Genomic DNA, 56,216 nt, shown 5'->3' on the forward strand with positions numbered 1-56,216 from the left:
AAACTTATATTGCCGAGGAGAACTCGAATTCACTCATCTTTCTAAATGCTGTTTTCTAACTTTTTCAGCAAGCCCTATTTACAAGTATCTCAGAATTTGTTAGCGATTCCCACTAATTGCCGATCGTACCTCGATCCGATTCCCTAGCTGTCCTAGTAGGGGTAAAACTCCCTAGGGGAGTGATTTATGCTGTAATTAGCAAGCAATTTTCTTTTCAAATGAACAGTTCGCTCGATCGCAATCCCGTCATCCTCATACACGGCATCTGGGACACAAAGATTATTTTCAACAAAATGTCCGCCCGCCTCACCCAACTCGGATGGTCAGTCCACAGCCTCAACCTCACCCCCAACGACGGTAGCCTCGGGCTCGACTTACTCGCCAAGCAACTCGCAGACTACATCTCTGAAACCTTCGATCCAGAACAATCTTTAGACATAGTAGGCTATAGCATGGGCGGCATCGTCAGTCGCTACTACGTCCAGCGACTCGGAGGAATCAACCGCGTACAGCGTTTCATCACCCTATCATCCCCCCACCACGGCACCCTCACCGCCTATTCCCTACGCCTACCAGGATACCTGGATATGCGCCCCGATAGTGGCTTGCTACGCGATTTAAATCAAGATGTGACCATGCTCAAACGCATAAACTTTACATCCATGTGGACGCCATTTGACATAATGATTGTACCGGCGAACAGCTCCCAAATGCCAGTAGGTAAAGAAATTAAAGTCAATGTTTTGCTGCACCGCCAAATGGTGACAGAACCCCTAAGTATTAACGCAATAGTTGAAGAACTCAAAGCACCTATAGAAAATAAAATTCCCACTTAAAAATGAATAGCAATTTCCGCCGCAACCCAGTCTTGCTAATTCACGGAATCTTCAGAAAATCGGGAATTTTTCACAAAATGTCTGCCTACCTGACCAAACTGGGATGGTCAGTCTATACCCTCAATCTCTCACCCCATTGGGGCAACGCCAGCATAGACGAATTAGCCCAACAAATAGCAGATTATATAGACAAAACCTTTGCGCCCGAACAGCCTCTCGATATAGTAGGATTGAGCATGGGCGGTTTAGTAACTCGCTACTACCTGCAAAGGTTAGGGGGCATTAACCGAGTGCAGCGCTTTATTGCGATATCTTCTCCTCACAGCGGTACTTGGATGGCTTACAGTCTCTGGGGAAAAGGCTGCATCCAAATGCGTCCTGGCAGTGCTTTTCTGGAAGATTTAAATCGAGATGCGGCCTTGTTGGAAAAGCTCAATTTTACTTCGATTTGGACAGATTGGGATTTCATCATCGTACCTGCTTCTAGTTCCCAAATATCTGCTGCAAAAGAAGTAAAATTGTCTGTTTTCGCCCATGCCATGATGGCGAGGCATTCCAGCAGTTTAAAAGCGGTCGCTGAAGCACTTTCAGAACCATTAAAGATTGATAAATAGCTGGCTGTAAAGTAAAACGCTCTGCTTTTAAAACACCGATTTTTTAAAAAAGTAGGGGTTCGGCATTCGGTCTTTTTGAGTCTACCTAGACGGATTTAAAATTTATTGATATAATCTTGATTGAAACCCATAAAATCAACAATTATGATCGTCCTGCCAAAACTGGAAAAGCTGCGAGATACTCTCCCTATAGAAGGAGCCGTTCGCATTGAATTAGTGGAAGGAATACCGATTTTCCGAGCCTCTACAACAGTCAAAAATCGCATAGAAGAACTGTTGGAAAAACAACAAAATTTGCAACTCAATCCCGAAGAAGACCAAGAACTGAATCTTTACGAAGAAATCGACGATTACCTCAGTTTCGTCAATCGAACTGTCCGCAATCTTTTCTTGGGCCAGATTCAGCCTACAGTATAGAAATGTCAGCTCGCCGTCAAATTCCTGAGAATATCCAAAATCAAGTTCGTCAGAGAGCCAACTGTCTGTGTGAATATTGCCATGCTTCCGAACAATGGCAGTATGTAGAGTTTACGATCGAGCACATCATTCCTCTCAATAAAAAAGGGAGTAACAATATTGACAATTTGGCATTAGCTTGCTTTCATTGCAACCGTCAAAAATCCGATAAAACTACAGCCATAGATACCCAGTCGAGTGTAGAAGTACCATTGTTTAATCCCAGACAAGATACCTGGAACGAACATTTTGTATGGTCGGAGGATGAATTATCAATAGTTGGTTTAACTACAATTGGACGAGCTACAGTTACAGCATTAGTCTTAAATCGAGAAAGAGTTATTAATATTCGTACTGCTGACAAAGTTATAGGGCGACATCCACCAGCAGGTGATTTGATTCAATCCGAAAGTTGATATGCTGCAAATGGTTGTTATTTCGCGCAGCAATCAAACAGCATCCCCGACTTCAGCGTATTCGCTGCGGCCAAAAATTGCTTCAGCTTCACAGTAATACTTGAACTCAAGTATATTGTGGAAAGGGTCTTCTAAGAAGAAAGTACGGTGTTCTGTAGGTAGACCGACAAATCGCCGTCTCGGTTCTTGATAGAAATTTAAGTTGTTTTGCTGGGCTTTTTCTAGCAACCCTTCCCAGTCAGCTTCAGAAGTAAAAATTAACCCAAAATGCCGGGGATAGATGCCTCGCTGAGATGTTAAAGGTTCGTGGCTGACGTGGGCGACAATTTGATGGCCGCACAAACCCATAATCGCAGAATTAGGCGATTCGCGACCGAGTTCGCAGCCGAGCCCGTCTACATAGAACGCTTTGGTTTGGGCAATATCGGTCACGGGGAAGGCAAGATGAAATAAGACTTGGTTCATGGAGGTACTAAATGCAGAATTCAGAATTGTTCTTTAATTATTTATCTTGGTCTAATCCTTGGTTGGTGGCGATCGCCCTAAATACATTTTTACTCGCGATCGCCACCATTGCTCCTAAAAAATTACTCACTCCCGCTGGCCAATTTCACGGCTGGGTATTGGGCGTCCTCATCTGGGGCTGTTTGGGATGGCGAGGCTATGCTGTCGTGATGTTTTACTTTCTTGTCGGATCGGGAGTTACCCGCATCGGCAAAGCCCAAAAAGAAGCAGAAGGCATAGCCGAAAAGCGTTCAGGCGCCAGAGGCCCCGAAAATGTCTGGGGTTCTGCTTTAACCGCCACTATGAGCGCTTTGGGAGTTTTGGCGTTATCTATTTTAGGAGATACAGGCGAGATGTCTGTTTTAGCAGAGACAGGCAAGATGTCTATTTTAGCAGAGACAGGCAAGATGCCTGTGCCACAAGATGCTATTTCCCTGTTATTGCTGGGTTACGCGGCGAGTTTTTGCACCAAACTTTCCGATACCTGCGCCAGCGAAATCGGCAAAGCTTACGGGAAGCGGACTTTTTTGATTACCAGCTTGCAGCCCGTACCTAGGGGTACTGAAGGGGCAGTAAGTTTGGAAGGAACGATCGCAGGTATTGTCGGCTCAATTCTGATCGCGCTTTTGAGTTGGGCCGTCGGTTTAATTGACTTGACAGGAATTCTTTTTTGTGTTATTGCAGCTTTTATTGCCACGAACATCGAGAGCGTGATTGGCGCGACGGTGCAATCAAAGTTTGAGTGGCTGACCAACGAAGTGGTAAATTTTTTCAATACACTCATAGGAGCGATCGCAGCGATCGTTTTAGCTGCGATCTGGAGAACTTTTTTAGCTTAGTTAATCCTGGACGCATTCTCGACCCAAAAAACCCGGTTTATTACGAGAATTCAAGGCCTTAACGCAGTATTTTACCAGAGAAACCCGGTTTCGACCTCGCGAGTTAAGCTGTTCTACATTTAAACTGTGTGTCAAAAATCAATAAAACTCTTGTGGGACGGGCTTCTAGCCTGTCCCGATTTTCCAATTTAAATGCGTAACAGCTTATTAGCTATTAATCATTAGTCATTAGTCTTAAGCAATCAACTCATGACTAATGATTAATAGTTAATCAAACTAAGCGTCGTCTTGCGGCCCAAAAACCATTTGTAAAATCATCGTCGGTTCGCCCCGCTTGTGATAGCGATCGGCCCAATTGCGAATAATTTCATCTAATTCCTCAAGGGCTTGGTCGAGCCGTTCCGGCGGAATATCCAAAGTCTCCATAATTCGCATCACCTTCGGTTGTTTTTCCGCCCAATCCTTCATCAGCCGGAAATATCTAGCCGTATCCTCAACCATAGTAAATGTCCGCTCTTCCTGCTCTGCCGGAGAGTAAGTAGCGCGGGTGAGGGCATAAAACGGCATTCCCCAAGGAGAATCAATGCGAGTTACTGTCCCAGAATAGATCAAGCGCCGCTTAATGTGTTCTGCTAGAGCTTCGCTCAAAGGCATTCGCCTTTCTGGAGACATCTCTTCTTGCGATCGCCTGTGCAGAAACTCGATCAACTCCATAAACTGAAAAGAATTGATCAGTTGAGCGTCTGGCGGATTCGGAGGAATTTTGCCTTCGAGATATTTTTTTTCATCTACAGTCAAATTGTTTCCCGGAATGCGAGGGCGTCCCGGCATCCAACCATACTGTTCCAACCAGACATAAGGAAACTGAATCAAATATCTAGGTTCTTGCGAACCCAACATTTTCAGCAATTTTCCCTGAGTCAGAGCTTCCCGGACTTCTTCAACAATCACCTTCACCCGTTTAGGCTCAATGTGATGCAAGTGTCCAGTCATCCGCAGGTTGTTGTCCTGCTCCATATAAGTCATATAAATGGCACACTTAGCCGCCGTTGCGGCCGCGTCTAGAAACGCCCCGTGCCTGTGCCCACTGGTTCTCATGGCGCTAAACGCCAGATATAGCATGATCTGATCCATTGCACTAGGGCTGAGGCTTTTGACCAGATCCAAAGAGTCATTTTTCATTACTATCCCCGAAATAGCCAAATTAGGAGGCATTTTGTCGTCCTCCATTAAATTATTGCGAGAGCGCCGAATCAAGCATAGCCGACTGTCGCCGGAAAGCTTGCCAGCTACCCTAATATTCAGGTTAGTTAATTTCCCTGAGGTAACAGGGCATGGGCTTAAAGGCTATCCACACCGCATAAGTGGTTCTTATTGGTGGCCAATTTAAGTAGATTGCTGCACCCTCTGCGCTGACAGTTTACCTATATATAAGTTAGTTATCGCACGTTTATTATAGTGCAGCGGTTGAAAATTAAACCCTACCTGTGGGGGGGGAGAACGTAAATAACTGTTGCGATGCCAAGAATTTGAGGCGACTCCGAGCCCCTAATTCTTGAATAGTCATGGATGCTGAAACCCGGTTCGATCGACTAAAATAAGGCTGTTGCATAATTGCGGGAAGATTTTGATGGTTTTGTGGGATGGGATCTCATAGCCCGTCCGCTGTATTTTCACAGCAGGCGGGACACCTCACAAAAATCCTCCTCAAATTGTGCCATGTCAAAAGAAGGCGTGGAGGGCGAGGGAGATTGGTTGAAAAACCCAGATGATCCGAGGCCTGTGGTTAGTGCTTGTTTAATTGAAGCGTTTTCAATACAAAACCGCCACATACTAGAATCTATCTCTAGGTAGATGGCGGTTCCCCGTTTATATGCTAACATTTATTACACTAAAAAGAATCTCCTAAGAACTGTCCACAAAAAGTGCAGTTATCGCTTAACCTGAAAAACTAGAATCCCAGAAAATCCGATCGCGCGATCGAATGAACGGCCCAAAGCAACTCAGTTGTGGTCATCACTTGCGTCCATTGCCATTAGAAATCTTGTAGCGGATGAGTGTAAACAGTAGGCTCAGTAAAATTTCTGCGGTTGCGCTTTCTCTCAGGACCACGCTCGCCCCTTTGTTGAGTTTGGGCTGACAACATATATTGAGCGGTGCCAGTTTCGAGGATGGGGAGTGGAGATTCAAAAGCTTGAGCGGCGCTGGCACTCAAGGTAATGCCCAACAGGCTCAGTAAAGCAATTGCAGTGTAGGTTTTCATGGGTAGTATTCGTCTCAGTATCAATTTAGAGATACGACATTTACCCAGGCTGATCAGGATGAATTTCCCTGAAATTATCAAACTAGAGAATTAGGAATCAGGAATTAGGAATCAGGAATCAGGAATCAGAAGGAAGAAGAAGAAGGAATCAGGAAGAAAGAATCAGGCTTAAGTGAAGCTATCGCGCCTTTAAATTGTCTCCTAAAATCCTTGTATAAAAAGCGGAAAATTATCTTTCCCTCTCCCTTTCTCACCCTCTCCCCCTCCCGAAGCAACAGACACTTTAGATGCGTAGCATCTCATCTATGAGAGCAGTCAATCGATTTGAGATTTGAGATTTGAGATTTGAGATTAAAGAATTGAAGCATTGACTTGCGCGAGATTAATTCGGGGGCGGCTTTATCGGATACAGGTTTTTTATTTCTGGATCCTGAGTCTGCTTTCGGAATGAATCACGTGGCGGGTATCCTGGATGCTTGATTGTCAGAAGTTGAGGTAAAATGGAATAACTAAAATCTCTGGCTTCAATAATAAAAAAATTCCTAATTGCACTACCCAGAAGGTTGCAATAATATACAAAACCGCCAAATAGGAGATTCAATCTCTCGATAGATGGCGGTTTAAGGTTTATATGCTATCATCACTCACATAAAAGAAGATCCTAATGACTGTAAACAAGAAATGCAGTTGCCTTGGAAACCTGAAAAACTATCATCCCAGGAAATCAGATTGAGCGCTCGACACGGGCGGCAGAAACTAACTCAATAACGGAAATCGCTTTCGTCCAATGTCATTAAAATGCTTGTAGTTGATGAGTGTAAAGATTAGGCTCAATGAACTCTCGGCGTCCGCTGCCTCTTTCTGGAGAACGATCGCCCCTTTGTTCGGTTTGGGCGGATAAAATGTATGGATGTGTGGCAATTTGGAGCAGTCCGACGAGGGATTCCAAGACTAGAACGACAGTGGCGCTCAAAGTAACGTCCAAAAGACTCAGTAAAGCAATTGGTGTGTAAGTTTGCATGGGTAGTATCCGTGTCAGTGTCTATTAACTGATACGGGATCTCCCCGATCGATCAGGATAAATTTCTGTGAATTTTTCGGATCTCTGCAAAAAACCTCACCTCTTCAATTCTACTGAGCCCGCCAGCAGCCAAGCACCTGCCGAATTCAGCCTGCCCCATACTGTCAGAGGCTTTTCGGTTTCGCAACTGTGTAAAAATCTGTCGGTTTCCGAGTCCAAAGTCACGAGTTGCCAAGTTTGACCGACTAAGGATGCAGGGCTTGTCAGCGTTAGTGTCCAGTCTTGTTCGCCGAGGCGACGGAAAATGCCAGAAAATTGGCTGTGGGTATTTGCTGTTTGACTGCTTGGTTTTTCTACTGACTCCTGACATTCGCCGCTGGCGGGATATGCTTGGGGTCGATCGAGATAATAGCGTTGCCAATCCAGCCAGTCCGATCGCCCCCGTGTCAAATTAAATAAAGGAATAACCGCCACACTCGCCTCGGAATCTTGCAGCAAAGCTTCCTGCAAAACTCTCACCGGCAACTCCCGCGGCTGACATCCAGATTCCGCGCACAAAGCCGCCGCCATCCCCGCCGCCTGTCCAATATTCATTACCGTCGGTTGCAAGCGAGTTGCACCGTTGGCGATGTGAGAGACGGAAATATTTTTTTCGCAGACTAGCAAACCGTCTGTACTCGCAGGAATTAGCGCGCTGTAAGGAATGGTAAACGGAGTTCCCGTCCAGCGGCCGCCCCAGCGGATCGATTTGGGCTGCAGAGGAATGTCGCCGGTGGTGTAGTGGTGGTCATTTGCGTAGTTGCCGATCGCAATTGTTTCACAAATGCCCTCAGAATTTATCGGCAACTTCGCGACTCTGCCACCGACAATCGGCAAAATATCTTGTTCTGTGACTGTACTTATCCCTCGCAAGCGCCGACTTTCTCGGTAGTAAGGATGTAAGGCAAAGGAAGAAAGAAGGGAAGAATTTTGTTGATTGTCGATCGTTGAAATGGGGAAAATGTTTTGTGCTAGGCCGTAGCGGCGGCCGAGTTGCGTTTGAATGAAGCGGGCGAAACTTTGACTGTGCCACCGACTTTCTTGCAGGAATTCTTGTCGAGATGTTTCTGATTTAATGAGTCGATCGACCCCTTCACCATAATCATTACCTCGAATCGGCCAATTAATCATCAACAATCCCCCTGGCAGCCTGCCGTAATTGAGAAATTGTTCGGGAGTGTAACCGTTCCAAGCACCGATAAATCGATCGGGATTATCAATAGGTGGCGCGGGAATTTCTGGCGCAAGCGCACCTTTACCAAAATCCTGCATAATTGCCACCCAAGTCGGAGCTTGCACCGAATAGCTCTCTGTGAGAGCATTAGAGGCAGCCGGCGCGCTAGGTTCTCCCCACTCGGCTTGGAATTCCCAACCCCAGCGGTGCCCAACCTCCGCTAAAGCCAGCAAATCTCCCAATTCCGTTGCATCTAAAGTGATTTTGGCCGAAACCGTAAAATCTGCAAACCGGACGCCAGAAATGCGATCTCCTTCCTTTAGCACATCTTGAGCTTTTTGTCCACAAATCCACTGTAAGTTCGGCAAACATTTAACCCAATCAGCGAAAATATCAGCACCGGTGCGGGGATCGTAAGTAAAAAAACTTACCCAGCCCCAATCCAAACCTCCCGGCTGTCGCTGCTGGAGTTCCCGCAAAAACGCGCCCCACAAACCAGTTTGAAAAGCTGCTAATTCATTGCCATCGGGGGCCGAAACGCCAGCCGAAGTCAGCATTCCTCCCAGCCAGGGGAATTCGCTTACTAAAATAGTTTTGGCACCTCGGCGGGCTGCTTGCACGGCTGCTGCAGTGCCGCCGGTGCCGCCACCGACGACCAAAACATCTGCTTTTAAGACCGAAGACATGGGCAATACCATTTTAGATTTTAGATTTTAGATTTTAGATTGCGAAGGGATCGGTAAGGTGATGGGTGCGCTACAGATAGATGTTCGGCGTTTGTTATCGCCCATTGAATGTAAGGTGCACAAGTGGCGCACCCTACGGATTTTAAAAAGACCTCTTTCTCCTCTTCCCTCTTCCTCTGTGTCCTCTGCGTCCTCTGCGGTTAATAAAAAAAATTAGTTATTGTGAAAGTCAGATCGCATCTCAAATCAAAAAGAATCAGAAAATGGGGAACCGAGACAGTAAAATAATACGTCGCGTAAATTCCCCACTATTCACTACTAACCAAGCAATTGAAAATGGAAAAAGGTTTTATTTTGTGGTTCACCGGGCTGAGCGGTTCTGGCAAGACAACTATCACCAAAGCCCTCGAACCCGAATTGAAGGCAAGAGGTTGCAAAGTTGAAATATTGGATGGAGATGTCGTTCGCACCAACTTGTCAAAAGGTTTGGGATTTAGCCAAGAAGACAGAGATACTAATATTCGGCGGATTGGATTTGTAGCTCACCTGCTGAGCCGCAATGGAGTAGCCGTAATGACCGCAGCTATTAGCCCCTACAGAGCAATTCGCGACGAAATTAGAGCAATGGAGCCCCATTTTGTTGAAGTATATATCACAGCGCCGTTAGAAGTGTGCGAAGGTCGCGATGTCAAGGGGCTATACGCTAAGGCGAGAGCAGGAGAAATTAAGGGTTTTACGGGAATTGACGATCCTTATGAAGAACCGCTTAATCCTGAGATTATTTGTTACACAGAGCGAGAAAGTGTGGAAGAGAGTGTTAAAAAAGTTCTGACCAAGTTAGAACAGTTGGGTTACATTTGATGTTGGCGGGGTTGGATGAGGATAGGGGCAAAAAGCGATGGTGGTTAAAAGTTCTTCGCACGGCGTGCAACTTGAGAAAAAAGCTCACCCTTGTGTTCCCTTCGCGGATAGGGAAGGTGAAGAATTTCTCCCATTTCCTGCAAGGAGAGGGGCTCAGGGAGACATTTCCAGCAAAAGCTGCAAGCTAAGTTATTGGGCAAGCAATGCTGTCAAAAGTTTAATGATTCAAAGTTTAACAGTGTCAGTGCTGGCGGCGGTGGGTTCATCTCCTGCAGCGGCCCAGTTTATGCCTCCTCCTCCTCCTCCTGCTGATGCGGGTTCTCCTGTTCCTGTACCAGTACCGGCAGTGCCGGGATTGCCGGGATTGCCGGCAAGTGAACCTTCAAGTGTACGATCGGAAGTTTACACTTTAGGCGCGGGCGATCGTATTCAAATGGACATATTCAACGTCCCGGAATACAGCGGCCCCAACGGTCAACACCAAGTACAGGCAGACGGTTCCCTGAATTTGCCGTTAATTGGCAGCGTTTCGGTGTACGGGATGACTCTAGAACAAGCTTCTAATGCTGTTAAAGACAAATACGGCAAATACCTCAAACGTCCTTGGATTACCCTGAAACTGCTAGCGGCACGTCCTTTGCAAATTGCGATCGCCGGCGAAATCAACCGCCCCGGAGCCTATACAATATCCTCAGCAGCAGGCCCCGGAGGCACAGCAGAGCAAATGGGAACTCAAATGCCAACGATATCGCGGGCTCTGCGAATGGCAGGTGGAATTACCCAGTCAGCAGACGTGCGGCAAATCAAAATTCGCCGCCCCCAGCGCAACGCAGCGGAACAAATTATTAGTGTGGATTTGTGGGAATTATTGCAAAACGGCGATTTGCGCGCCGATATGACTTTGCGCGACGGCGATACTATATTTATTCCCACTGTAACTAGCCTCAACCGCCAAGAAGCACCGACTTTAGCAGTAGCTAACATTACCGGACAAAGCACTCAACCAATTAATATTGCTGTGGTGGGCGAAGTAACTCGCCCCGGTACTTATACTTTGACAAAAGAGGCTCAAAGTAGGGTACAAGAGAATGAAATGGGTGAAAATTCTGGTTTGTTTGCTGTCAGCGAAACCAACGGCGGGGAAAATGTTTTGCAGCAAACTGTAACGAGGGCAATTAAAATGGCGGGCGGCATTACGCCGGTAGCTGATATCAGACAAATACAAGTTCGTCGCCTGACGCGGGCGGGTACAGAACAAATTATTAATGTAAATTTGTGGCAACTTTTGGAAGGGGGAGATGTATCCCAAGATTTAGCGCTACAACAGGGAGATACAGTAATCGTCCCCAAAGCCGAAAACCTCGATGAAACCCAAGACGAACAAGTGGCTAATTCTAATTTTTCACCCGATACGATTAGGGTCAACATTGTGGGAGAAGTCGTGAAACCGGGAGCGATTGCGGTGCTGCCCAACACTACTTTAAATCAAGCGCTGGTAGCAGCGGGAGGTTTTAATAAAGCGCGGGCAGAAATGGATTCGGTGGATTTAATTCGCCTCAATCCTAACGGCACAGTTTCCCAGCTAACTGTTAAGGTGAATTTTTCTGCAACTGCCAATGAAGAAACTAATCCCAAACTGAAAAATAATGATGTAATTATGGTAAGGCGATCGGGCCGCGCTACGTTCTCTGATAATGTAGGCGGAACTCTCGCTCCTCTCAGCCCGCTGTTAGGAATATTTCGGTTATTCGATATTTTTCGGTGATTTGAAGAGACTGGCATTAAGACCTCAGAAACCCGCTTTATAAAAAAAATTGCGGTTGGGTAATGAAATATCGAGGAATCAACCGATTGCCGGAAAATCCGCCACCAATACAGACGTTTAAACTAATAAGTTGTAGAAATCCAATGAAACCAGGGAAACAATCTCAAGTAGCACTGTTTAATCATAAAAAAACCGCTGATCTGCAAAAAATGTCTTCTGGGCTTTATGAAGAAGATCAATTTTTAGGCAGAAACAAAACCGAGGCAGAAGAGTTAAGTTTTTGGGAAGTTTGCCGCAGTCGCTCCATCTTAGTCATCGGTGTAGCAGCGGCAGTGACTACCGGAGTTTTCGCCTGGACACTGAATCAAAAAAGCGAGTACGAAGGGCGCTTTCAATTATTAGTAGAACCAGCCGTTACGCAAAATACTTTAGCCAAAATCTACTCCGGTGAGCTGAAACTGCAACCAGCGGCCCCAGCGACCCAAGAAAAGGGCGGTTTTGACTACGAATCCCAAATTCAAGTTTTGCAAAGTCCGCAAGTAATGGCGCCGATTATTAAAGAGTTGCAGGCTAAGTATCCCGAAATAAACTACAATTACCTTTTGAACCAAAAAGCAAATAATTTGCCGTTTTCTCAGGAAACCAGGCTGTCAATTAATCGGTTCAAAAATACCAAAATTATCGAAGTTAGATATCGGGATTATGACCCAAAAAAAATTCAGTTTGTTTTGGAAAAAGTTGCGTTAGGATACCGCAACTACAGCGTGCAAGATACCACCACTCAAATTAGTCAGACTCTAGATTTTGTAAAATCGAAAATTCCCAACCAGCAAAAGCGCCAACAAGTTCTGCAAACAGAAATTCAAAAATTGCGGCAGCAGTACAATTTCATCGACCCGCAAATTCAAACGCAACAACTCGCGCAGCAAATCAGTGAACTTCAAACGCAAAGATTGGAAGCGCAAACGCAGCTCAATCAGCAGAGATTGCTCTATTCCAATCTGCAAAATCAGCTCGGATTAAACCAGAAGCAAGCGCTGATGGCATCGGCTCTGAGTCAAGCTCCCCGCTATCAAGGGATGCTGACTCAATTGCAACAATTAGAAGGGCAAATTGCGATTAACTCGGCTACGTTTACAGACGAAACTCCGCAAATGCAATTGTTGCGAGAACAGCGCAAGAACCTGATTCCTTTGTTGAAGAAAGAAGCCCAACAGGTTCTGGGAACTGATTTGGCTAAGGTAAATTCGCAAGTGCTGACTTTTCAAGATCCGGTGCGGATTAAGTTAATCGAGCAGTTTATCGGTACTGCTAATTTAATTCAGGTGCTGGGTGTGCGGAATCAAGTTTTGGAACAAGCTGCTAAGCAGTTGAATCAATACTCTCAAAAATTCCCGGTGATTTTGCGGCGCTATTCCGATTTGCAGCGCGAGTTGGATTTGACTAACAATACGCTGAATGGTTTGCTGGCAAAACAGCAAGCTTTGCAGCTTGAAGCTGTGGGCAAAAAAGAGGTGGCTTGGGAAGTTATTGCTAAGCCGGAAATTCCGCGTTACAAAAATGGCGAGTTGATGGCTGTTGCTCCGATTATGCCTTTGAATTTGGCTTTGGGGGGATTGGCTGGTATGCTGTTTGGTATGCTGGCGGCGCAGTTGGCGGAACGGTTTAAAAATAAAACGGTGTTCCAAACTCCAGAGGATGTCAAACAGTCGATTCGCCTGCCTTTGTTGGGGGTAATTCCTGCTAGCGATAAAATTTTGAGACTTCCTCCTGCTGAGACAAGCCCAGTGGATGTGGCAATTTCGCCGATGCCGACGGATGCTTTTCAAGAAGCTTTTCGATCGCTCAATGCGAATATTCGCTTACTAAACGTTGATACTCCGATCAATTCTTGTGTAATTACTTCTTGTCAAGTAGGTGACGGCAAGTCTACGGTAGCAGTAAATCTGGCGCGGGCGGCGGCGGCAATGGGGCAGCAAGTGCTGTTGGTGGATGGGGATTTACGGCGCCCGCAGGTACACGAAATGCTGGGTTTACCGAATTGGCAAGGCTTGCACAATGTGATTGCTGATGATGTGGATGTGCAACAGGTGATTTTGCGATCGCCCCGTGATGAAAATTTGTTTGTGTTAACTTCCGGCCCGGTTCCTCTCGATCCTACAAAGGTGCTTTCTTCCCGAAAAATGACTCATTTAATGGCAGCTTTGTCAAGTCATTTTGATTTAGTTATTTACGATACTCCACCGCTTTTAGGTTTGGCGGATGCGAATTTGTTGGCGGCTCACACTAACGGATTGATGCTGGTAGTAGGGCTGCATCAAACTGAGCGGGAGGCGCTGGTGTTGGCTTTTGAAGATTTGAAAATGGCGGGAATTCCGCTGTTGGGAATGGTGGCGAATAACGATAAAGGCAGCAGGTATTACTATCAGTCTTACGTGCAGGATTACGTCCAGGAACAGTCTGTTTGAGGGAGGGGAATAGCTGATTATCGTAGGGTGCGTCGCTGCGAGATTTTCGCTCTTTTTTTGGGATTTTTGATGGCGACGCACCTTATGCCTAATTCTTGCAAGGTGCGTCGCTGCGAGATTTTCGCTTTTTTTGAGGATTTTTGATGGCGACGCACCCTAGGGTTTTTGTGGTTGAGAATGCAAGGCGGGCGGGACACCCGACAAGATATTTCATCTATCTTGCACCATTCATTGTGAATAAAGCTTTCAGGGGCGGGCGGGACGCCCCACAAGAACATTTAACTTTTGTGGAACAGGCCGGAAAGCCTGTTCTGGAGATTTGTACGTGATTTCAGAAAGACAAATTTTCTTAAGATTTGCGATCGAGACTCTGAACTATAATTAAAAGTAGAGAAATTTAAACAAATCGCGGCACTTGCAACTTGGCAAGACCTGAAAGAAAACGTGGCAGGTAAATTCCTATTTTGTAATACCTTGATACAACTCCCTGCCTCGGCTGATAACTAGCAGGGAGTTTTGTGTTTTTCGCACAGGAGATGAAACAATGGCTATTGCTACTATCAACCCGGCAACGGGAGAAACGCTGAAAACTTTCGAGCCGCTGACAGATGCGGAAATAGAAACCAAGCTGGAATTAGCACAGCAAGCTTTTAACAAATACCGCCAACTGCCGTTTGAGCAGAGAGCTCTGTGGATGCAGAAAGCTGCAGACATCTTGGAGCGCGATCGCGAAATTTACGCTGAAATGATGACTCTGGAAATGGGTAAAACGCTCAAATCTGCGATCGGCGAAGTCGAAAAATGCGCCTTAGTTTGTCGGTATTACGCCAAAAATGCCGCTCAATTTATGGCAGACGTACCGGCCACCACTGACGCTAGCAGCAGCTTTGTTCGCTACCAACCACTAGGGGCTATTTTAGCCGTTATGCCGTGGAATTTCCCATTTTGGCAAGTTTTTCGGTTTGCGGCGCCAGCACTGATGGCGGGCAATGTGGGCTTGCTTAAACACGCTTCCAACGTGCCTCAGTGCGCTTTGAAAATCGAAGAAATTTTCAGGGAAGCTGGCTTTCCCGAAGGCGTTTTTCAAACTTTGTTAGTGGGCGCCGACAAAGTAGCTGATATCGTTGCGGACGATCGTATAAAAGCAGCAACTCTCACCGGTAGCGAACCAGCGGGTGAAAGTTTGGCAGCAAATGCGGGCAAAAATTTGAAAAAAGTAGTGCTGGAATTGGGAGGAAGCGACCCATTTATTGTGATGTCGAGCGCCGATGTAGCAGCAGCTTTATCAACTGCTGTGACATCGCGGATGCTGAATAACGGTCAATCTTGTATCGCCGCCAAACGCTTTATTTTAGCAGAAGAGATTGCCGACGAATTCATCACAGGATTTGTCGAAAAATTCGAGCAATTAAAAGTAGGCGATCCGATGTTGTCAGAAACCGATATCGGCCCTTTAGCTACTCCGGCAATCCTCAAAGACTTGGATAAGCAAGTGCAAACTTGCATCCAATCGGGAGCAAAACTTCTGACAGGTGGCCGCCCATTGTCAGAGAATGCCGGCAATTTCTACTTGCCAACTATTCTGACAGATATTCCGCCGAATGCCTCTGCCCGTCAAGAAGAATTTTTCGGCCCCGTAGCTTTAGTATTCCGAGTTGCAGGCATCGATGAGGCGATCAAACTCGCAAATAGCACATCTTTTGGCTTGGGTGCCTCAGCTTGGACTACAGTAAACTCAGAGAGCGATCGATTTATTTCCGAACTAGAGGCGGGCGCGGTATTCATCAACGGTTTAGTAAAATCCGACCCTAGATTGCCCTTCGGCGGTATCAAACGCTCCGGTTACGGACGCGAATTGAGCATCCAAGGAATGCACGAATTTGTTAACATAAAAACAGTGTGGGTGAAATAAGCTCCCACTCTATCAACCGATCGCACAAATCTACATAAGTCTGCGTTTATCTGCGTTTACCTGCGGTTAAAAATTCCCATTTAGTATTTTTGCGATCGGTTGAAAAAGACAAAAAAAACCATTAACCGAGGAGAAAAACGGAAATGAACACAGCTCAACTATTGGTAAAATGTTTAGAAAATGAAGGCGTCGAATACGTCTTCGGACTTCCCGGAGAAGAAAATTTAGAAGTTCTAGAAGCCCTGAGAAACTCTTCAATTAAATTTATTACTACTCGCCACGAACAAGGCGCCGCATTCATGGCAGACGTTTACGGTCGTCTCACCGGCAAAGCCGGCGTTTGCTTGTCCACCTTGGGCCCTGGCGCAACTAACTTAATGACAGGAGTTGCTGACGCCAACTTAGACGGCGCTCCTTTAATAGCAATTACCGGACAAGTCGGCACAGACAGAATGCACATAGAATCGCACCAATATTTAGATTTGGTCGCCATGTTTGCACCAGTTACTAAGTGGAATGCTCAAATTGTTCGCCCCAGCACGACGGCAGAAATTGTCCGCAAAGCCTTTAAAGTAGCTCAAAGTGAAAAGCCGGGAGCAGTTCACATTGACTTACCTGAAAACATCGCAGCAATGCCTGCTGAAGGACAGCCGCTCACCAAAGACAACCGCGAAAAAACTTTTGGCGCTTACCAAAGCTTGAATAAAGCCGCTGTGGCAATTTCCAAGGCAAAAAGTCCTCTGCTTTTAGTAGGAAACGGCGCGATCCGCGCTAACGCCAGCGATGCTTTGACACAATTTGCTACTCGATTGAATATTCCTGTAGCTAATACTTTCATGGGCAAAGGGGTAATTCCTTACACTCATCCTTTGGCACTGTGGACGACGGGATTGCAAAAACGGGATTATATTAGCTGTGCTTTTGAAGAAACGGATTTAGTGATTGCTGTTGGCTACGATTTGATTGAATATTCCCCGAAAAAGTGGAATCCTGAAGGAAAAATTCCGATTATTCATATTGGAGCTCTGCCAGCAGAAATTGACAGCAGTTATATTCCTCTTATAGAAGTTGTGGGGGATATTTCTGATTCTCTCAATGAAATTTTGCAGCGTGCCGATCGCATGGAGAAAGTAGACCCTTTTGCTAAGCAATTGCGGGCGGATATTCGCGCTGGGTACGAACAATATGCAGCCGACGACGGTTTCCCGATCAAGCCACAAAAACTCATTTACGATTTGCGGCAAATCCTGGGCCCGGAAGATATTCTTATATCTGATGTGGGAGCTCACAAAATGTGGATCGCGCGGCACTATCATTGCGATCGCCCGAATACCTGTTTGATTTCCAACGGCTTTGCGGCGATGGGAATTGCGATTCCGGGTGCGGTAGCTGCAAAACTCGTTTATCCCGATCGCAAAGTAGTAGCCGCCACCGGCGACGGCGGTTTTATGATGAATTGCCAAGAGTTAGAAACTGCTTTGCGAGTCGGTACTAATTTTGTGACGCTGATATTTAATGACGGCGGTTACGGGTTAATTGAATGGAAGCAGCAAGATTATTTTGGTCATTCCGATTTCGTCAAATTTGGCAATCCCGACTTTGTGAAATTTGCGGAAAGTATGGGTTTAAAAGGCTATCGAGTGGAATCTGCAACGGATTTCATTCCGATTCTGAAAGAAGCCCTGGCTCAAGATGTCCCTTGCGTGATTGATTGTCCGGTAGACTACCGGGAAAATGCGCGTTTCAGTCAATTATCTGGGGATATGAGTTGCAATTTGTAAGAGTAGCCCGAAATCAGGAAACGGTACTGCCGTTTCCTGCATCGCCGTGTTGTTGGTGGTTATATCCGATCGCCCTTAAATCGCGCTTTTTGACAAGTTGGGATGTAAGGGCGATCGCTCTTTTTCAGATTCAAGTATTGAGATTAGCTGTTGGCTGCGTGATGTAGCGGATAATCAGGTCAAAATCCTTACGGATTTCTGCCAATTGTTTTACCCAAGTATTAGAAGCATAAATCACTTCCTCTTCCTTCTGGCGAGCGGCTGCAATTTGCTTCTCAATTTCTCCGCAGAGTTTTATTTTAACTTGTCGGAAAGTTCCTGAGCTAATTCTCCTTCGTTTTTGACTGCATGGATATCCATTGCAACTGAAATAACGCCTAGAATTTGCCGTACAGCCATCGCCACATTAGTTATATTTTTGGCAATGTTGACTGCCTGCCAGGGTTGGTGTAGCGTACTTAGTGTGCTAATTTTTATTAAAAAATGCCGCACATCCTTGCGGGGCAATATTTTTTAGCAAAATTTAACTTAAATTGATGCGTTTTTTCAGTCAATTCAGACGTAGTTTGGTTCGTGGCTACTTAAACTAATATTTGAGCATACTAAGTATGGAAGACCCGTTTTTGGCTACTTAAACTAATATTTAAGGAGCGTAAGTCCGAAACACCATATTTTTTTATTTTTTAGCAAGCCCCAACACTTCTGTCTCACATCTCATCACTTCAAACCCAATAAGAAGGCGATTCCGCCGATCGCACCAACTACCCCCAAAACAGCCCGAGTGCTCACTTTTTCGCCCGCCAGCACCGCTAAAGGCAGTATAAATAGGGGACTGGTAGAACTGAGTGCTTGAGCTATTCCTGCGGGTGCATATTTCAGCGAAATCTGTTGCAGAAAAATTCCGAGATAGGTTCCTAAAAAAGCTGCTAGAATTATTGCACCTAATATTTTTGGCGCTTTTAATTGCTTGAAACTGTCCTGGTTCGTTGGGTTCAAAAAGCATAGCATAACTGCCATGCCGCCACTCAAACGCAAGGCTGCTGTCCACAGGGGATCTATATCTATTTGAGTGAAGGCGGCGCGGGATAAAACTGCTCCAGCGGCGTGGGATGTTTGTCCTAATAAACTAATGACTAATCCTTGCCAAAGATGTTTTGATGGTAAGGTTGTTTCCGCTGTTCGTTCTGCAATTACCCACGCTACGCCGCAGATTGTTAAAAGAATGCCTGTACAAGCAATGGGCGATAACTTTTCTTGCAAAAATATTAAGCCCAATAAAGCTGTTAAAGGGGGAGATAGGGTTTCTAAAAGCAGCGTTCGCCTCGCGCCTAAATATTTTAATACGATAAAGAAAGCGGTGTCTCCGATCCCAATTCCTAGGCCGCCGCTGATGAGCAGTATTGCTAAAATATTAGGGTTGATTGCGGGTAAGGGTTTGCCTAAAATTAGTACAGTGGCAAGGAGCATGAAAAGGGCGATCGCGCCTTTGAGCAAGTTGAGCACCACTGCGGGGAGTTGCTGTCCTACTCGCTGCCAGATGGTGGAAGATAGAGCCCAGACAAATGCAGCGCCTAAAGCGGCGATTTCACCCATAAAATCTGTTAACTGTTGACTGTTGACTGTTGACTGTTGACTGTTGTCCTTAGTTACCAATTCGCAATTCCCGATGCCCGATTCCCCATGCCATATAAATTAGGGTTCCCGGTAGCCTACCTGGAACCCTAGATTTCTTAAGCTTTTTTAGCAGTGGGCGGTGAACATAAATCAATACCATCATGTCCGAATAGAGGAACGAAGCCATTCGCTTGCAGTTTGGGATTGCTTCGTTCCTTTCTTCGGACACCCAAGATATGTCTACCTACTGATTAACGTGGTGGTAATTGCGGAGATTGGCTAGGTTGAAATTGTGACCGCATATCTGTTCTTACCCAAGAACCAAAACGATCGGGACGAACGCATTCAGCATTATCTAATTCGTCTTTGAGTTTAGTGGCGAAAGATTCAAACATATCGACTAACGCCTGACGATCTGTTAAGCAACCTTGGAGAGCAATAAGTTGTTCCAGCGTCCAGTTATACAGTTGAGTGTCCCCTTGTTCAATGCGTAAATAGAACTGATTCTCAAACTGTGCCAGATTAGAGTAGAAGTTCTCAACTTCTGACTTGATCAAGTTCATATCTAGGTAGAATTGTTGCTGTTTCAATTCTGCAAAAATCGTATTTTTGATGTTCTGCGTGAAGTTTTGGTTCAGCTCATTTTTGACGATCGTAGATACATCATTACGGAAGTTGAGAATCTTGTTATCCAAGCTAACATTAATGCGATTGTCAAGATCGTTGACAATATTATTAGTCACTAACTGCACGTTGCTAGTGCTAGATTGATTAACAACCGTATTGATGCGAGCATCAATGTTAGATTCAATCTGCTGAATGACCAGATTTTTAATGTTTTGGCTTTGGTCAGCAAGTTTGAGATTAACTACCGCATTAATCCGCTGATCTATGTCGTGTTGAATTTGCTGAACAATTTGAGTGTTAATATCGTGAGATAGATTAGACACTTTCAGGTTCACGACATTATCGATGCGTTGATCGATGTAAGTTTGCATTTGCTGAATCACCAGATTCTTCACATTCTGGGTTTGATCGGAAATCTTGATGCTCACCACATTCTCAACACGCTCATCAATAGTATGTTGGACTTGCTGAATTACCTGATTAGTGATCTCTTGAGATTGATTGGCGATTTGGACATTAACGGAGTTACTAATGCGCTCATCAATATCAGTCGATATTTGATTAATTACCTGGGTATTAATCTCTGTAGACTGATTGGCAACTTTGATGTTAACTACATTCTCAATCCGTTGCTCAAGTTCAGTTTGCATTTGCTGAACTACGAGGTTCTTAACTTCTTGAGTCTGATTAGCCACTTTGAGATTAACGACTGCCTCAACACGCTCATTGAGTTCGGTTTGCATTTGTTGCAGCACTAAGTTTTTAATCTCTTGGGTTTGTTCAGAGATTCTTAAATTCACCTGCTCGCTAACAATGCGGGGAATTCGAGCAATAAATAAGTCATTGAGATTTTTGTTGAAGTATCCCGACCAATTGTGGAAATTCTGATTAAAACTAACTTCCATTTGTTGGGTAAGAGTTTTAAGCATAAACTCCAGCCGTGCTACCTTCATCGCTAAGTCTTTAGCTTGAGTTTGATAGCCTTTAAGCAGCCATTTTTCCAAATTGTCCCAATAAGCTTCTTTTTTCTCGTTCGGGTCACCTGTTACTGTGATGGAAGTATTGATTTGGGCTGCCATTTGCTGCCACATTTGTTCCATCTGATCTTGGTCAAAAGTGAACCCAAATCCACTGCCAATATTGATATTTTCAGAACCCGGGCTAGTTGTACCACCAGAGCTAATTGTACCACCAGAGCTAATTGTACCACCAGAGCTAATTGTACCACCAGAGCTAATTGTACCACCAGAGCTAATTGTACCACCAGAGCTAGTTGTGCCACCAGAGCTAGTTGTGCCACCAGAGCTAGTTGTGCTACCACCACCCACTACACTAACACTGCTTTCGCTGCTGCCCCTACCAGGTTGTACTGATGACTCTGCCTTTTCTCGCTCTACTTCTTCATCACTGATGTTGTTGATTTCTAAAACAACTTGCCCTTCGTTATCTTCTATGTATGTATCAAAAAAGAAGCCGGAGAGGGTGGTTTTTTGTTTGACTTCAAAAATAACGTCATCTTTGAAGCCATTTAAGGAACACCAACTTTCGCTAAGTTCAATTCCTGTCAACTTGGAGATAAATTTTCCTCCTTGAAGCAACAGTAACGCCCAAGGTTCTAATTGGAAATTTTTTGCTTCTGCTCCATAAGTGGCAGTGCTTTCCCGAATCTTGACGCGATAGTTCCCTGGGGCTAACTCGATAGAATTAGCATTTGCTTTTTTAAGAGTGGAGAGATAATTGCCATCCAGCGAATAGCAGTTTTCCTTGCTATCAACGGTTAAAGTTTGGGTACTAAACTGTTGATTGCCAGTGATTGAAACAGTTACTTGTCCTTGATTATCACCACTATAGATATCAAAGAATAAAGCACAGACTACAGCTTTTTCTTTGATGTCTAACTGCAATTTGTCGTTATAGCCGTTTAAAGTTGCCCAAGTTGCACCTGTCTCAACACCTGTCTTTGTGTTGATAAAGGTACTGCCATCAAGTCCATAAATCCAGAGAAAAACAAAAGGCTCAGTGGCGGTATTGTCGGCACTATAACTGTAGCTACCACTGGTGATTTGGATGTCAAAAGTACCTTTGTCTAATGTCAGAGACTTAGCAACATTTTGTTGCAAGCTATTCATCTGAGCGGTATTGATAACGTAACAGTTTTCTTTGGTATCAATCGTTAACAGTTTCATAGTTTCGTCACCCGTTGTAGTAGTTGTTTCTGCACCTTGTGCCGTTTCAGTGTTAACTTTTGAAGTGATGGTTGCGCTCACTTCTGCTGGTTGATAAACCGCAATTCCTGCCCAACGACCGCTAGGCTTGGTTTGAGCCACTAATGTGCCTTTACCTGTCTTGGTATTAATGCGGATTAATTGACCGTCTTTTCCCAAGTTAAAAAATCTGCCGGTAACGCCATAAAGGACATTGCCAACAAATTCCATACTGCCAATACCAGGAAATCCGGTATCACCAATAGTTTTAACTTCGCTAGTATCGAGATTGCATCTAGCAAGTAATTTCTTCTTTTCGTAACCAATTAATGTGATATATGCTATGCCATTGCTATCAAAGGCAACTTCACCACAGTTGTAGTCTTTATTAGCTACGGTAGCTACTGGTGTACCTTTTCCTGTTTTGAGATCAAGGGCAATGAGTTGTTTAGCTGTGGTGGCATAAAGGGTTTGACTTTGGGCATTATAAGCCAAGCCGGCTGTAGCAAAGCCCGTATCCCCAATGACAGCCGTATCGCCCGTTTTGATGTCAATTTTTACGAGCTGCGTTGTGTCGCCTTCTCGATCGATGCCATAGAGCTGTGAATCAACAAAGGCAATATCATACACTTCTGTAATGATCTGACCGATGAATGTTGCTTTACCTGTGGCTAAATCAAGAGTATACAGTTTACTTAACTGATTTGAGACACAATCTTGGATATACACTGTCCCTGGAACCATAGCTAAATCCAAAGAAGATATATTGCTTGCCTGATTACTCATCTTTTTCTGTTTTTATTACATAAAAAAGCAGATGAAAGTAACAGTGCGGTTGGTCATCAGTTATTTCAACTGATTTTGGGAAAATACTCGGCTAGCAACGACAGCCACCAGCGAGTGCGAGATAAAGTGATGATAGATGCAGTTGGAGCTGCTTGGCTATTGAGCGCAGAGCGCTTTATTACAACATCACTAGCTTTCCTCGCAGTGGGCGGGGAGAGAATCGAACTCTCATACCTTTCGGTGTCAGATTTTGAGTCTGATGCGTCTACCAATTTCGCCACCCGCCCTTTGTTTTGGTTTCACCTTAATAACACACCGATCGCTTTCCTGCAAGCAAAGATTCATAATCTTTTAAACTTGCCCAGCGATCGATCTCTCTGGCGCGCAATACTGGTACAGGATGGGACAACTGAGCCGTCTGAGGTTGTTTGAGCATATCTCCGAGTTGAGTGGTGCTGAGGTCGTCGTAGGCTCGCGCCTGCGCCAAAAAGGCATCTACATTCAGTTTTTGGTGATCACTTAATGTGATATATGCTATTAGAATTGTTTTGCAAAACTGTTAATAAATTATACTCGAGGTTGCTGATGACGGTCTTTCCGTTAGTGCTGATAAACTCTCAGCATCTGCTAGAATTGGTCGCCAGTTTTACCGCTCCGGGCATGACTATTACTCTATCTAAAGGCGTAGATAATTTTTCTTTTATTAATAAAACGTAACATCTTTCTCTTCTTTCATTGGTGCGAAGTCAGCAGCAACGAGCAGGTTATCGAGCTCGTACTCGCTCCATGCCATAGAGTTTTGAATATACAACGGCAATATCATACACTTCTGTAATGATCTCACCGATGAAGGGGCTCTCCTGGCTATCGGGTGATTGATATAGATTATGTCTCTCTGGGTAAGAATTTCAGCGATTTTATTGCCAAACTTTTGTACTTTTCGATACACTTTTAACCACAAATCCAAGAGAACCGATGAGTGTTGCTTTACCTGTGGCTAAATCAAGAGTATACAGTTTACTTAACTGATTCGAGACACAATCTTGGAGATAAACTGTGCCTGGAACCATAGCTAAATCAACAGAAGGTATATTGCTTGCCTCCTTGCTCATCTTTTTCTGTTTTTATTACATAAAAAAGCAGATGAAAGTAATAGTGCGGTTGCTCATGAGTTATTTCAACTGAAGTTGGGAAAATACTCGACTAGCAACCACAGCCACCAGCAAGGGGGATATCAAGTGATGAGATATGCACTTGGAGCTACTGGGCTACCTATCACAGAGTTCTTTATTAAGACATCACTAGCTTTTTTAGCAGTGGGCGGGGAGAGAATCGAACTCTCATACCTTTCGGTGTCAGATTTTGAGTCTGATGCGTCTACCAATTTCGCCACCCGCCCTTTTGGGTTTCACCATCATAACACACCGATCGATTTCCTGCAAGCAAAGATTCATAATCTTTTGAACTTGCCCAACGATCGATCTCTCTGGCGCGCAATACTGGTACAGGATGGGACAACTGAGCCGTTTGAGCTTGTTTGAGCATTTCTCCCAGTTGAGTGCTGCTGAGGTCGTCGTAGGCCCGCGCCTGCGCCAAAAACGCATCGACATTCAGTTTCGGAGCTAAAGTCGGCGAACCTCCGGCCAGTTTCATCAGCACCGATGCTACCACTCTTGGGTCTTGGGTGGCGAGCAAGGCGGCGCGATCGCACGTAAATTCCGCACACCGCAACCATTCCAACATTTGCGCCTGCAAACCCTGGGCCAGTACGGCTCCCACAGGCGAAATTTGGCCGGCGGCCAACACAATTAAATTAGCCAGAGTCAGGTAAACTCCGTGTTCGCACTTCAAATGCCCCAACTCGTGAGCAATTACTGCCTTAACTTCCTCATCTGTGAGCAAATCAATCAGAGAAGTGTGCATCACCACAAAAGGCTGTTTTCCCCGCATCGCAAAGGTGTAAGCATTCGGCATCGGATGCTGGCGGACATAAAGCTGCGGCGGTTCCAAATCCAGAGTTTTGCAGGCATCCAACAACAATTGATGCAGGTGGGGCAATTGATTTTCCCCGACTTGGACGCTGGAAGCCAGATTTTCCAGCATGAAAAACTGTTCGCCCAGTTGTCCCAGCAACTGCCGCACCATCAAATCCAGGCCGGGCAGTTGTTTGAGAGTGCTGGTAGCTTCCAAGTCTAGCGGGTGGCGAAACTGGTCTGCTTTCAAACCGATGAGCGGTATGTTCGACATTTTAATCCTGAATCATTAGTCAATAGTCATTTGTCATTAGTCATTGGTCATTGGAAAGTGGGAATTGGCAATTGGGAAGCGGGAATTGAAAAAGGTTGAATTATTTTTCTTTCTTCTTCCTTCTTCCTAATGACTAATGACTGCTGACTAATGACTCATGACTAATTAACAGTTTAAACCCGATCGCACGGGATTGACAGGAGCCTCAGCATTCGCCCGGTCTGTACCCTCTTTGACCCGTCGCAACTTAGCTCCCAATTTTTGCAGTTTCACCTCTAACTGCTCATAGCCGCGGTCTAAGTGCTGCAAGCTGCTGATGGTGGTGACACCATCGGCTGCAAGTCCCGCTAACACTAACGCCGCCGACGCCCGCAAATCTGTTGCCACTACTGGCGCACCCGACAGCCGCGACACTCCGCGCACAATCGCTACATTGCCTTTGAGGCGAATGTCTGCGCCCATGCGGTTGAGTTCTGCTACGTGGCGCAAGCGATTCTCAAACACGGTTTCTTTGATCAAGCTGTCTCCTTCGCTCAGTGTCAGCAAAGCCATAAACTGAGCTTGCATATCTGTGGGGAAACCAGGGTAAGGCAGAGTTTCGATGTCTGTGGCCGAGTGAGTTTGGCCGGGAACTATCCGCAAAATGTCGGGGGATTCTGCAATAATTTTCGCCCCAATTGTCTTCAATTTGGCAATGACTGCGGTCAGGTGGTCGGGAATTACCGGCGACAAACTGATTTCGGAGTGAGTGATGGCTCCGGCTACTAAAAATGTTCCGGCTTCAATGCGATCGGGAATAATTGAATAGTCTACCGCGTGCAGCTTGGGAACTCCCGAAATGACGATCGTATTCGTGCCAGCGCCTTGAATTTTTGCTCCCATAGCGCGGCAGAAATTCGCCAAATCAGCGACTTCCGGCTCTTGAGCCGCATTTTCAATCACGGTTTCTCCTTCAGCCAGAGTCGCCGCCATCATCAAAGTTTCAGTTGCGCCGACGCTGGGGTAGTCCAAATAAATTTTGGCTCCTTTCAGGCGGCGGTTTGGCCCTTTGACGTAAGCGTGAACCGTGCCGTGGTCGATGTGGACTTCGGCACCGAGGGCTTGCAGACCGCGAACGTGGAGTTCAACGGGTCGGGCACCGATGGCGCACCCACCGGGCAAGGGTACTTTGGCAAATCCCAAACGCGCTAGCAGTGGGCCGATGATGAAGAAGCTCGCCCGCAGTTGGCTGACTAATTCGTAGGGGGCTTGAGCGTCTATGAGGTTGCTGGCGTTGATGTCTAAAACGTCCCCGTTCTGCTGTAAGTTGACTCCTACAGCCGAGAGAATTTGCCCCATGCGGGCGACATCGACTAGACCGGGAACGTTGCGGAGACGGCAATCCTCTGGACATAGCAGGGCTCCTGCCATGACGACTAACGCGGAGTTTTTGGCGCCGCTGATTTTGACGTGTCCTTTAAGGGGCTGGCGACCCCAAATTTGCAATACTTGTTGGTCGCTTTCAGGTGAAGCTGGCAGGTTAGACGAGTTCTGAGCTGGTGTAATGGGTTTGCCCTCCATAATTCGCTTCGTTACTTTATACATTATTAATTTTGGTTCGATTTTACCGGAAAGTTTTTATATGTCTAGGGGGAACATGAGGAATTACCACAATTATATTTGCTGGAATTCACTAGGGGTAAGGCTTTCAGGTTTAATTGCACAAATAATTTCGATCAAGTCTCATGGAGTTATCTGTATCAAAATTTACGTTCATTTGTAGCGGTAGCTCTGGTTGCAGATGTTGTACTTTTGTCAACTATCTTTTGAAGTAAAAGCTGACTTTGTTGTTGAGAAAGGTGTAAGATATCGGTTCGATCGACAATGCGTGAAAGTCTCTACATTGTCGATCGCCCCATTGCCTGTGCTACCCTGTCAGTAACTCAGGGCTAAAGCCACTGAGCTTGTTTGAGAAATTAAACAAGCTGTACTGACCAGCTATCGCCTTAACAGGCTACGTTATTTAGGTCATGACACCCTGGGATGCGAAGCTAGTCCCCTGCCCTGTCGCTAGTAGTTAAACAGTCTTAAAGTCACGCTCGACAGTGCTGCCAGCCTAACAAGCCTCTATAACATTGGCGAAGCTAACTTTACCCCAGAAATGGGAGATTGAGGACAACCATATCCTCAGCGGAGGGGCAACCATACCCCTCTGCCCCGCGAGGGGATTCAAGGCGATTGAAATCGCTGGGTCGTTTTCCTCTCAGGACTAAAGTCTCTGAGCTTCTCACTTACCCAGTATTTTTTGTGACAACAACCTAGAGCCAAAGCTACTCCTAGCATATGGTTCACATTAAGCGGATCGAACTGACTAACTTTAAATCTTTTGGCGGCACGACGGCCATTCCCGTGCTGCCCGGTTTTACTGTGGTTTCCGGGCCCAACGGTTCTGGGAAGTCCAATATCCTCGACGCTTTGCTGTTTTGTCTCGGACTTTCGAGTTCTAAGGGAATGCGGGCTGAACGTTTGCCGGATTTGGTGAACAGCGCCCAAAACAAACGCGGTACGATCGAAGCTAGCGTGACTGCGACTTTTGCCCTGGAAGATGTGGGGGAGGAATGGTTCGCGCGGGATGAAGATGAGGATGAAAATGCAGCAGATGAGTTATCAGTTGAAGCAGAGGAAGTCGAAAGCATAGAAATTGCCGAAACTCAAGACAACAACGGCCAATCATCTGCTAATCGAGAATCGCCTCTATCTGTTGCAGAAGCCGAAGGGATAGAAACTACCGAAACTCAAGACAACAACGGCCAATCATCTGCCAATCGAAAATCCAAAATCCAAAATCCAAAATCGGATGAGTTATCTGTTGAAGACGTAGAAGAGATTGAAATCGCAGCAACTCAAGACAACAACGGACAACTACTCGCTACTAATAAAAAATCCAAAATCAAAAATCAAAAATCGGATGAGTGGAGTGTGACGCGCAAACTTCGGGTCACTCGCCAAGGTACTTACACTTCAACTTATTACATTAACGGTCAACCTTGCACGCTGACTCAACTTCACGAACAACTCAACCGTTTGCGAATTTATCCCGAAGGCTATAACGTCGTGCTACAAGGAGACGTTACCAGCATTATTTCGATGAATTCTAAGGAACGCAGAGAAATCATTGACGAATTGGCTGGGGTGGCTCAGTTCGATCGCAAAATCTCTTTAGCTAGGCAGAAGTTGGATGAAGTTAAAGAGGTGGAAGAACGCAGCCGGATTGTAGAAAAAGAGCTGATGTCTCAGCGCGATAGACTTGCTTCCGATCGCACAAAAGCGGAAAAATATCAAAAATTGCGAGCGGAATTTCAAGAAAAGTCGCAGTGGGAAATTGTGCTGAAATTCCGGCAATTGCAGCAGCAAGAATGGAAGCTGCGAGAACAAATCGAAACGGGCGATCGCACTTCGGCATCTCTCACCGAACAACTGCAAACAATTAGCACCCAAATTCAAGCAGCAACCGCCGAACTTGACGCGCTGAATGCCCGCGTTAAAGCTTTGGGAGAGTCGGAATTGTTGGCTTTGCAAGCGACAATTGCGACTCAGGAAGCGGAACGGCGACAACTGCAAAACCGCAAACAGGATTTAGAAACAACTGCTGGGCAAATGGCGGCTAACATAGCACAAACCGAGGAAGAAGTTCGGCAATTCAAGCAAAGTTTGGAGCAAATTGAGATTGAAATATCTTATGTTAAGTCTCAGCAGGGGAGTTTTCAAGAACAGCGGGATGCAGCCCAGCAAAGTTTAGATGAAAGTCGGGAAGTTGCAAATGCGATCGCCTCGACGGCCGAAGTTTGGGTACAGCAGCAAACGGAACTGCACCGCCAAATCGAAACAATTCAACAAACTTTGGAACCGCAGCGTACAGAACAAGCTACCATTGGCGAAAGAGCCGATCGCCTGCAAAGTCAAATTCAAGAACAAAACCAATCGCTGCAAGTATTGGAACAGGAAATTACAGCGAAAAAAGAGCAGCAATCTCGCCTTGTGGAAACCAAAGGCGTGGCATCTTTGCAAGTAGAATCGCTGAATCAAATTTTAGTCGAAGCCGAACAAGAATTGCAACTGCAACAGGAAACTCAAACTCGTTTGTTGGAAGAACAGCGCGAAAGACAGCGCAAATTAGACAAACTAGAAGTGCAGTTTCAAGCACTGCAAGAAGCGACGGGGACGTTTACTGCCAAAATTGTCGCGCAAAGCGGAATTGGCGGAGTTTGCGGCTTGGTGGCTCAACTCGGCAGGGTGGAACCGCGCTATCAGTTGGCGCTGGAAATTGCGGCGGGCGGGCGCATGGGAAATATGGTGGTGGAAGATGACAGCGTGGCTGCGGCTGCGATCGAATTATTGAAACAAAAACGGGCGGGAAGGATGACGTTTTTGCCTCTGAATAAGATTAGGGGCGGCAGGTATTCGGTGAATGAAAATTTGCGGCGCGCGGCTGGGTTTGTGGATGCGGCTGTTAATTTGATTGATTGCGATTCGCGGTATCAGGAAATTTTTGCTTACGTTTTTGGCAGTACGGTTGTGTTTAGCAACCTCAGCGACGCCCGCCGCTATTTGGGACAGTACCGGATTGTCACTTTGGACGGGGAAATTTTGGAAACTAGCGGGGCGATGACTGGGGGAAGTTCTACTAACAGATCTACCTTACATTTTGGCACGGTTGAGGCTAGCGAGGCTGCTAGTGAAGCGCGGACGATCGCCTCTTTGCAAGAAAGGTTGGAGGAAATTGAGCGGATTTTGGAACGGTGCAAAATTGCGATCGATCGCGCTTCTGTTGCAGTCAAAACTCGCAGCCAAGAATTGATGGAAGCGAAACAAAATTTACGCGAACATCAGTTGCGCTTGGAACAGTTGGATTCAGAAATTAAGAATTTGCAAGCGCAACAGGAACAAGTGCGATCGCAAATTGCCAAAAATACACAGGAATTAACTAATTCGCGATCGAGATTGCAGTTGCTGGAACGAGAATTGCCCGCACAGGAAACTCAATTGCAGCAGTACCGCCAAACTTTGGCGCAGTTGGAAGAGTCCAACAGTCACAGCGAATGGCAGCAAATGCAATCGGGTTTGCGCGCTCTGGAAGCGCAACTGCAAGAGCGAGAATTGGCTCTGAGAACCGTCCAGCAGCGCCTTGTAGACTTGGAAAATCAATTCGGGCGTTTGGAAGACAAAATTAAGGAAGGCAGCGAGAAATTGCAGGAATGGCAAGTGCAGCAAAACGCGGGGGCGGATGCACTCGATCGCATTGTTTCGCAGCAGTTAGAACTCGATGGACAAATTGCCACAGCTAAGGCGGCTTTGGGGGAAATTGAGGAAAAATTGGGCGTGCAGAAGGGAGAGCGCGATCGGGCGGAATCTCAACTGCGAGAACAGCATTTAGCCAAACAGCAGTTACAATGGCAGTTGCAAAAACTCCACGAAACCCAGCAAGAACGCCGGGAACAATTGGCCGCAATCCGCACTCTATTGGAAACGCAGCGGGCGGAAATGCCCGACCCCGTGCCGTCGATTCCTGAAAATGTCGAGAAAGCCAATTTGACGGAATTGCAGCAGGAAGTAAAGGCGATAGCCAAACGCATTCAAGCTTTAGAACCAGTCAATATGCTAGCCTTGGAAGAGTACAACCGCACTCAAGAACGCCTTCAAGAATTGAGTCAAAAATTGACGACATTGGAAGGAGAACGCACTGAACTGCTGTTGAGAATCGAAAATTTTACCACACTCAGGCGGCGCGCTTTTAAGGAAGCTTTCGACGCAGTTAACGAGAACTTCCAGACTATCTTTGCGGAACTTTCCGAAGGCGATGGCTATCTCCAGCTAGATGACCAGGAAGACCCCTTCAGCAGTGGCTTGAATTTGGTGGCTCACCCGAAGGGCAAACCCGTACAGCGGCTGGCTTCCATGTCTGGAGGCGAAAAGTCGCTGACGGCGCTGAGTTTTATTTTTGCGCTGCAACGCTACCGCCCGTCTACGTTCTACGCTTTTGATGAAGTGGATATGTTTCTGGATGGGGCAAATGTGGAGCGATTAGCTAGAATGATAAAACGACAGTCTGAACAAGCCCAGTTTATTGTTGTGAGTTTGCGGCGACCTATGATTCAATCGGCTGAGCGTACAATTGGTGTTACTCAAGCACGGGGAGCTTATACTCAAGTCATAGGACTGAAGTTGTAGTCCGGGAGTCTCTGTTGATGACCCTACCCAAAAACGGATACAAGCCGCCGACAACAGTCGTGGATAGATCAAAATTTTAGACCCTAGTTCCAGCTCCCACATTCCTCTGTGGAGTAAATCTAAAATCTAAAATCTAAAATCTAAAATCGACTGACTGAAGTTGTAGTCCCGGAGTTTCTGTTAACGCTCGTGTTGAGTGATATATGTACTTAATAAATCAGGATTAAAGTTAGAATGACATCCGAACAAATCTGCCAACGCTCCGATATTCTAGGCACTCAGGTCATCACCCGCGACAGAGGTAAACGGTTGGGGGTGGTTAGTCAATTGTGGGTGGACATTGACCGGCGGGAAGTTGTGGCGATCGGTCTGCGTGATAATATATTTGCGGTCGCTGGAATGCCGAGGTTTATGTTCCTCAGCAATGTCAGCGAAATCGGCGACGTGCTGTTGGTGGAAGATGAGAGCGCGATCGAAGATGATGTTGATGTTGAAGTCTACAGCATTTTGATTAACAGCGAAGTTATTACCGAAACCGGCGAACTTTTAGGTAGGGTGCGGGGCTTTAGGTTCGACCCCGAAGACGGTAAGTTAGTTTCTATAATTATCGCTTCCCTGGGAATCCCCCAAATCCCCGACCAAGTTCTCAGCACTTACGAGTTGGGGATTGAAGAAATTGTCAGCAGCGGCCCGAATCGCTTGATTGTGTTTGAAGGTTCCGAGGAAAGGCTCAGGCAGCTTAGTGTGGGTTTGCTGGAGCGCGTTGGTTTGGGCCAAGCACCTTGGGAACGAGAAGAGGACGAGGCTGGTTATTATCCGAAACCCGTGGCTACGGGAAATCAATTGGGCCCGGGCGTGCGGATACCCGCACCGGAAATGCGGAGCCGGGTAGCTGCGCCTGCGGTGGAGGAAGTTCCTTGGGATGAGGATTTAGAGTGGAATCGGTCTGCGGTTCGCCAGCCGCCGATGCGCGCGGTGCAGGTACAGCAGCAGCCAATCGACGATTACGAGGATTACGAAGAGGATAATTGGGGCGGCGAGGAGGACGATTACGAAGAGGACTACGAGGAAAAGCCGCAGTACACTCGCCCTGAGATTTCTCGCCCGAAGCAGCCGGTGGTGCAGTACGAGTACGAGGATGATGTGGAGGCTGATGCTTGGGCTGACGATGAGGCACCGAAGCCTTACCAGGCTCCTCGGGTGAATATCCCTGAGAAGACTAAGACTCCTGAGTACGAGGAGGAGCCTGGTTATTAGGAATTAATCAATTAGCTCAAACCAATATTTTGCACTCTTCTTAAGAACGGGCAAGATGCCCGTTCCACAATCAAGTTTATTTTTTGTGGAACGGGCTTCTAGCCCGTTGCTGATATTGGTGCAAGATGTGAGTTTAAACTAATATTTTGTAGGCACGGGTTTTACAAATAATATTTAATTCTGGCAAACAATCTAATGGGGTAGGTTGGGGGATGCAGTGAAGGCGCTCAATCTAATTAAATTAGATCCATGAAGTAGATAATACTGGCATGGCAGTTTACTATACTTTTGCTGACGTTTCATATTATGTTAATGAGCGAAAAAAAAATTGCTAAAAATGTTGCTTTCAGATTAATAACATATCTAATTTTTCCAATTTTTTTATCCACCACCACGGCTGAAATCGTCTTGCGAGTTGCGGGATACAAACCCTGGCAAATAGAAAATGTTGATGTGGCCGTCGAACCAAAAGGTAACTTTTTCACCAAAGACTCGGAACTCGGCTACAAACATTTGCCCGGTAAATTCAAGGTAACACTTAACGGCAATTACTCATTTAATACAACTCATCTCAATAATACTTTAAGAATAACACATCCCCTCAATACTTACAATTTATCGTCAAAAAAGCCTGAAATTTGGATATTTGGCTGTTCTTTTACCTACGGTTGGTCATTGAATGACAGCGAAACTTATGCTTGGTTGCTGCAAGAGAAATTACCCAAATATGAAATAGTTAATTTTGGCGTTAACGGCTACGGCACGCTGCACTCGTTTATTCAATTCAAAGAAGCACTCAAACAAGGAAATAAACCCAAAATAGCGGTGATTGCTTATGCGGGATTTCACGACCGCCGCAATACTTTGTTGAGGGCGAGAAGCAAGCAGATGGCTTCTTGGAACAAACTCGGCATTCTGTTTCAACCCGATGCTAGGCTGAATGGAGAAAATAATTTTACCTACAAGATGACAAAACTTGAATATCACGAGTTCCCCCTAATGCGGGTTTCTGCATTAAGCCATTTTTTGGATGTTAATTACAATCAATTTGAAGAGGGATTGTATAGAAGCCATGAGGTTTCTAAGGCAATTATTGAAGAGTTTAACCGTGTGGCTGAGGCTAAGGGTGTTAAGTTAGTTGTGGCGGGAATTAATAGCGGTTCTGCTAAGATGTTGCAGGAGTTAAGTCAGGAGGGAATTGCTACGGCGGATATTTCGGTTGATTTGAAAATACCTGCCAATAATAATTTACCTCATGACCTGCATCCAAGTGCGATCGCGAATCGGCAATATGCAGAAAAGTTGGAAGTTTTTTTGCAACATACTGTTTTAAAGTAAGTTAACGAACCGCGAAGGCGCAAAGCAAGAGATAAAGAGGAAGTTTAGGAGTTATTTAGGGTTGCTAGAGTGATGAGATTATTTGATTTTGTTTCTTTTAAATTGCCTCGAAAATTTCTAATTGATGGGTTTTTCCTGTTTTTACTTGTTCTTGTAACAGTTGCAGTAACATCAATCTATGTATCCAGCGAACGTACTTTTTATTGGTGGGATTACGCGGGATACAATACCGCTACAGTCAACACGGCAAATTTATTTCGAGACGCGCCCGATAAAGCATGGCGCGGAGTCATAGAATCGCTATCTAAGGAAAAAAACCTTTTAATCTCTTTGCCGTTAGTGCCGTTTATTCTCTTATTTGGCGAGTCTCGGCTGAGTTACATTCTCAGTGTATCCCTGATTTATTTGCTGCCGTTTCGCCTGTTGTTGGGGGCAATTTCTGCTAAGCTAATTCCAGTTTATCCCCGCCGGGTGTTTTGGTCAACTGTGCTGCTGAGTTTATTAATTCCGATGAGTTGGATACCGACTCTGCGGGGATATCTGGATACTGGCGGCTGTATGTTTGTAGCCTTGGCAATTTTGGTTTATTTGCAGGATGTTAAGCTGAAATCTTGGTGGAAAATCCCGTTAATTGGGTTTTTGCTGGCGGCGGCGATTCTGTTGCGGCGTCATTTTGCTTATAGTGCGATCGCATTTTTTGGTGCCGCAACTTTACAGGCTTTCATCGAGTTTATTGTACAGTATAGCAATCCCAAGGCAGTTATCAACATGGTTCAGGCTTTTAGCCGGGACGGGCTAGAAGCCCATCCCACCAGTCATTTAGGATTGCTATTTCAAAGTATTCAAAACAAAGGTTGGAAAAATTTGTTTGAATCCGGTATCAAATTGGGTTTGATAGCTGCAACTAGCTTGACTATTTTAATGTTGGTAGCAGGAGATTTTACTCGCAGTGCTCTGACTGTTGACTACCGCAATTTGTATGTCGCTTGGAGTTTGCCTGTAAATGATATTTTAACTCGTTATGCGGATTTTTACGGTTTGGGAACTTGGCTGCTGGTACTGATTGGTTTTTCTGCAGGAATTCTCACCCGAATGCTGGTTCCGGCGGCGGCTATTTTTGTTTCGTTGTTTGGGGTTTTGTCGCTGATTGAATGGCTGTTAGTGTTGCGTTACGGCTACTTGCACTATACAATTCATATTACACCGATCGCACTTTTAGGACTATCCACATTTTTCTGGACAACTTGGCTGACACTCAAGGGAAAAATCCGGTATTTCATGCTGGGCGTCGCGGGTTTGTACCTGGTTTTGAATGCTGCTGTCGGGTTAATTCCTCTCAAAATTGATTTGTCAAGACTGTTTGTGGCTAATTTTCCGCCGTTAGTGCGATCGGACTACGACGAAGTTGTAAAATTAGTAGAGTTTCTGCGAAAATTAGCACCCAACGAAGAACCGATTTATATTGTCGGTGCTTCTAACAATTTCAATGCTAACATACTCAGACAAGCCAACCGAAAATTAAACCCGCCGGAGGGTTGGTGGAAATTAAATACAATCGGGAGACCGCAAATTGACTCGCGCGATACTTACCCGCTACCGGAGTTGTTGCAGGCACAATATGCGGTGGTTGCTGTACCTTTTCAGCAGGTGTTACCGACTGACGAACAAGTTTTGCGATCGCACGAACAAGATGTTGTTAAAGTTGTGTACGATGCCTTTACTCAAAACTGGGAAATTGCCCGCGATTTCCAATTGCTACCGGAACAGTTTAAGCTAGAAAACGGCGTGACACTCAGCGTTTACCGGAGGATGCGGCCGACTGATACAGCAACGGCAGTTAGGACTCTGGAGGCGATGCAGCGGCAAATAGTCGATCGACCAGGCACGCAGTTAGATTGGATTAGTTTGCATCAATCAATCTACACAAGTGCCAATTATTCAGTCAGTCAAGAATCGGATAACCTATATAATATTGTAACTCATCCAATTAAAAACAGCAAGAAACTCGATACATCTTTCCTGTATTTAGGTTCCATCTCAGACAAAGCGAAAGTGACCGGCAAACTCAATTTACCTAACAAAGAATGTCCGGGAGTTGTCCTGCGCTTGACTTTGTGGGACAAGCAAGGTAAATTAGTAGACTCAGCAGAGATGGCTTATGGTCAAAAAAGTGCGATCGGCTTAAATCTATTAGTTGAGGGAAAAAATCCGATTTATCTGCTGCTTGAGGTATTGAGTAACAGCAAACAGGATTTAACAAACCAATGCCAACTGGAGATTAACAATTTGGCTGTCAGTAGGTAAGTTGAACCGTCAATGCAAAAACATCAAAAATCCCACTGGTATTTTAATCTATCTCTCTATACTTTTGTCATCATCGGCTCTCTGATGGCAATTGGGTATATTTTCCCGATAGGAGGCAACTTTCCCGAAGTGCCACCCATTCAATTTATGTTAAATCCTGAACTCTACAAAAATGACTATTACGTTCAGGAAATGGTGAAATTTAATCCGAGATATTACTATTATTATATTATCTATTTGCTCGCCAACTTAGGAACCAGCATTCCCCTAGCACACTTTATTTATCAATTCCTAGCCTTTGGTTCATTTATCCTAGCTTGCTACGCAATTCTCAATATCTATACTAATTCCAAACTGCCAGCAGCAGCGATGGCTTTTTTATGTATAGCCGCTTCATTTACCGATGTTGGTAACACGCTGATATTTTCCACCAAATCAGTACCCAGTACCTTCGCAATGGGTTTCGCAATCTGGGGAATTTACTTTAGTTTGCGCCAGAAATGGTTGACAGGGTATTTCTTTTTTGGACTAGCTTGTCTGCTGCAATTCTTAGTGGGTTTGTTGCCGGGATTGATGATGGTTCCCGTTTTATTTATTGAATCGGTAAAACAGCGGAAGTTTAAAACATTGATTTTGGCGATCGCACTTTTAGCAGCAATGGCAAGTATCGTTTACGTACCGATGTTATTAACAGGTACTACCAGCACTCAAACTATCGACAACGCCGATTTTGTCTACATTCACGCAAAAGTCCGCAACCCCCACCACATCCTCCCGTCAAATTGGGATGTCGGGAATTGGTTCAACTTTATATGTTTCATAATTGGTGGCTTGCTGTGCATCAAAAATTCCGATTTATTGCCAAAAGAAGACAAGATTAATTTTTATGTAATTGTTGGCACATCAATTTTTGCATTATTTCTAAATTACGTATTTGTCGAAGTTTATCCTTTAGCTTTTATCGCCAAACTACAGTTAGCTAGAACTGTACCTTTTGCTCAATTAATTATATTTATTGCTGTTGCTTTGACGGTAGATAGACTTTACATAGACAAACAAATAGCTGTTAGCTTGTTGATGTTAGCTGTACTAACTTTGCCCTTTAGGGGTGTCATTTTCTTAGGATTATCAGTTTGGCAAACAAAAAATTACGTATTGTCCAAACGATATAATATATTAGGGTGGATTTTAGCAGCAGGAACGGTAATTTTCAGCTTGATATATCCGGTGACTGATTCATGGGAAATAATTGGCGATCGAATAATTAGCATCCCAATCTTTTTCTCAATCCTCGCCTTCCCATTCATTTTAGAAAAAACATCCCTAGCTACATCTATCAAACAAACTATAACTCACACATTAGCCTTAATAACTACCGCCACCTTAGTTTTTGGAATAGCAGGAATTCTACCCAAACCTATATTAAATGTATTTCAAACAAGAGTTAATATCAATGCCGTTCCCAGGGACGACTTAAGCAAATTAGCTGTGCGATTTTCGCAAAGTAGCAGCCGCGATTCACTGGTATTAATTCCCCCCTCAGTTACCAGCTTCCAGTTTTTCTCCGAAAGAGCGATTGTCGTCAACTTCAAGAACTTTCCCTTTACCGAAAAAGGCATCAAAGAATGGCAAAGTCGCATGGAAACCGTTTTAGGAGTTCCCTTAAACCCGCAAATGATTTGGGGAGGAAATGAATTTTTCATCCGCCGCAGCAGTGCAGATTTAGTCAAAGTAGCCAGAAACTATCATGCCGATTATATCCTGACTCGTACTGACTGGCACCCAAATATGCAAGGGGAAATCGCCGACCAAGAAGGCAAATGGATACTGTATAAAATCAGATAATACTATTCTTGAAAATATGATATCTTTCTTCAGTCTGCGGAGGCAGACTTTGCTTGTGTAGAAGCGATTTCAATCGCCGTTTCAATCGCCGTTTCCATCTTGCGGTTAAATATCAAAACCAGAATCATCAATAATTTCGCTAATTTGCTTATCCACATAATCAGCATCCACGTTTCGCGCCATCAACTCAGCTAAAATCCCCAAGGAAATCAACTGCACCGACAGAATTGTACACAAAATCCCAAAAAATAACAAAGGTCGATTCCCGATCGGCCCAAAATTCATCCCCGCCAAATTCAGAAACCAAATAACTATCAAATAACTCAGCGCAACAGTTCCAACCAACCCAAAACACAATCCCAAACCTCCAAACAAATGACCCGGTTTGTGCAAATATTGCGTCGTTGCTAACACCGTCAACAAATCAAGAAATCCCCGCGCATAACGTTCCCAGCCGTAATTCGATTTTCCGTGCTTTCGCGGATGATGTTCGACAACTACTTCGCCAATTTTAAACCCTAAATTGTTTGCTAAAGCTGGAATGTAGCGGTGTAATTCCCCGTACAATTTAATCGACTGCAAAACTTCCCTGCGATAAGCTTTAAAACCGCAATTCATATCGTGCATTTGCACCCCAGTCAGCAAACACGCAACGGCATTAAACAGCTTGGAAGGTAAAGTTTTAGAAAGCGGGTCATTTCGCTGTTTTCGCCAACCCGAAACTAAGTCAAATCCAGATTCTAAATGATGTAAAAATTTGGGAATTTCAGCGGGGTCATCCTGAAGGTCAGCATCGAGAGTAAAGATAATTGTCCCTGCTGCATTGCGAAATCCTGCTGAAAGTGCGGCGGATTTGCCAAAATTGCGGCGCATTTTAATGGCTTTAATTAGTTTGGGATGTAGGCTGGCTAAATCTGTGATTTCTTGCCAGGAATAATCGCGGCTACCGTCATCTATGAAAATGACTTCGTAATTGTCAATTTCTGTTTGGAACATGACTATTTTGATTTTTTCAAACAGCAATTTTAGGGTGGCTTCTTCGTTGTGAACTGGGATTACGAAGCTGAGTTGTTTTGGCATAGAGATATTTTATTTCATTTGTGTTGTTAATGAGATTTTTTTTGATTAACCGCAGAGGGCGCAGAGGGCGCAGAGGAGGAGAAAGAGAGGTTTTTTAGTTTTTATTGATAACTTGGGAGTTTCGCAAGGCTACCCAACCTTCGCGGTTTTTAAAGGAGGCATAAGCTGTCAATAATTTATCTGTTGGTGATGTTTCAATATATCCTCTCCAAGCTGCGAATTCGTAGGAAGTACCAAACAATTTAACTAAATCGGGGCGCGGAAATCCTGACATGGCAAAACCTCGAACGACATTTTCTTGGTTGAGAATGGCAATACATTTTACATTGTTTTCGGGGTCTCCTACCCAGCCAATTACTCTGGAACCGGCGGGCGCGAGTTTAGTTACGGTATCAAAATATCCGGGTACTCCGTCTTTGGGCGCTGACAGTAAATTTGGGTCTATTTTTGTGTCTAATGCTGCACAAAAATTGTGTTTTTTGATGTCTCGGTTAAATGGCACTAAGTTGTTAGTTTTTAATGCGTCGATTAACCCGACAAAAGCGGCGGGTTTGTTGCCTACGCGGTCTTTAATTAGCGTTACGTCGGTGATGCCTAATTGCAGTGATAATGCTACTAACGGCTGATAGGTTGCTCTGCGGGCGATCGCCATTGCAGTTTCGCCTCCCACCCCGTACATTAAAATAATCGCGACTGTGGCGACTGCAAACAGGGGTGTCAACCAACGCCCTTGAATTCTTGGTGTTGGCTGCAACTCGCGCACCCACAATACTGTTAGCACAATTGTGCTCATCCAAAACAAAGCTGGGAGTGTGGCGTAGCGGGAAGCGGTGGCCTGTTCGACGCCAAATCCCGATCGACTAACCGCCGCCATTAACGCCGTTTGCAGCGTGTAAAGTTGGATTGATAGCCAAGGCAGCCAATCCGGTCTAGCGACCTTTTTTACAAATAGCCAACAACCCACAAAACCCGTCGTTGCAATCAAACCAATTATACCAATAATTGAAGCAACAATAATATTTTCGCTAAAAATTCCGCCGAGATAAATGGGAATATATTCGAGAGTTTTGAGCGGGTTAATTTTAGTTAAAGAAGGGTGATGAGATGGAGTTTTATAAGTTAAAAAATAAATGCCAATCACTGCAATCGAAGCAATGAAATACAAATAAGTTATTCGCCGAGGAAACCGCAGCACAACAGCAGCAGCACACAATATCGGCCACAAAGCTAAAGGAGTGCTGTAACTAATACAGCCTAAAACGCCAAAAACAATGCTGCCAATTACCCACTTATTTTGTAAATGCGGGGGCGGGCACGGGGGCACCGCCCCTACAAACTCGTTACCAGGCTCTGCCTCCCTTTTATTTAATAAATCTGTCGCATAGGATTGCAAACAAAATATCGAACAAATCACAAATAAATTAGCAATTATCCAGTGAACGCCGCTGAATCCCCGCATCCAATTGTGAGCCGCCGCCGGAGTAAAATTAAAAATAGAAATGCAAAGGAGTAGTGAGATAAATTGCAGCGGAAAACGCCTCAATTTTAATGGCAGCAGAGCAATTAATACATGGCACTGAATCCAAGCCAAGAACCAGGCAACTAAACATAAACCAATATTTGAACCTTTGGTGAAGACTATATTCAAGCCATAAATAATTGCCGGAATTAAGACAAAATGCTCGTTCGCCCGAAATATCCAATTAAAAGGATTTGTAGAGAAACCGTCTACTGAATAAAAATTCCACGTCATCCACCAATAATCAAAATTAGACAATTCTCCCGCTTGGGATATCAAGTACAAAATATATGAAGCTGGTATTAGGATGCCGAAAACTGAGGCGGCAATTAAAATATATTGTTGCTTGATTTTCATGGATTGGGAGATGGCGATATTTTTAATCGATTTGGGCTAAGTTGTACGCGCTGGGATTAAATAAACCGGGTTTTTTACTTGATTGAGGGTTAGAACCAAGTATTTTGGTTAAAAAACCCGGTTTCTGGCTACTTTACAGTCTTGCTCAATTTTTTATTTCACTTCTCTTGCCAGCATTTGTCTGAGTCCTTGCCGCCAGTGGGGAGGATACGTACCCAGAAGTGCTGATATTTTTACCGTAGAGAGAACCGAAAAAGCGGGGCGTTTTGCGGGTGTCGGATATTCGGCGGTGGTGATGGGAATTACGCGCTGAACTTTTAGGGGAAGGCCGAGTTGTGCTGCTTCCTCAAAAATGGCGATCGCAAAATCGTACCAACTACAAACACCGCTATTAGTGTACTGGTAAGTCCCAAAACTTTCTTGCCCAAGGAGAGGAATAATTTGCGAAGTCGCCGCACTTAAATCGCCCGTCCAAGTAGGACTTCCGATCTGATCTGCTACTACTCGAATTTCTTCCCTTTCCTTTCCCAACCTCAGCATGGTTTTGACAAAATTACCTTTGCCACTATTGCCGTAAACCCACGCGGTTCTAATAATAATATGTCGGTTTCCCGCTTTCCGAATTGCTTCCTCGCCTGCTAATTTCGACTTCCCGTAACTTCCTAGCGGGTTAGTAGAATCTGTTTCCTGATAAGCAGAACCGTGGCTGCCGTCAAATACATAATCAGTAGAAAAGTGAATCAAACTTGCTCCCAGTTTTTCACATTCTTCTGCGAGAATTCCGGGTGCAATACCGTTGATGGCGTTTGCTAATTCCGGTTCGCTTTCCGCTTTGTCTACCGCAGTATAAGCACCCGCATTGACGACTAAATCCGGTTGAATTTCAGCCATTGCTTGACGGATGCTTTCCGGTTGGGATAAATCGAGGCGAGTGCGATCGACCGCAATTACCTCTCCCCAAGATAATAAAATCGGCTGCAATTCTTGAGCTAGCTGTCCGCTGCCACCTGCGAGTAAAATTTTCATAATCAAAACACTTGAGCTGTTTTCAACGTTTGTCCAGCTTGGTCTTTAGCTGATAAGATTGGTTGGGCACCATCTAGCGGCCAGTCGATCGCCAAATCCGGGTCATTCCACAGGATACACCGCTCGTGTGCCGGTGCATAATAATCTGTAGTTTTGTACAAAACTTCAGCAGTCTGGGAAACCACTAAAAAACCGTGTGCAAATCCCGCCGGCACCCAAAATTGCCGTTTATTTTCTGCACTCAGCAAACACCCCACCCACTTTCCGAAAGTCGGCGAACTTTGTCTAATATCCACCGCTACATCAAATATTTCGCCAGCCACTACCCGCAACAATTTGCCTTGAGGCTGCTGCAGTTGGTAGTGCAAACCGCGCAACACATTTTTAGAGGATTTGGAATGATTGTCTTGAACAAATGCTGCCGTCACACCTGTTTTTTCGACAAAAGCTTTGTGATTGAAACTCTCAAAAAAGAAACCGCGATCGTCTCCGAAAATTTTCGGCTCGATGATCAGAACTTCCGGTATTTCGGTAGATATAACATTCATAGTTAGCTGTATCGCGTGATAAACTCATACTCAGTCTAGGCTATTTTACTATGAAAACTGACACATATCTCAAAAAGTTGTATGCCAACCGCTTTGATTCCCGACAACTGCAAGCGAAGGTGGCACTATGGAAAGTTTTAATTGACGATTTTTTACAAAATTATGTTCCTCCCGAATCAACCGTTTTAGATATTGGCGGCGGTTACTGCGAGTTTATAAATCAAATTAGGGCTGAAAACAAATGTTTGATTGACCTCAATCCCGATTCAAAGTTATTAGCCAACCCTGATGTAAAAGTGCTGAATATTGATATATTAAATATTGGCAAAAACCCAGATTTTAGCGAGCAATTTGACCGAATATTTATCTCTAACTTTTTTGAACATCTCCGCAACAAAGAAGAACTAATCCAAATTATTGCATTTTGCTTTGAAGCGCTTAAGCCAGGGGGTTCTATCTTAGTTGTCCAACCAAATTTTAAATACTCATTCAAAGAATATTACGATTTTATTGACCATCAATTACCGATTACCCACTTATCGCTGCAAGAGCTTTTACAAACAGTCGGGTTTGAAATCGACTTAATTATACCAAGATTTTTACCGTTTTCGACAAAAGGCAGACCTGCCTCGCCTTTGCTGTTAAAAGTTTACTTGAAATTACGTTTGTTGTGGCGGTTTTTGGGAGGGCAAATGTTTGTCAAAGCATCGAAACCAAACAATTAATGCTCCGGGAAAGCGATCGAGATCGATCGCCGCCCCTAGACCATTTCAATTGTTATAATAAAAATTGCAAGTAGTCCTGTAGTTTGGGCTGGGCAAAATCAGGATAAATTTGCTAAAAAAGCATCAATTTTAGGAAAAAAATGATGACACAAACATCCCGCGCCATTGCTGTGAATATTCCGCCGACACTAACACTCACCGTTACCCGCGAACAGTTCGTTGAATTGGCGATCGCCAACCGAGAATTACAATTAGAAAGAACAGCACAAGGAGAGTTAATCGTGAATCCACCAACCGGAGGCGAAACAGGATACAGAAATCTCGATATAGAAGGACAAATTTGGTTGTGGAACCGTCAAACTAAACTAGGTAAAGCGTTTAACTCTTCTACTGGTTTTCACTTACCTAATGGAGCCGATCGCTCTCCTGATGCGTCTTGGGTGCGTCAAGAAAGGTGGGATGGGCTCACCCCAAAACAAAAAGAAGGCTTTCTTCCCTTAAGTCCTGATTTTGTGGTAGAAATCCGTTCTAAAAGTGACAATATGAAGCCACTGCGAGAGAAAATGAAAGAATACATGGAAAACCAGGTTCGTTTAGGTTGGTTGATAGATAGAAAAAACAGAAAAGTGGAGATTTACAGGCAAAGTCAAAATGTAGAAGTGCTGGAAAATCCTGGAACTTTGTCGGGTGAAGATGTGTTGCCGGGGTTTATTTTAGATTTGACAGAAGTTTGGGGATGAAGGCTATTATTGCGGCACAGGCGTCTGGCCAGCGTGCATCTGTAGTTAAAAAATCCCTACAAAATCGAACTTAAAACCACCTCATTAGCAGCAATCCAATCATAAATATCCTGCAAAGCCGCTTCCGGCCCAATAACAGGCCGCCATCCTGTTTTCTCCATCACCCTAGAAGAATCAGTAATAAAAATCGGAATATCCCCGGCGCGTTCCTCCAAAACAGGATTAATTGAAATCGATTTACCCGTAATCTTTTGGCACAAATCAGTTGTCTCAACCAAAGAAAGACTGTTGCTAAAACCACCGCCTACATTAAAAACTTCGCCATCAAATTTAGCAAAATTTTCTAACTGATAATTAACTAACCTCAACAAATCTTCCACGTGCAGCAAATCCCTAACTTGCTTCCCACTGCCGCCAAAACCGATATAACTCAGCGACTTTTGAAAATAGTGAGCCGCCACCCACAAACCGCAAACTCCCTGATCTACTTTACCCATTTGCCAAGCACCAGTAATCAACCCGCAGCGGTTAATAATTGCGGGCACATTGTATGCTTCCCTGTATTCCTCAATCAGCAATTCCGAAGCTAATTTAGTTGCTCCGTAAAGCGAACGGTGTCCTTTTAATGGGAAGTCTTCTGATATGCCCAACTCCGATATACCGGGTAAAGTTTGCTCAGGGGCGATCGCAAATCTATTCGGCAACTCTAACAGTTTAACAGATTTGACACTGGCGATCGGATAAACCCGACTCGTAGACAAAAACAGCAAACTAGCACCCGTTTGTCTCGCCAACTCCAAAACATTCACAGTACCCAGTAAATTCGTCTGCAAAACGTACTGTGGTGAACTAAAACCAGCCAGCACAGAAGGCTCCGCAGCACAATCTATAATGCAGTCAGTATTCAGTGCAACTGGATCTAAATCCGCCGCGGTGCGAATATCCCCGTAAACAAACTGAATCCCCCAACTTTTAAGCCGAGGCAGATTCAATTCTGAACCCCGGCGACGCAGGTTATCTAAACAAATTATTTGCCATTCCGGGTGCAGTTTCTTCAGGTCAATTGCCAAACAACTGCCGATGAAACCGGCACCACCAACAATTAAAATTCTCTCAGGCATTCACTTTTAATTTTGCTATCTTTCTAGTCCGGTGGTAGTCGCCGCGAGAGAGATGTTTTTCCAGCCAGACATACAAGACAATAAACAAATATCGACTGCCCATCTCTTTGATTTTCAGCTTAGAAATACCTGCCGTCCGATTGTACCACCTCAGAGGAATCACCGTATAGGAAAAACCCCGAACAATTGCTTTTAAAGGCAGTTCCACTGTCAAATTAAAATGATGGCTCAAAATCGGTTGTACGCCTTCAATTACTTCTCTGCGGTAAATTTTAAAAGCATTGGTGACATCGCTGTACCGCAAGCCGAAAATACTTTTGACAAACCAGTTTGCTAAGCGGTTAATTGCTAACTTGTGAATTGGATAATCAACCACAAAGCCGCCTTTGATAAAGCGGGAACCGAAAACGCAATCATATCCTTCTTGCAGCTTGCGGTATCCTGCTACCAAATCCATCGGATCGTCGGAAGCATCCGCCATCACAATTGCCGCAGCATCTCCGTCAAATTCCGCCAATCCCCGGCGCACAGCAAATCCGAAACCGTTGGGAGGTTGATTGTTGATGTATCTCACTGTGGGAAAAGTCTCTGACAACTCCTGGCAAATATCAATAGTTCGATCGACACTATTGTCATTCACAATCAAAATTTCGTGCGGAATGCCTTCTAAATCGAGCGTCTGGGCGATCGCCCGCACAGTACCGTACAAACAGCCCTCCTCATTGTGGGCTGGTATAATCACAGAAATTTTCACTCCTCATCCTCCGCGCAACTCGACAAACTGGTTGTCAAGAGGATTATACACCCAAGCTTTAATTTCAGTTTGGGCGATCGGCAAATTATTATCCGACAAATCAACAGCCCACCTTGCATTATTGTATAACTCAGATTTTAAACTCTCCGCAATGTCGGGACTGTCCAAATTTACATAAGCGTTAGCAAAAAAAGATTTTTTGTCCCCGACAGATAGCAGTACAATATTCGGCTGTTGCAATTTTTCTGGCAAAACCGCCCAACCAGCAGCCTTGACAGCATCATTTTGCTTAACAGTCAAGGATTTATCGCTAGTTTGAGGTTTGTCTAAATAACCGTAAACTTTCTCGGTATTAGAAATAAACTCTACATTTTTCGCGAACTTTATCCAACCTATTTTGTCGATTATTGCAGCGCCTTCTCTCACCAGCCAAGTTTTTTTGCTCAGCACCCTCAAACAGCTTTCCTGCGAATTATTGAAAAAATCCGATGGTTCGAGATAGTTAATTAACTGCAAACAATCTTGAGCGCCTTGTTTGTAAATAATTGCCGATCGAGTTTGGGCGATCGCCTGTTGAGAGTTAACAATAATTGTGGCAATTAACAGCCCTGCAACTACGCGATAAATAAATTTATAATTCCTCTTTAACTTAGCTTGTATTTCTTGATAATTACCTCGAACAAACAATTGCCCTAGCTGAACCACAGCAATTAATAACAAAATCGAATTAGTCGTATATCTCGACGATTCGAGCGCCTGAATCGCCCCAAATTCTGCCCTACCAGCCGTAATAAACAGAGCCGATAAAACCGAAAACAAACCTATTGACAGCCAAGGTAAAGCCTGATATTGCACTCCTAAATCAATTTTGGAATGAGTATCTTGCCGTAATCCTAAATGAATTGTGGGATGGGCATCTTGCCCGTCCAGCGTCGCAGCCTGAACCACGTTCATAACTGAGTTGGGATTGCTATAGCTTTCAGCAATATCATTTCTATCTGTCATTGGGAGGAACAAAGCAATCGCAGGGGCTGGAGATTGCTTCGCAGGGTTCCCAATGACAAAGAAATAGAATACAAAAAATAAGAAACTTGCAAATATTAGCAATCCAACTAATGCTGAAATTCCAGGCGATCGCACAATAGGCGAACCCAACAAACTCAAAAAGTAATCAATCACCACAAACGGCTTATTCAACAATGAAATAATACTTGCTTTCCGGCTAGGATGATAATCAATTGAGTAAACAGCACAAGTTGTCGCAAACAGCAGCATCCAGACAATAAGTCTTGTTCTTTTCTGCGCCGCATTTCCTTCTACAGCCGCCACAGCCGGAATCGCAGCCAACCAAGAAAGCAAGCCTTGGGCCAGGGAAAAACTCGCAATAAAGCAGAATCCAGCCGCAATCGATATTTGAATATCGTAGGGACACGGCAGTGCCGTGTCGGTACTCTGTTTGATCTGAGGTGTTGCATCATTCTCAAGAACGGGCAAGATGCCCGTTCCACAAAAATTCAATCTTCTTGTGGAACGGGCATCTTGCCCGTTCCTAAATAGCTTATTAATCGTGGTGGAACATCTCTGTTTCATCCGATTAAAAACCGCTATATTAGGCAATAATTTGTGATTTGAAATCAGCGCATAAACCGCAGCGACAAAACACAAATTCACGAAAAACCAAGCGAGTTGAAATCCCCAAAGCCAGTTTTCGTGCTGAACTAGAGAGAAAAGCAAAATACAAGTTAAAATATTAGCTAAATGCCACAAATCATCCGCGACATTCTTAACTTGCATCGAGGATAACTTGTACATAGCGATAAAACTTATCGCAGCCAAACCTATGCTGAGACACAACTGATAATTAATATTCCATCGGGAAGCAAAAGCCAGCACCGCAATAATTATTTTAGGGAAAAGTATACGGTGGTTGCTGTGCAAAGCCCAAAAATCGTTAAAAGTTACATTTCCCGCAGCTATTTTTTCAAAAAGGCTAGCTAACCTCCACTCGTCATCAACGGGAACGTTAACGCTAAAATTCGCTACAAATCCGATTAATAAGAGGACAGGAATTAGATATAAAGTAAATAAGATTAATTTTTTCATTAATATCCAATCCGGTATAGCGATTCTCAATGAATTGTGTAATTGTTGTAGAGGCAAACCCCCCGTGGTTGCCCCGATCCGTGGGGGGTAGGCACGGGGAGTAGGGGTAGCACTACCCCTACATATTTGTACAACTGATTTAGGATTGCTATAGCATCGGAATTGTAAAATCTAGTCATATCATGTCCGATCGATTAACCATAATATCCCGGTCAGGGCGGGTTTTTGAGAGTGTCAATTATTCGCAGGTATTGTGGGTGAGGGGAGCCCCTACAAAAATCGATCTCGCTCGACCGGACATGATATCATCAGCTTTTAGACTGACAATCAACAGTCAACGGTCAACCGTCAACCGTCAACCGTCAACCGTCAACCGTCAACTGTTCGCTACTTAATAGTCTTGAACGTATCCATTTTCCCAGTAAATCGGTTGATAAACATCTGCAATACAGTCCGCTTGCCGATATTAATATTAGAACTCACGGACATTCCCGACTGCAAGTTAACCTCCACTTCATTCGCCTTGCCTTTGTTCAAAACAAACTTCTGATTCTTGAGCTTAATTTTGGTTTTGAAAGCGTAGTATTTCCGCAGTTCCGTAGGAGGCTCAGCATCGCTGCTAATCTCTATCACTTCACCCTCAGCAGTACCAAACTCCATCGCCGGGAAAGCTTCTACATTCACTTCCACAGGCACGCATTGGTATTTTGTTAAACCCAGTTTCTCTCTGTTAACTTCCTTCTCTGGACAAACGCAACTTTTACCTGTTTCGCAGTCAATCTTTTCTCCGTCTAATTGCTTGCCGTGATACTGCTCCAATTTTGCCCGCTTCTGTCTCAAAGCATCCAATACCAGAGCCACATTGCTGTTTTCCAGGTAAACCACTGCTTCCAGACCGTTTTCGTCATCCAAAACTTTGAGCAGCTTTTCAGTTTGCTGCGCTTCGTAATAAGCTTCTTCGCAGCGTGCTGGGCGCGGTTCGCCCGGTTTCAGCACCGTATTAATAATGGATTGGCATATCGGATCTTTCGCCATATCCAACTTAGCTTTCTCCTTCGTAGAAGGCTTCAAATCAAATATTACCCCCGATACAGGAGCTTTCATCACTTGAGTGTCGCGGTTTTGTTGAGCCTTTTCTAGCTGAGCGTTCACCTCAGACAGCTTTTTCAGGTTTTCCACTTTGAAGCGGCTTAGTTGAGAATCGCTGCTGGCAATTTGTTTCTGGTTTTCAGCAATTTTGGTATAAAGTTCTTTCGCCCAGGTATCCTTCGTGTTTTTCAACTGTTCTTCGGCGCGGGCGATGGACTCCTGAATGCGCGCTTGCTCTCCTTGCTGGCGCTGTATTTCAGCACTAATTTTTTGGATGTCACCTTGACGCGCGTTAATTTCGCCTCGGCGCGTATTGATTTCACCGAGGCGCGTGTTTATTTCGCCTTTGCGAGAGTTGATTTCACCTTCGCGCTGCTTGATTTGATCTTGCTGTTTGAGAACGTCGCTTTGGCCTCTGAAAACATCTTGCTCTTGACGTTCTTTTTGCAGTTCAGCAATGGCTCCTTCCTCCACCAGGGGGGCGAGTCTGCCTAGAATGTTTTGGTTAGACTTCAATACTTGTTGGGATTTCGCTAACTGTTCTTGGGCCAAATCTCTCTGAGCCAGGGCTGATTTTACTTGCTCTTGCGAAGAAGCTAACTGCTGCTGAGCATAATTTAATTGGTTCTGGGCAAAACCCAATTGTTGCTGTGCCACTGTCATTTGATCGCCGGCGGCTTTCTCAGCATCCTGAGCTTGCTTCAGTTGTTTTTCCAACTCCTGAACTTGGCCTTGAGCTGCGGCGACGCGAGACAGAAACTCCGATCGATAATTAACATAAAGTCCTTGCTGGGCTGCATCAAAATTTCCGCTAGCTCCCCGATTGAGGTACAGTTCGTCAATCAAAGCTTGCAGCACTTGATTTTGTGCCGTAAGGCTCTGTCTGTCCTTGATTGTTGATTCTAGGTTAGAAGGAACAGCGCCTTGAATTTTGCCGTTGACAACATCTTCGTAAAATTTATTTTCCTTTTCCAGAGCTTCTTTAGTTTTCTGAACCGATGTTAAATCGGCACTGGGTGCAACTGGGTTGAAAGTGAGCAAAGGCTGGTTCTTTTCCACACGATCGCCATTTTCAACGTGAAGTCTCACCACAGCGCCCGTAGCAGGTGCTTGGATGTCTCTAGCACCATCTTTGAGCTCCAATTGGCCGACAGCGGGGACAGCTTGCTCTACGCTAGCAAAATAAGCCCAAACTACAGCAGAAGTGGTCATCAGCATGATCATCCACAAAAACAAGTGCGACCAAATCGCTGGTTTTTCGAGAATGACTGGTTGCTCAGAAAGTATTAACGATTTCATAGCCATTTGTTAGTTCTCAGTTGTTAAGCGTTAGCGATCAGTTGTGAGTTGTTAGATATCAGGTATTCGATGACTCTTGTTGTTGGAAGAGGCAGTAGTAACGCCCTTTAAGAGCCATTAATTCTTTATGAGTTCCCCGCTCGACTACAGAACCTTGATCCATCATAATAATTACATCAGCGTTTTGGATGGTAGTCAGGCGGTGAGTAATGAAAAACACCGTGCGGCCAGCAAAAGCTTCTGCTAAGTTATTGCAAACTTGGCGTTCGGAATGGTAGTCGAGGGCGCTTGTAGCTTCGTCCAAAATCAGCAGTTTCGGGTTTTGCAAAATCGTCCGGGCGATCGCCAAACGCTGCCTTTGACCCCCTGAAAGCGACGCACCCCGCTCTCCCACCACCGTATTGTAGCCAGCAGGCAAGCCCATAATAAAATCGTGAGCCACCGCTAATTTCGCAGCTCGCACAATCTCATCCGTACTCGCATCGGGATTACTCAGAGCAATATTTTCCTGCACAGTACAGTTAAACAGCAAAGTATCTTGCAACACCACCCCAAGTTGGCTGCGAAGCGAGTACAGTTCCACCTTAGAAATGTCATAGCCGTCTATAAAAATCCGGCCCGACAGCGGCGGATAAAGACGCTGCAACAGCTTCATCGCCGTACTTTTACCGGAACCGCTTCCACCCACAATTCCCACAAAACTGCCAGCAGGAAATTCCAAATTAACATTAGCTAATTGCAGTGCCCCGCTTTCTAGAAATCGGAAGGAAACCTCCTCATAGGTAACCTGCCCTTGAATTGCTGGCAGCGGGATATTGCTGCGGTCTTCATCGCTGGTTTCCGTCGGCGTATCGACCACATCCTTAAGCATATCGATCGACATCGAGACTTCTTGGAAACTCTGCCAGACGCTGACAAAACGCAGCAGCGAACCAGTCACGTTTCCGGAAATAATTCGAAAAGCAATCAACTGACCCAAAGTAATCTCATTTCCCAGTACCAAATAAGCTCCCACCCACAACTGAGCTAAGTTACCCACCTGGTTTAAAAAGCTGCTAACCGTACCTGCCGCAGTCCCCGTGATAATTGTTTTAAAACTGGCTGTAATGTATTTTGCGTAGCGGCTCGACCACTCCCAGCGGGATTTCAATTCAATATTTTGAGCCTTAACAGTTTGAATCCCGCCGACTACTTCCACTAAATAAGATTGAGAGTCAGAAAAACGCATATTTCTCTGTTTGATCAGGCGCAGCACCAGCGGATTGATTATAACAATCATCAGCCCCAGTATCGGTACCACTGCCAAAGATACTGCCGTTAGCTGCACGCTGTAGGAGAGCATCACGGCGACGTAAACCACCGAAAATACCGCATCAAGAACCACTGTCAGAGCTGTACTCGTCATGAATTCCCGAATCTGGCCCATCATGCTGAATTTGTAAACCAGATCTCCCACGCGCCGATTGTCAAAGTAATTCTGGGGCAGCCGGAGCAAGTGGTCGATTACCTCCGCACTCAATTTGACATCGATGCGGTTTGAGGTATCTATAAACAAAAAGGTACGCAAACCGTTGAGCAGTCCTTCAAACAGGGCAACACCTAACAGAAAGGCACCCAAAATATCCAAGGTGTCAATGCTGCGCTGACCTAATACTTTATCAATAATTATTTGGCTGATTAATGGGTTGGCAAGACCAAATAACTGTACAAAAAACGAAGCAAGCAACACCTCAAAAAACACTGTCTTGTGTTCCATGAGGGCCGGCACAAACCACCAGAAGCTGAACTGCTCTTTTTGCTCAACTTGCGGAGCTTGCAGCAGCAGAACTTCTCCTGATTCTCCCCATATTTCTTTAAACTGAGGTATCCGCTTCCGCATCAGCCCCTGTTCGGGCGTGGCGAGCACCAATTCTTGCTCGGTGATGCTGTAAATAATGGCAAAGCTATCTTGCCATTTAATCATTACGGGAGCTTTGATGCGGTTGATCGCTTCTGCGGGCACTTGCGCCAATTGGGGCGTGAGGCCGATGCTTTGGGCGATCGCCCCGCAGGCTTGCATACTGATAGAACCGGCGGTTTTTAACTGATTTTCTAGAACTTTGCGGATGATATCTCGACGAAATTTGAGGCCGAAATACTTGCTCAACATCTGGAAGCAAGCTAACGGGCTGTCAATCTGCCCTTTGGCGCGGAAAACTGGGTATCTCGCCCCATCCTTTGTTTGGGGGTCGGTTTTGGGTTCTGGGGGACGGTCTGGGCCGGGTAGAACCTCGATCAATTTTCCACCGATCGGCTTGGGCCCTGGGTCTACTATATCTGTCGGGCCCAATGGGTCTGTTTCTTGAGGTTCTGGGGGTTCCCGGAAACCTACCAATCGCGCGCCGAGGCGGCCTTCTACTTTTAAGGATTTGGCTGCGTTTTCCACAGAGAAGCGGCTGCCGGTGGGAAAGTCGCCCAAGACGCCGCTGCTGACGAGCCAAACTCGATCTGCATCTAGCTCTTTGGCGATGTCTTGAGTTTTTTTGTTGCCGTTTGGTACGTTAACAACTGTCGCATCTTGCCAAGCTTGCAGGGTAAGTTCCTTGAGATTGGAAGTGCCGTCGGCTTGGCGTTGCAATTCCAGGCTCAACAGTTCAAATACTTCGCTCAACGAACAGTGTTCGCGAAAGGCTTCTCCAAATGTCGGCTGTTTTTCCAGTACGCTCAGGAAATCTTCGGCAGGTAGGACGATCGCGATCACATCTGTAGAGGCTATCGCCGTTTCGCAGGGAACTCCTCTGAGCAAGCCAGCCCAGCCCAGGATTTCCTTCGACTGCACCAAGCGCAAACTTACGTGGCGCTGCGAGCGCTGGTCAAATCCCAGCAGCCGGGCCTGGCCTTGATAGATAATTGCCACCTGAGTCGGCATTTTTTCCCGTTCAAACAGGGGTTGCCCCGTCCGGTAGCCAAGGAGTTGGCATTTAGCCACCAAGGCTGTCAGAGCCGTCTCTGACAGTCGGTCAAAGGGAGGTGTTTGAGCTAGGAAATCCTGAATTTGGGAGAGGGAAACAGCGGAAGAAGTCATCCAATTTTAGATTTTAGATTTTAGATTTTAGATTGAATCCACAGATGAATCCAGGGGGTTTTTGTCAGGATGCTACGCTTTTTCAAGTCTCCACGGATAAATCCGGGGGCCCCTGACCCAATTGCTTGATTGTCATGAAATTGAAGACACGGAGGAGAGGGGCTGTAGCGGGCCTATTTGCGATATCTGTTCGGCGAGCCAGCTTTCAAAGAGTTCGTTAATCAAGTGCAGCCGCATCGATTCATCGAGTTGGGCCGGCATGAACTTTTCTAGTCGAATAATTACCATCCATTCTGCCAGAGGACGCGGCGTCCAGAGTTGATTTGGCTGGCTGACGGACAAAAGTTTGCTGATTGCCGGGTGGGGCTGGCTGAGGGGTACGGGGCCCAACAAGCCGCCTGACTTCGACTCGGGCCCTTCGGAATAGTCGCGGGCCACTTCAGCAAAGGTTTGTTCCCCTTCGAGGATGCGAAAGTAAAGTTCGTTTGCCAGTGCTGGATTTTTGGTGCGTACCAGGGAATAGACTACGTGGTCTAGGCTGGCTTTGCGGGTTAAAAAATAATTATCTACTTTAGGTCTCCAAGTGGCTTGCTTAAATTTTTCGATCAGCAAGGGCCTAACGGCCATCTCTTGAAGTTCTTCTTCCGTCATATTTTGGCCGCGCAGCCAAGCTTCTTTGGCTTCGGGGGCTGTCAGTTGGTGTTGTGCCAGAAAGTTCTCCACGGCGGATTTGCGTTCTTCGTCGCTGCAACTAAAGGATGCGATCGCTTGGTCTACTATTACACCCCGCAAGAATTGTGGCATCAACTGATACCGCTTCAGGAGCGATGGCATATCCTGAGCTTGCAGTAATTTATCGCCTATTTGAAAAAGTCCTGTCATTTTTTTATCTCCAACTGACTTGCGCTTCCCCTTTTAATTTAGCTGTGGCAGGAAAAGAGCGACAACCACTAACCCCTCGATTCCCCGATGATAGCAGACCGTCAGTGGGCTAGCGCTATTGCTGTCTATTTCTTGACGCTCTGCCTAGCGAGGGGTTCCCCACGGGTCTCACAATGGTAGCGGGATGCGAGAGTGGGAGAGTCGGAAAATCTTTACTTCTGCCATCTTCCTTCTTCCCTCAACATCCATCCGTTAAATCCCGTACACTGCTTAGTTGCTGAACTTCCTTCTTCCTTCACTCTCGGAATAGTCTTTCAAAGAGTGTTCCGAGTTGGGTCGAGCAAGCGCGACTGTCGAGATATTGGGGGTTTGCCGCCATTTTTTGCTGGATTCGCTCGCGGTAGTGCCGGCGCAGTTCTGGGTTGGTTCCCAGTGCTGTACTCAGCTCTAAATAAGAGTTCTCGCTGTTTGCTACCAGTTCCGGAAGTAGTAGTTCTTCGAGCACTGCGGCTGATTGTCGCGATCGAGTTGTTTGCCCTTTTCTTACCACTACAGGCAACCCTGCCAACAGGGGTTCTGCTAAGGAGCAGGCACTGCTGTATGGATAGGAGTCTAAATATATATCAGCCAATTCCAGACATTTTATGCAATCGGCGCGAGATGGCAGGGCTTTAATCACAACTAAGCGCTTTTTGTCAATCCCAAATTCGGCAAAGAGCGATCGAATTTGTTTGTAAAAAGGCACCGTCGGATAGTTTTCATTGCGGGAACGAAAGGGATACAAAACTAAAATAGAATTTGGTACCGCCGCAATAATTTTTGCCCAAGTTTCTCTCAATTCTGGGATAATTGTCAAAGCTTGAGCGCCGGACATGAACACTACAGAGTCATCGGTAGCTCCCCAACTCCTGCGAGTCGGTTCAACTCGGCCAGGTGCTGATCCTACAGTATAGCTTAAACAAACTCCCGACCCTTCTAAACTAATTAATTTTTCGCGATACTCTGCTGCTGCACCTGCGGGCAGTGCCAAATCTCCGGCAATGAAATAATCGATATTTCGGGTTCCGGTGGTTGCGGGGGTTGATACACCGCTAGCTATTTGCACTCGCGCTAGTCGGTGCAGGCACAGGAGGGCGCTTGGTTGAGAAGTGTCGGTAGTATTGGTGCAGATTAGCAGAATATCTAAATCGTGCGATCGCATTTCTCGGACTTGATGGGGCAAATCTTCTGACAGTTGCACCAGTTTGTCAGCGCAATTTTCGCAATATTTCCCCAGTCGCTCGTCTTGTACCTGGAAATAGTACACGATTATTTCAAATTTGCTTCTGTCTAAATATTCAAAACTCCCAATTGCAGCACGAGTCTCGGATTCATCACTAATTTTATCCAGCAAAAAGCCAACTCTAATTTTAGTTCTTTCAGGTTCTCTCTGAGGAAAATTCCATTCTATTTGACTGCCGATATTTTTCAAATTAAATTCCAGAATATCAGCTCGCTGACTCAATATATTGAGCAGATTGACCTCGCTCAAATACAAAGCTTGGAAGCTAACATTTTTCGCAATAAAAGCCGCTAAATAACGCCAAACTTCTGAATCGGGAAAACTGGCGATATTAGCTGCGACGTACTTGATTAACTGCTGGAAATATTCAGAGTACCTTTCTACTTCCGACTTTGGTTTAAACTGATATTTTGCACCCTTCTCAATTACTTGTTGAGGAACAGGCAAGATGCCTGTTCCACCAGAAAATTCATCTGTTGTGGAACTAACAGGCAAGATGCCTGTTCCACCAGAAAATTCATCTGTTGTGGAACTAACAGGCAAGATGCCTGTTCCACCAGAAA

At 45.2% G+C, this 56,216-nt stretch carries 40 protein-coding genes and 2 tRNA genes; 17 read left to right on the plus strand and 25 right to left on the minus strand.

Annotation, left to right across the window (positions count from 1 at the left end):
* Positions 1-218 precede the first annotated feature (218 nt).
* From QUB24_RS11145 to QUB24_RS11160, 4 genes are all read left to right on the plus strand, one after another.
* The gene (locus tag QUB24_RS11145; RefSeq protein WP_333153237.1) at positions 219-836 is read left to right on the plus strand and encodes a triacylglycerol lipase; all 618 of its coding nucleotides are present in this window, start codon (positions 219-221) and stop codon (positions 834-836) included.
* A 2-nt stretch (positions 837-838) separates the two neighbouring features.
* Complete coding sequence (locus QUB24_RS11150) at positions 839-1,450, plus strand: alpha/beta fold hydrolase (protein WP_333153238.1); 612 nt, start codon at positions 839-841, stop codon at positions 1,448-1,450.
* A gap of 144 nt (positions 1,451-1,594) precedes the next feature.
* Entirely contained in the window at positions 1,595-1,867 is a 273-nt protein-coding gene (locus QUB24_RS11155; RefSeq protein ID WP_333044472.1) for a hypothetical protein, read from the plus strand.
* A gap of 2 nt (positions 1,868-1,869) precedes the next feature.
* Positions 1,870-2,322: an HNH endonuclease gene (locus tag QUB24_RS11160; protein WP_333153239.1), complete on the plus strand. Its 453-nt coding sequence runs from the start codon at positions 1,870-1,872 to the stop codon at positions 2,320-2,322.
* A 33-nt stretch (positions 2,323-2,355) separates the two neighbouring features.
* On the opposite strand, the gene QUB24_RS11165 is transcribed toward QUB24_RS11160, so the two are convergent.
* Positions 2,356-2,787: a VOC family protein gene (locus QUB24_RS11165; RefSeq protein ID WP_333153240.1), complete on the minus strand. Its 432-nt coding sequence runs from the start codon at positions 2,785-2,787 to the stop codon at positions 2,356-2,358.
* Between the two features lie 11 nt (positions 2,788-2,798).
* On the opposite strand from QUB24_RS11165, the gene QUB24_RS11170 reads away from it, so the two are divergent.
* Positions 2,799-3,665: a TIGR00297 family protein gene (locus QUB24_RS11170; RefSeq protein WP_333153241.1), complete on the plus strand. Its 867-nt coding sequence runs from the start codon at positions 2,799-2,801 to the stop codon at positions 3,663-3,665.
* Between the two features lie 276 nt (positions 3,666-3,941).
* Here the strand turns inward: QUB24_RS11170 and hetR are convergent, their stop codons facing one another.
* From hetR to QUB24_RS11190, 4 genes are all read right to left on the minus strand, one after another.
* Positions 3,942-4,847: a heterocyst differentiation master regulator HetR gene (gene hetR, locus QUB24_RS11175; RefSeq protein WP_333153327.1), complete on the minus strand. Its 906-nt coding sequence runs from the start codon at positions 4,845-4,847 to the stop codon at positions 3,942-3,944.
* Positions 4,848-5,700: 853 nt separating this feature from the next.
* Positions 5,701-5,928, minus strand: coding sequence for a hypothetical protein (locus QUB24_RS11180; RefSeq protein WP_333153242.1), 228 nt, complete (start codon positions 5,926-5,928; stop codon positions 5,701-5,703).
* 793 nt (positions 5,929-6,721) lie between these two features.
* Positions 6,722-6,949, minus strand: a complete 228-nt coding sequence (locus tag QUB24_RS11185; protein ID WP_333153243.1) for a hypothetical protein — start codon at positions 6,947-6,949, stop codon at positions 6,722-6,724.
* A gap of 96 nt (positions 6,950-7,045) precedes the next feature.
* The gene (locus tag QUB24_RS11190; protein ID WP_333153244.1) at positions 7,046-8,848 is read right to left on the minus strand and encodes an FAD-dependent oxidoreductase; all 1,803 of its coding nucleotides are present in this window, start codon (positions 8,846-8,848) and stop codon (positions 7,046-7,048) included.
* 336 nt (positions 8,849-9,184) lie between these two features.
* Between QUB24_RS11190 and cysC the strand changes: the two genes are divergently transcribed.
* The 5 genes from cysC (at position 9,185) to QUB24_RS11215 (ending at position 17,635) form a co-directional block, all read left to right on the plus strand.
* Positions 9,185-9,709, plus strand: coding sequence for an adenylyl-sulfate kinase (gene cysC, locus QUB24_RS11195; RefSeq protein ID WP_333153245.1), 525 nt, complete (start codon positions 9,185-9,187; stop codon positions 9,707-9,709).
* Positions 9,710-9,746: 37 nt separating this feature from the next.
* Complete coding sequence (locus QUB24_RS11200; protein ID WP_333153246.1) at positions 9,747-11,474, plus strand: SLBB domain-containing protein; 1,728 nt, start codon at positions 9,747-9,749, stop codon at positions 11,472-11,474.
* 143 nt (positions 11,475-11,617) lie between these two features.
* Complete coding sequence (locus QUB24_RS11205; protein WP_333153247.1) at positions 11,618-13,942, plus strand: polysaccharide biosynthesis tyrosine autokinase; 2,325 nt, start codon at positions 11,618-11,620, stop codon at positions 13,940-13,942.
* 544 nt (positions 13,943-14,486) lie between these two features.
* Positions 14,487-15,854, plus strand: coding sequence for an NAD-dependent succinate-semialdehyde dehydrogenase (locus QUB24_RS11210; RefSeq protein ID WP_333153248.1), 1,368 nt, complete (start codon positions 14,487-14,489; stop codon positions 15,852-15,854).
* 143 nt (positions 15,855-15,997) lie between these two features.
* Positions 15,998-17,635 carry an acetolactate synthase large subunit gene (locus QUB24_RS11215; RefSeq protein ID WP_333153249.1) on the plus strand — a complete coding sequence of 546 codons (1,638 nt, stop codon included), beginning with the start codon at positions 15,998-16,000 and terminating at the stop codon, positions 17,633-17,635.
* A gap of 294 nt (positions 17,636-17,929) precedes the next feature.
* Here the strand turns inward: QUB24_RS11215 and QUB24_RS11220 are convergent, their stop codons facing one another.
* The 9 genes from QUB24_RS11220 to murA all read right to left on the minus strand — a co-directional run bounded on the left by QUB24_RS11220 (position 17,930) and on the right by murA (position 26,697).
* A complete protein-coding gene (locus QUB24_RS11220) occupies positions 17,930-18,142 on the minus strand; it encodes a hypothetical protein (protein ID WP_333153250.1) in 213 nt (70 codons plus the stop codon).
* Positions 18,143-18,352: 210 nt separating this feature from the next.
* A complete protein-coding gene (locus tag QUB24_RS11225; RefSeq protein WP_445300401.1) occupies positions 18,353-19,228 on the minus strand; it encodes a DMT family transporter in 876 nt (291 codons plus the stop codon).
* Between the two features lie 272 nt (positions 19,229-19,500).
* Positions 19,501-22,866: a hypothetical protein gene (locus tag QUB24_RS11230; protein WP_333153252.1), complete on the minus strand. Its 3,366-nt coding sequence runs from the start codon at positions 22,864-22,866 to the stop codon at positions 19,501-19,503.
* A gap of 205 nt (positions 22,867-23,071) precedes the next feature.
* Positions 23,072-23,153: transfer RNA gene (locus QUB24_RS11235), tRNA-Leu, on the minus strand.
* Positions 23,154-23,170: 17 nt separating this feature from the next.
* Positions 23,171-23,353 carry a hypothetical protein gene (locus QUB24_RS11240; RefSeq protein WP_333153253.1) on the minus strand — a complete coding sequence of 61 codons (183 nt, stop codon included), beginning with the start codon at positions 23,351-23,353 and terminating at the stop codon, positions 23,171-23,173.
* Between the two features lie 430 nt (positions 23,354-23,783).
* Complete coding sequence (locus QUB24_RS11245; protein WP_333153254.1) at positions 23,784-23,978, minus strand: hypothetical protein; 195 nt, start codon at positions 23,976-23,978, stop codon at positions 23,784-23,786.
* A gap of 205 nt (positions 23,979-24,183) precedes the next feature.
* Positions 24,184-24,265: transfer RNA gene (locus QUB24_RS11250), tRNA-Leu, on the minus strand.
* The gene (locus QUB24_RS11255; protein ID WP_333153256.1) at positions 24,244-25,113 is read right to left on the minus strand and encodes a M48 family metallopeptidase; all 870 of its coding nucleotides are present in this window, start codon (positions 25,111-25,113) and stop codon (positions 24,244-24,246) included. The genes QUB24_RS11250 and QUB24_RS11255 overlap by 22 nt, the downstream gene beginning before the upstream one ends.
* Positions 25,114-25,278: 165 nt before the next feature.
* On the minus strand, positions 25,279-26,697 hold the full coding sequence (gene murA, locus QUB24_RS11260) for a UDP-N-acetylglucosamine 1-carboxyvinyltransferase (RefSeq protein ID WP_333153257.1): 1,419 nt from the start codon (positions 26,695-26,697) through the stop codon (positions 25,279-25,281).
* 738 nt (positions 26,698-27,435) lie between these two features.
* Between murA and smc the strand changes: the two genes are divergently transcribed.
* The 5 genes from smc (at position 27,436) to QUB24_RS11285 (ending at position 38,064) form a co-directional block, all read left to right on the plus strand.
* Positions 27,436-31,320: a chromosome segregation protein SMC gene (gene smc / locus QUB24_RS11265; protein ID WP_333153258.1), complete on the plus strand. Its 3,885-nt coding sequence runs from the start codon at positions 27,436-27,438 to the stop codon at positions 31,318-31,320.
* 234 nt (positions 31,321-31,554) lie between these two features.
* On the plus strand, positions 31,555-32,577 hold the full coding sequence (locus QUB24_RS11270) for a PRC-barrel domain-containing protein (protein ID WP_333153259.1): 1,023 nt from the start codon (positions 31,555-31,557) through the stop codon (positions 32,575-32,577).
* Between the two features lie 312 nt (positions 32,578-32,889).
* Positions 32,890-33,915, plus strand: coding sequence for an SGNH/GDSL hydrolase family protein (locus QUB24_RS11275; RefSeq protein WP_333153260.1), 1,026 nt, complete (start codon positions 32,890-32,892; stop codon positions 33,913-33,915).
* Positions 33,916-33,987: 72 nt separating this feature from the next.
* Positions 33,988-36,219, plus strand: coding sequence for a hypothetical protein (locus QUB24_RS11280; RefSeq protein ID WP_333153261.1), 2,232 nt, complete (start codon positions 33,988-33,990; stop codon positions 36,217-36,219).
* 12 nt (positions 36,220-36,231) lie between these two features.
* Positions 36,232-38,064: a DUF6798 domain-containing protein gene (locus QUB24_RS11285; protein ID WP_333153262.1), complete on the plus strand. Its 1,833-nt coding sequence runs from the start codon at positions 36,232-36,234 to the stop codon at positions 38,062-38,064.
* Positions 38,065-38,169: 105 nt separating this feature from the next.
* On the opposite strand, the gene QUB24_RS11290 is transcribed toward QUB24_RS11285, so the two are convergent.
* The 4 genes from QUB24_RS11290 to rfbC all read right to left on the minus strand — a co-directional run bounded on the left by QUB24_RS11290 (position 38,170) and on the right by rfbC (position 42,594).
* Complete coding sequence (locus tag QUB24_RS11290; protein WP_333153263.1) at positions 38,170-39,144, minus strand: glycosyltransferase family 2 protein; 975 nt, start codon at positions 39,142-39,144, stop codon at positions 38,170-38,172.
* Between the two features lie 94 nt (positions 39,145-39,238).
* Positions 39,239-41,020 carry a hypothetical protein gene (locus QUB24_RS11295; protein WP_333153264.1) on the minus strand — a complete coding sequence of 594 codons (1,782 nt, stop codon included), beginning with the start codon at positions 41,018-41,020 and terminating at the stop codon, positions 39,239-39,241.
* Between the two features lie 153 nt (positions 41,021-41,173).
* The gene (gene rfbD / locus QUB24_RS11300) at positions 41,174-42,046 is read right to left on the minus strand and encodes a dTDP-4-dehydrorhamnose reductase (RefSeq protein WP_333153265.1); all 873 of its coding nucleotides are present in this window, start codon (positions 42,044-42,046) and stop codon (positions 41,174-41,176) included.
* Between the two features lie 2 nt (positions 42,047-42,048).
* Positions 42,049-42,594: a dTDP-4-dehydrorhamnose 3,5-epimerase gene (gene rfbC / locus QUB24_RS11305; protein ID WP_333153266.1), complete on the minus strand. Its 546-nt coding sequence runs from the start codon at positions 42,592-42,594 to the stop codon at positions 42,049-42,051.
* Positions 42,595-42,644: 50 nt separating this feature from the next.
* On the opposite strand from rfbC, the gene QUB24_RS11310 reads away from it, so the two are divergent.
* Positions 42,645-43,319, plus strand: a complete 675-nt coding sequence (locus tag QUB24_RS11310; protein ID WP_333153267.1) for a methyltransferase domain-containing protein — start codon at positions 42,645-42,647, stop codon at positions 43,317-43,319.
* Positions 43,320-43,459: 140 nt separating this feature from the next.
* The gene (locus QUB24_RS11315; RefSeq protein WP_333153268.1) at positions 43,460-44,059 is read left to right on the plus strand and encodes a Uma2 family endonuclease; all 600 of its coding nucleotides are present in this window, start codon (positions 43,460-43,462) and stop codon (positions 44,057-44,059) included.
* Between the two features lie 56 nt (positions 44,060-44,115).
* Here QUB24_RS11315 and QUB24_RS11320 read toward each other — a convergent pair whose 3' ends face one another.
* From QUB24_RS11320 to QUB24_RS11350, 7 genes are all read right to left on the minus strand, one after another.
* A complete protein-coding gene (locus tag QUB24_RS11320) occupies positions 44,116-45,180 on the minus strand; it encodes an NAD-dependent epimerase/dehydratase family protein (RefSeq protein ID WP_333153269.1) in 1,065 nt (354 codons plus the stop codon).
* Entirely contained in the window at positions 45,173-45,934 is a 762-nt protein-coding gene (locus QUB24_RS11325; RefSeq protein WP_006632227.1) for a glycosyltransferase family 2 protein, read from the minus strand. The genes QUB24_RS11320 and QUB24_RS11325 overlap by 8 nt, the downstream gene beginning before the upstream one ends.
* Before the next feature lie 3 nt (positions 45,935-45,937).
* Entirely contained in the window at positions 45,938-48,037 is a 2,100-nt protein-coding gene (locus QUB24_RS11330; protein ID WP_333153270.1) for a hypothetical protein, read from the minus strand.
* A gap of 387 nt (positions 48,038-48,424) precedes the next feature.
* Entirely contained in the window at positions 48,425-50,431 is a 2,007-nt protein-coding gene (locus QUB24_RS11335) for a chromosome partitioning protein ParA (protein ID WP_333153271.1), read from the minus strand.
* Between the two features lie 52 nt (positions 50,432-50,483).
* Complete coding sequence (locus tag QUB24_RS11340) at positions 50,484-53,489, minus strand: peptidase domain-containing ABC transporter (protein ID WP_333153272.1); 3,006 nt, start codon at positions 53,487-53,489, stop codon at positions 50,484-50,486.
* A 132-nt stretch (positions 53,490-53,621) separates the two neighbouring features.
* A complete protein-coding gene (locus QUB24_RS11345) occupies positions 53,622-54,371 on the minus strand; it encodes a peptidylprolyl isomerase (RefSeq protein ID WP_333100464.1) in 750 nt (249 codons plus the stop codon).
* Positions 54,372-54,666: 295 nt separating this feature from the next.
* Positions 54,667-56,216 (minus strand): O-linked N-acetylglucosamine transferase family protein (locus QUB24_RS11350; RefSeq protein ID WP_445300400.1); only part of this gene is annotated, 1,550 nt, incomplete at its 5' end.

It is taken from the genome of Microcoleus sp. B9-D4, from assembly GCF_036705105.1.
Lineage (GTDB): Bacteria > Cyanobacteriota > Cyanobacteriia > Cyanobacteriales > Microcoleaceae > Microcoleus.

Bases quoted from the DNA above. Each gene is read 5' to 3' on its own strand.
- QUB24_RS11145 (WP_333153237.1), top strand. From the start codon at position 219: ATGAACAGTTCGCTCGATCGCAATCCCGTCATCCTCATACACGGCATC.
- QUB24_RS11150 (WP_333153238.1), top strand. From the start codon at position 839: ATGAATAGCAATTTCCGCCGCAACCCAGTCTTGCTAATTCACGGAATC.
- QUB24_RS11155 (WP_333044472.1), top strand. From the start codon at position 1,595: ATGATCGTCCTGCCAAAACTGGAAAAGCTGCGAGATACTCTCCCTATA.
- QUB24_RS11160 (WP_333153239.1), top strand. From the start codon at position 1,870: ATGTCAGCTCGCCGTCAAATTCCTGAGAATATCCAAAATCAAGTTCGT.
- QUB24_RS11165 (WP_333153240.1), bottom strand. From the start codon at position 2,787: ATGAACCAAGTCTTATTTCATCTTGCCTTCCCCGTGACCGATATTGCC.
- QUB24_RS11170 (WP_333153241.1), top strand. From the start codon at position 2,799: ATGCAGAATTCAGAATTGTTCTTTAATTATTTATCTTGGTCTAATCCT.
- hetR (WP_333153327.1), bottom strand. From the start codon at position 4,847: ATGAAAAATGACTCTTTGGATCTGGTCAAAAGCCTCAGCCCTAGTGCA.
- QUB24_RS11180 (WP_333153242.1), bottom strand. From the start codon at position 5,928: ATGAAAACCTACACTGCAATTGCTTTACTGAGCCTGTTGGGCATTACC.
- QUB24_RS11185 (WP_333153243.1), bottom strand. From the start codon at position 6,949: ATGCAAACTTACACACCAATTGCTTTACTGAGTCTTTTGGACGTTACT.
- QUB24_RS11190 (WP_333153244.1), bottom strand. From the start codon at position 8,848: ATGTCTTCGGTCTTAAAAGCAGATGTTTTGGTCGTCGGTGGCGGCACC.
- cysC (WP_333153245.1), top strand. From the start codon at position 9,185: ATGGAAAAAGGTTTTATTTTGTGGTTCACCGGGCTGAGCGGTTCTGGC.
- QUB24_RS11200 (WP_333153246.1), top strand. From the start codon at position 9,747: ATGGTGGTTAAAAGTTCTTCGCACGGCGTGCAACTTGAGAAAAAAGCT.
- QUB24_RS11205 (WP_333153247.1), top strand. From the start codon at position 11,618: ATGAAACCAGGGAAACAATCTCAAGTAGCACTGTTTAATCATAAAAAA.
- QUB24_RS11210 (WP_333153248.1), top strand. From the start codon at position 14,487: ATGGCTATTGCTACTATCAACCCGGCAACGGGAGAAACGCTGAAAACT.
- QUB24_RS11215 (WP_333153249.1), top strand. From the start codon at position 15,998: ATGAACACAGCTCAACTATTGGTAAAATGTTTAGAAAATGAAGGCGTC.
- QUB24_RS11225 (WP_445300401.1), bottom strand. From the start codon at position 19,228: ATGGGTGAAATCGCCGCTTTAGGCGCTGCATTTGTCTGGGCTCTATCT.
- QUB24_RS11230 (WP_333153252.1), bottom strand. From the start codon at position 22,866: ATGAGTAATCAGGCAAGCAATATATCTTCTTTGGATTTAGCTATGGTT.
- QUB24_RS11245 (WP_333153254.1), bottom strand. From the start codon at position 23,978: ATGAGCAAGGAGGCAAGCAATATACCTTCTGTTGATTTAGCTATGGTT.
- QUB24_RS11255 (WP_333153256.1), bottom strand. From the start codon at position 25,113: ATGTCGAACATACCGCTCATCGGTTTGAAAGCAGACCAGTTTCGCCAC.
- murA (WP_333153257.1), bottom strand. From the start codon at position 26,697: ATGTATAAAGTAACGAAGCGAATTATGGAGGGCAAACCCATTACACCA.
- smc (WP_333153258.1), top strand. From the start codon at position 27,436: ATGGTTCACATTAAGCGGATCGAACTGACTAACTTTAAATCTTTTGGC.
- QUB24_RS11270 (WP_333153259.1), top strand. From the start codon at position 31,555: ATGACATCCGAACAAATCTGCCAACGCTCCGATATTCTAGGCACTCAG.
- QUB24_RS11275 (WP_333153260.1), top strand. From the start codon at position 32,890: ATGAGCGAAAAAAAAATTGCTAAAAATGTTGCTTTCAGATTAATAACA.
- QUB24_RS11280 (WP_333153261.1), top strand. From the start codon at position 33,988: ATGAGATTATTTGATTTTGTTTCTTTTAAATTGCCTCGAAAATTTCTA.
- QUB24_RS11285 (WP_333153262.1), top strand. From the start codon at position 36,232: ATGCAAAAACATCAAAAATCCCACTGGTATTTTAATCTATCTCTCTAT.
- QUB24_RS11290 (WP_333153263.1), bottom strand. From the start codon at position 39,144: ATGCCAAAACAACTCAGCTTCGTAATCCCAGTTCACAACGAAGAAGCC.
- QUB24_RS11295 (WP_333153264.1), bottom strand. From the start codon at position 41,020: ATGAAAATCAAGCAACAATATATTTTAATTGCCGCCTCAGTTTTCGGC.
- rfbD (WP_333153265.1), bottom strand. From the start codon at position 42,046: ATGAAAATTTTACTCGCAGGTGGCAGCGGACAGCTAGCTCAAGAATTG.
- rfbC (WP_333153266.1), bottom strand. From the start codon at position 42,594: ATGAATGTTATATCTACCGAAATACCGGAAGTTCTGATCATCGAGCCG.
- QUB24_RS11310 (WP_333153267.1), top strand. From the start codon at position 42,645: ATGAAAACTGACACATATCTCAAAAAGTTGTATGCCAACCGCTTTGAT.
- QUB24_RS11315 (WP_333153268.1), top strand. From the start codon at position 43,460: ATGATGACACAAACATCCCGCGCCATTGCTGTGAATATTCCGCCGACA.
- QUB24_RS11320 (WP_333153269.1), bottom strand. From the start codon at position 45,180: ATGCCTGAGAGAATTTTAATTGTTGGTGGTGCCGGTTTCATCGGCAGT.
- QUB24_RS11330 (WP_333153270.1), bottom strand. From the start codon at position 48,037: ATGAAAAAATTAATCTTATTTACTTTATATCTAATTCCTGTCCTCTTA.
- QUB24_RS11335 (WP_333153271.1), bottom strand. From the start codon at position 50,431: ATGGCTATGAAATCGTTAATACTTTCTGAGCAACCAGTCATTCTCGAA.
- QUB24_RS11340 (WP_333153272.1), bottom strand. From the start codon at position 53,489: ATGACTTCTTCCGCTGTTTCCCTCTCCCAAATTCAGGATTTCCTAGCT.
- QUB24_RS11345 (WP_333100464.1), bottom strand. From the start codon at position 54,371: ATGACAGGACTTTTTCAAATAGGCGATAAATTACTGCAAGCTCAGGAT.